General features: G+C 58.1%; 51 protein-coding genes, 1 tRNA gene and 1 pseudogene (1 of these 53 only partly in view). 25 read left to right on the plus strand and 28 right to left on the minus strand.

What is annotated here, in order from left to right:
• Nucleotides 1–184 precede the first annotated feature (184 nt).
• Nucleotides 185–1528: an NADP-specific glutamate dehydrogenase gene (gene gdhA, locus ACFT1A_RS28260; protein ID WP_317556274.1), complete on the minus strand. Its 1344-nt coding sequence runs from the start codon at nt 1526–1528 to the stop codon at nt 185–187.
• 266 nt (nt 1529–1794) lie between these two features.
• On the opposite strand from gdhA, the gene ACFT1A_RS28265 reads away from it, so the two are divergent.
• Nucleotides 1795–3129: a DUF4185 domain-containing protein gene (locus ACFT1A_RS28265; protein WP_378449694.1), complete on the plus strand. Its 1335-nt coding sequence runs from the start codon at nt 1795–1797 to the stop codon at nt 3127–3129.
• Between the two features lie 84 nt (nt 3130–3213).
• On the opposite strand, the gene ACFT1A_RS28270 is transcribed toward ACFT1A_RS28265, so the two are convergent.
• The gene (locus tag ACFT1A_RS28270) at nt 3214–5391 is read right to left on the minus strand and encodes a glutamine synthetase III (RefSeq protein ID WP_378449695.1); all 2178 of its coding nucleotides are present in this window, start codon (nt 5389–5391) and stop codon (nt 3214–3216) included.
• A gap of 225 nt (nt 5392–5616) precedes the next feature.
• On the opposite strand from ACFT1A_RS28270, the gene ACFT1A_RS28275 reads away from it, so the two are divergent.
• Nucleotides 5617–5886, plus strand: a complete 270-nt coding sequence (locus tag ACFT1A_RS28275; protein ID WP_378449696.1) for a putative quinol monooxygenase — start codon at nt 5617–5619, stop codon at nt 5884–5886.
• A gap of 199 nt (nt 5887–6085) precedes the next feature.
• Here the strand turns inward: ACFT1A_RS28275 and ACFT1A_RS28280 are convergent, their stop codons facing one another.
• The 5 genes from ACFT1A_RS28280 to ACFT1A_RS28300 all read right to left on the minus strand — a co-directional run bounded on the left by ACFT1A_RS28280 (nt 6086) and on the right by ACFT1A_RS28300 (nt 13680).
• Nucleotides 6086–6238, minus strand: coding sequence for a hypothetical protein (locus ACFT1A_RS28280; protein WP_378449697.1), 153 nt, complete (start codon nt 6236–6238; stop codon nt 6086–6088).
• Nucleotides 6239–7063, minus strand: a complete 825-nt coding sequence (locus ACFT1A_RS28285; RefSeq protein ID WP_378449698.1) for a class E sortase — start codon at nt 7061–7063, stop codon at nt 6239–6241.
• 66 nt (nt 7064–7129) lie between these two features.
• Nucleotides 7130–7273: a hypothetical protein gene (locus tag ACFT1A_RS28290; protein ID WP_181991962.1), complete on the minus strand. Its 144-nt coding sequence runs from the start codon at nt 7271–7273 to the stop codon at nt 7130–7132.
• 127 nt (nt 7274–7400) lie between these two features.
• Nucleotides 7401–12089: a DUF5979 domain-containing protein gene (locus ACFT1A_RS28295; protein WP_378449699.1), complete on the minus strand. Its 4689-nt coding sequence runs from the start codon at nt 12087–12089 to the stop codon at nt 7401–7403.
• Between the two features lie 1432 nt (nt 12090–13521).
• A complete protein-coding gene (locus ACFT1A_RS28300) occupies nt 13522–13680 on the minus strand; it encodes a hypothetical protein (protein WP_378449700.1) in 159 nt (52 codons plus the stop codon).
• A gap of 94 nt (nt 13681–13774) precedes the next feature.
• On the opposite strand from ACFT1A_RS28300, the gene ACFT1A_RS28305 reads away from it, so the two are divergent.
• On the plus strand, nt 13775–14263 hold the full coding sequence (locus tag ACFT1A_RS28305) for a hypothetical protein (protein ID WP_378449701.1): 489 nt from the start codon (nt 13775–13777) through the stop codon (nt 14261–14263).
• A gap of 15 nt (nt 14264–14278) precedes the next feature.
• Here ACFT1A_RS28305 and ACFT1A_RS28310 read toward each other — a convergent pair whose 3' ends face one another.
• Genes ACFT1A_RS28310 through ACFT1A_RS28320 form a run of 3 tightly spaced genes read right to left on the minus strand, consistent with a single transcriptional unit; the run spans nt 14279 to nt 17063 of the window.
• The gene (locus ACFT1A_RS28310) at nt 14279–14695 is read right to left on the minus strand and encodes a hypothetical protein (RefSeq protein WP_378449702.1); all 417 of its coding nucleotides are present in this window, start codon (nt 14693–14695) and stop codon (nt 14279–14281) included.
• Between the two features lie 50 nt (nt 14696–14745).
• Nucleotides 14746–16092: a cyclic GMP-AMP synthase DncV-like nucleotidyltransferase gene (locus ACFT1A_RS28315; RefSeq protein ID WP_378449703.1), complete on the minus strand. Its 1347-nt coding sequence runs from the start codon at nt 16090–16092 to the stop codon at nt 14746–14748.
• Nucleotides 16089–17063, minus strand: a complete 975-nt coding sequence (locus ACFT1A_RS28320) for a CBASS cGAMP-activated phospholipase (RefSeq protein ID WP_378449704.1) — start codon at nt 17061–17063, stop codon at nt 16089–16091. Before ACFT1A_RS28320 ends, ACFT1A_RS28315 begins: the two co-directional genes overlap by 4 nt.
• A gap of 339 nt (nt 17064–17402) precedes the next feature.
• On the opposite strand from ACFT1A_RS28320, the gene ACFT1A_RS28325 reads away from it, so the two are divergent.
• On the plus strand, nt 17403–17732 hold the full coding sequence (locus ACFT1A_RS28325) for a hypothetical protein (protein WP_378449705.1): 330 nt from the start codon (nt 17403–17405) through the stop codon (nt 17730–17732).
• 396 nt (nt 17733–18128) lie between these two features.
• Here the strand turns inward: ACFT1A_RS28325 and ACFT1A_RS28330 are convergent, their stop codons facing one another.
• Nucleotides 18129–20090 carry an AAA family ATPase gene (locus ACFT1A_RS28330; RefSeq protein ID WP_378449706.1) on the minus strand — a complete coding sequence of 654 codons (1962 nt, stop codon included), beginning with the start codon at nt 20088–20090 and terminating at the stop codon, nt 18129–18131.
• A gap of 344 nt (nt 20091–20434) precedes the next feature.
• Here ACFT1A_RS28330 and ACFT1A_RS28335 point away from each other — a divergent pair, with 344 nt between their 5' ends.
• Both ACFT1A_RS28335 and ACFT1A_RS28340 read left to right on the plus strand, forming a co-directional pair.
• Nucleotides 20435–21061, plus strand: coding sequence for a hypothetical protein (locus tag ACFT1A_RS28335; RefSeq protein WP_378449707.1), 627 nt, complete (start codon nt 20435–20437; stop codon nt 21059–21061).
• Nucleotides 21062–21077: 16 nt separating this feature from the next.
• Entirely contained in the window at nt 21078–22181 is a 1104-nt protein-coding gene (locus ACFT1A_RS28340) for a helix-turn-helix domain-containing protein (protein WP_378449708.1), read from the plus strand.
• Nucleotides 22182–22372: 191 nt separating this feature from the next.
• On the opposite strand, the gene ACFT1A_RS28345 is transcribed toward ACFT1A_RS28340, so the two are convergent.
• The 8 genes from ACFT1A_RS28345 to lanKC form a co-directional block, all read right to left on the minus strand.
• Nucleotides 22373–23689, minus strand: coding sequence for a hypothetical protein (locus tag ACFT1A_RS28345; RefSeq protein ID WP_378449709.1), 1317 nt, complete (start codon nt 23687–23689; stop codon nt 22373–22375).
• A 2-nt stretch (nt 23690–23691) separates the two neighbouring features.
• Nucleotides 23692–25536 carry an AAA family ATPase gene (locus ACFT1A_RS28350; RefSeq protein ID WP_378449710.1) on the minus strand — a complete coding sequence of 615 codons (1845 nt, stop codon included), beginning with the start codon at nt 25534–25536 and terminating at the stop codon, nt 23692–23694.
• A gap of 646 nt (nt 25537–26182) precedes the next feature.
• The gene (locus ACFT1A_RS28355; protein ID WP_378449711.1) at nt 26183–26677 is read right to left on the minus strand and encodes a DUF4288 domain-containing protein; all 495 of its coding nucleotides are present in this window, start codon (nt 26675–26677) and stop codon (nt 26183–26185) included.
• 16 nt (nt 26678–26693) lie between these two features.
• On the minus strand, nt 26694–28436 hold the full coding sequence (locus ACFT1A_RS28360; protein ID WP_378449712.1) for an ABC transporter ATP-binding protein: 1743 nt from the start codon (nt 28434–28436) through the stop codon (nt 26694–26696).
• Nucleotides 28433–30379 (minus strand): FtsX-like permease family protein, encoded by a 1947-nt coding sequence (locus ACFT1A_RS28365; RefSeq protein ID WP_378449713.1) that lies wholly within the window; start codon nt 30377–30379, stop codon nt 28433–28435. Before ACFT1A_RS28365 ends, ACFT1A_RS28360 begins: the two co-directional genes overlap by 4 nt.
• Nucleotides 30380–31117: an ABC transporter ATP-binding protein gene (locus ACFT1A_RS28370; RefSeq protein ID WP_378449714.1), complete on the minus strand. Its 738-nt coding sequence runs from the start codon at nt 31115–31117 to the stop codon at nt 30380–30382.
• Nucleotides 31118–31200: 83 nt separating this feature from the next.
• Nucleotides 31201–31353 (minus strand): class III lanthipeptide, encoded by a 153-nt coding sequence (locus ACFT1A_RS28375; protein ID WP_378449715.1) that lies wholly within the window; start codon nt 31351–31353, stop codon nt 31201–31203.
• 46 nt (nt 31354–31399) lie between these two features.
• Nucleotides 31400–34126: a class III lanthionine synthetase LanKC gene (gene lanKC / locus ACFT1A_RS28380; RefSeq protein WP_378449716.1), complete on the minus strand. Its 2727-nt coding sequence runs from the start codon at nt 34124–34126 to the stop codon at nt 31400–31402.
• Nucleotides 34127–34284: 158 nt separating this feature from the next.
• Between lanKC and ACFT1A_RS28385 the strand changes: the two genes are divergently transcribed.
• Entirely contained in the window at nt 34285–34428 is a 144-nt protein-coding gene (locus ACFT1A_RS28385; RefSeq protein WP_378449717.1) for a hypothetical protein, read from the plus strand.
• Between the two features lie 1316 nt (nt 34429–35744).
• On the opposite strand, the gene ACFT1A_RS28390 is transcribed toward ACFT1A_RS28385, so the two are convergent.
• Nucleotides 35745–35894 carry a hypothetical protein gene (locus ACFT1A_RS28390; protein ID WP_378449718.1) on the minus strand — a complete coding sequence of 50 codons (150 nt, stop codon included), beginning with the start codon at nt 35892–35894 and terminating at the stop codon, nt 35745–35747.
• Nucleotides 35895–35918: 24 nt separating this feature from the next.
• Here ACFT1A_RS28390 and ACFT1A_RS28395 point away from each other — a divergent pair, with 24 nt between their 5' ends.
• Nucleotides 35919–36311, plus strand: coding sequence for a hypothetical protein (locus ACFT1A_RS28395; RefSeq protein WP_378449719.1), 393 nt, complete (start codon nt 35919–35921; stop codon nt 36309–36311).
• A 23-nt stretch (nt 36312–36334) separates the two neighbouring features.
• On the opposite strand, the gene ACFT1A_RS28400 is transcribed toward ACFT1A_RS28395, so the two are convergent.
• From ACFT1A_RS28400 to ACFT1A_RS28420, 5 genes are all read right to left on the minus strand, one after another.
• Nucleotides 36335–37159 carry a hypothetical protein gene (locus tag ACFT1A_RS28400; protein ID WP_378449720.1) on the minus strand — a complete coding sequence of 275 codons (825 nt, stop codon included), beginning with the start codon at nt 37157–37159 and terminating at the stop codon, nt 36335–36337.
• A 596-nt stretch (nt 37160–37755) separates the two neighbouring features.
• On the minus strand, nt 37756–37971 hold the full coding sequence (locus tag ACFT1A_RS28405; protein WP_378449721.1) for a helix-turn-helix domain-containing protein: 216 nt from the start codon (nt 37969–37971) through the stop codon (nt 37756–37758).
• A gap of 144 nt (nt 37972–38115) precedes the next feature.
• Nucleotides 38116–39261: a hypothetical protein gene (locus tag ACFT1A_RS28410; RefSeq protein ID WP_378449722.1), complete on the minus strand. Its 1146-nt coding sequence runs from the start codon at nt 39259–39261 to the stop codon at nt 38116–38118.
• Nucleotides 39262–40693: 1432 nt separating this feature from the next.
• Nucleotides 40694–41356 (minus strand): YdcF family protein, encoded by a 663-nt coding sequence (locus ACFT1A_RS28415; protein ID WP_378449723.1) that lies wholly within the window; start codon nt 41354–41356, stop codon nt 40694–40696.
• Nucleotides 41357–41477: 121 nt separating this feature from the next.
• On the minus strand, nt 41478–41840 hold the full coding sequence (locus tag ACFT1A_RS28420) for a site-specific integrase (protein WP_378449724.1): 363 nt from the start codon (nt 41838–41840) through the stop codon (nt 41478–41480).
• Between the two features lie 140 nt (nt 41841–41980).
• Between ACFT1A_RS28420 and ACFT1A_RS28425 the strand changes: the two genes are divergently transcribed.
• From ACFT1A_RS28425 to ACFT1A_RS28480, 12 genes and pseudogenes are all read left to right on the plus strand, one after another.
• Nucleotides 41981–42286 carry a hypothetical protein gene (locus ACFT1A_RS28425; RefSeq protein ID WP_378449725.1) on the plus strand — a complete coding sequence of 102 codons (306 nt, stop codon included), beginning with the start codon at nt 41981–41983 and terminating at the stop codon, nt 42284–42286.
• Entirely contained in the window at nt 42283–42522 is a 240-nt protein-coding gene (locus tag ACFT1A_RS28430; protein WP_378449726.1) for a hypothetical protein, read from the plus strand. Before ACFT1A_RS28425 ends, ACFT1A_RS28430 begins: the two co-directional genes overlap by 4 nt.
• On the plus strand, nt 42510–42821 hold the full coding sequence (locus tag ACFT1A_RS28435) for a hypothetical protein (protein WP_378449727.1): 312 nt from the start codon (nt 42510–42512) through the stop codon (nt 42819–42821). The genes ACFT1A_RS28430 and ACFT1A_RS28435 overlap by 13 nt, the downstream gene beginning before the upstream one ends.
• The gene (locus ACFT1A_RS28440; RefSeq protein WP_378449728.1) at nt 42818–43015 is read left to right on the plus strand and encodes a hypothetical protein; all 198 of its coding nucleotides are present in this window, start codon (nt 42818–42820) and stop codon (nt 43013–43015) included. The genes ACFT1A_RS28435 and ACFT1A_RS28440 overlap by 4 nt, the downstream gene beginning before the upstream one ends.
• Before the next feature lie 255 nt (nt 43016–43270).
• Nucleotides 43271–43432 (plus strand): hypothetical protein, encoded by a 162-nt coding sequence (locus ACFT1A_RS28445; RefSeq protein ID WP_378449729.1) that lies wholly within the window; start codon nt 43271–43273, stop codon nt 43430–43432.
• On the plus strand, nt 43432–45642 hold the full coding sequence (locus ACFT1A_RS28450; protein ID WP_378449730.1) for a type IV secretory system conjugative DNA transfer family protein: 2211 nt from the start codon (nt 43432–43434) through the stop codon (nt 45640–45642). Before ACFT1A_RS28445 ends, ACFT1A_RS28450 begins: the two co-directional genes overlap by 1 nt.
• Nucleotides 45639–46634 carry a replication-relaxation family protein gene (locus tag ACFT1A_RS28455; RefSeq protein ID WP_378449731.1) on the plus strand — a complete coding sequence of 332 codons (996 nt, stop codon included), beginning with the start codon at nt 45639–45641 and terminating at the stop codon, nt 46632–46634. Before ACFT1A_RS28450 ends, ACFT1A_RS28455 begins: the two co-directional genes overlap by 4 nt.
• Nucleotides 46631–47263: an MT-A70 family methyltransferase gene (locus tag ACFT1A_RS28460; RefSeq protein ID WP_378449732.1), complete on the plus strand. Its 633-nt coding sequence runs from the start codon at nt 46631–46633 to the stop codon at nt 47261–47263. The genes ACFT1A_RS28455 and ACFT1A_RS28460 overlap by 4 nt, the downstream gene beginning before the upstream one ends.
• Nucleotides 47264–47346: 83 nt before the next feature.
• Nucleotides 47347–47691 carry a hypothetical protein gene (locus ACFT1A_RS28465; RefSeq protein WP_378449733.1) on the plus strand — a complete coding sequence of 115 codons (345 nt, stop codon included), beginning with the start codon at nt 47347–47349 and terminating at the stop codon, nt 47689–47691.
• A 245-nt stretch (nt 47692–47936) separates the two neighbouring features.
• A complete protein-coding gene (locus ACFT1A_RS28470) occupies nt 47937–48323 on the plus strand; it encodes a helix-turn-helix domain-containing protein (protein ID WP_378449734.1) in 387 nt (128 codons plus the stop codon).
• Nucleotides 48324–48377: 54 nt separating this feature from the next.
• Nucleotides 48378–49028 carry an ImmA/IrrE family metallo-endopeptidase gene (locus tag ACFT1A_RS28475; protein ID WP_378449735.1) on the plus strand — a complete coding sequence of 217 codons (651 nt, stop codon included), beginning with the start codon at nt 48378–48380 and terminating at the stop codon, nt 49026–49028.
• Nucleotides 49025–50113, plus strand: a pseudogene (locus ACFT1A_RS28480) (recombinase family protein); the annotation flags it as partial. The gene ACFT1A_RS28475 and the pseudogene ACFT1A_RS28480, both read left to right, overlap by 4 nt.
• 363 nt (nt 50114–50476) lie before the next feature.
• On the opposite strand, the gene ACFT1A_RS28485 reads toward ACFT1A_RS28480, so the two are convergent.
• Nucleotides 50477–50617, minus strand: a complete 141-nt coding sequence (locus ACFT1A_RS28485) for a hypothetical protein (RefSeq protein WP_378449736.1) — start codon at nt 50615–50617, stop codon at nt 50477–50479.
• 124 nt (nt 50618–50741) lie between these two features.
• Nucleotides 50742–50817 (minus strand) — tRNA-Arg (locus ACFT1A_RS28490).
• A 97-nt stretch (nt 50818–50914) separates the two neighbouring features.
• Here ACFT1A_RS28490 and ACFT1A_RS28495 point away from each other — a divergent pair.
• Entirely contained in the window at nt 50915–53050 is a 2136-nt protein-coding gene (locus ACFT1A_RS28495; RefSeq protein ID WP_378449737.1) for a cytochrome c oxidase assembly protein, read from the plus strand.
• A 181-nt stretch (nt 53051–53231) separates the two neighbouring features.
• A complete protein-coding gene (gene ssb, locus ACFT1A_RS28500) occupies nt 53232–53645 on the plus strand; it encodes a single-stranded DNA-binding protein (protein ID WP_378449738.1) in 414 nt (137 codons plus the stop codon).
• A gap of 4 nt (nt 53646–53649) precedes the next feature.
• Here the strand turns inward: ssb and ACFT1A_RS28505 are convergent, their stop codons facing one another.
• Entirely contained in the window at nt 53650–54111 is a 462-nt protein-coding gene (locus ACFT1A_RS28505) for a MarR family winged helix-turn-helix transcriptional regulator (RefSeq protein ID WP_378449739.1), read from the minus strand.
• Nucleotides 54112–54216: 105 nt separating this feature from the next.
• Here ACFT1A_RS28505 and ACFT1A_RS28510 point away from each other — a divergent pair, with 105 nt between their 5' ends.
• From ACFT1A_RS28510 to ettA, 3 genes are all read left to right on the plus strand, one after another.
• Complete coding sequence (locus tag ACFT1A_RS28510) at nt 54217–56034, plus strand: ABC transporter ATP-binding protein (protein WP_378449753.1); 1818 nt, start codon at nt 54217–54219, stop codon at nt 56032–56034.
• Nucleotides 56035–56129: 95 nt separating this feature from the next.
• A complete protein-coding gene (locus ACFT1A_RS28515; RefSeq protein ID WP_378449740.1) occupies nt 56130–57308 on the plus strand; it encodes an acyl-CoA dehydrogenase family protein in 1179 nt (392 codons plus the stop codon).
• A 165-nt stretch (nt 57309–57473) separates the two neighbouring features.
• Nucleotides 57474–57671, plus strand: partial view of an energy-dependent translational throttle protein EttA gene (gene ettA, locus ACFT1A_RS28520; RefSeq protein ID WP_007730925.1) — the beginning only. 1482 nt of this gene lie beyond the right edge of the window; 198 of the gene's 1680 nt are visible here — the first part of the coding sequence; its start codon is at nt 57474–57476; its stop codon lies off the right edge, out of view.

The following is a 57671-nucleotide window of genomic DNA, read 5'->3' on the forward strand; positions in this document are numbered from 1 at the left end:
TTGCCGTCGGCTACGGGCACGTCGCGGGCGATTTGCTCAGATCATGGTCGAGGGCCCTGGGTCCGACGCTGTCGCGGACCCAGGGCCCTCGAGGCCTAGGTGTTGATTCGACCAGTCCGACGTAGGGGGACCGGTTCAGGGTGGAGGCACCCTTTTCTGTGCTGCCGTCTGTGTTGCGAAATCTCTAGATGACGCCCAGCGAAATCATGGCGTCGGCGACCTTCACGAAGCCGGCGATATTGGCGCCGTGAACGTAGTCGCCCGGCTTGCCGTACTCGGCGGCGGTGTTGATGGTGCGCTTGTGGATACCGCGCATGATTCCGGCAAGGCGCTCGTCGGTGTACTCGAAGCTCCAGGAATCACGCGAAGCGTTCTGCTGCATTTCGAGAGCAGAGGTTGCAACGCCACCGGCGTTGGCTGCCTTGCCGGGGGCGAAGGCCACGTTCGCGTCACGGAAGAGCTGGATGCCGCCGGGGGTGGTGGGCATGTTCGCGCCTTCGGCAACGGCCTGAACGCCGTTGGCAATCAAGGTCTTTGCGGCATCTTCGTCGAGTTCGTTCTGAGTCGCGCAGGGGAGTGCGACGTCGCAGGGCACGTCCCAGATGGACCCGTCGGCGATGAACTCGGCGTGCGGAACGGCGTCTGCGTACTCGCTGATGCGGCCGCGGCGAACTTCCTTGATCTCCTTGAGGAGATCGAGATCGATGCCCTTCTTGTCCACGATGTATCCCGAGGAATCCGAGCAGGCGATTGCGACGCCGCCGAGCTGGTGGATCTTCTGGATGGCGTAGATGGCGACATTGCCGGATCCGGAGATCACGACGTTCTTGCCTTCGAGGCCTTCACCCTTCGCCTTGAGCATTTCGGCGACGAAGTACGCGACGCCGTAGCCGGTGGCCTCGGTGCGAACCTGTGATCCGCCCCAGGTGATGCCCTTGCCGGTGAGGACGCCCGACTCGTACGTGTTGGTCAGCCGCTTGTACTGGCCGAACAGGTAGCCGATTTCGCGACCGCCGACGCCGATGTCGCCGGCCGGGACGTCGGTGTATTCACCGATGTGCCGCTGCAGTTCGGTCATGAAGGACTGACAGAAGCGCATGACCTCTGCGTCCGAGCAGCCCTTGGGATCGAAGTCGGAGCCACCCTTGCCGCCGCCGATAGGCAGGCCGGTGAGGGAGTTCTTGAAGATCTGCTCGAAGCCGAGGAACTTCACGATGCCCAGGTTGACGCTGGGGTGGAAACGCAGGCCGCCCTTGTAGGGGCCGAGTGCACTGTTGTACTGCACGCGGAAGCCACGGTTGACGTGAACGTTGCCCTGGTCGTCGGTCCACGGCACGCGGAAGATGATCTGGCGTTCCGGCTCGCAGAGCCGCTCGATGAGTCCGGCGTCGGCGTAGCGGGGGTGGCGTTCGAGCACTACGTGAAGAGACTCGAAGACCTCTGCGGCGGCCTGATGGAACTCGGGCTCTCCTGCATTGCGAACCAAAACCTGATCGTAAATCTGCGCTACGCGGTCACGTACGGACACCGCTCACCTACCTCGTTGTGAGAACTCTTTTACATTTCCGTTACATACTAGGCGCCTTTATTGCTGTATCGGACAACTGTCCTGTGAAGGTGAAATCGGACACAGCTGCCACTTGTGTCAGTTGAACGGGCGATTTATAACAATTTGCTCAGCTTTCACTCTCTTAACACAGTCCAAATGGTTTGCTTCTGCAGTCGGGGGATCACTGTGCCCTGTGGTCCGAGCGTGAACGATCAGAGAGGCTGCATGTGCGTACGAAACACTCCATGTCGGCGATGTTGTCGATAGGCGTTGTCACGATTGCCGCGACGATCGCCGGGGCACCGTCTGCTTCGGCGATCGGTGGACCGTGTGGTTCGGGAGGAAGTGGTTCAGCCGGATCGATGACGGGTTCGCTCGGCTCGCTGACCGGATCACTCGGTAGTGGTTCAGCCGGTACGGGATCCCTCGCCAACGCGTTACCGTGGATCACCGGCGCCCCCAACGGCGCTCTACCGGTGCTGACCGGCCGGACCAAGGCGATAGAAATGGTCACTGGCCCAGGCAGTCCCAACAACACCATCGAGCGGTTCAACGTGTCGGGAACCGACCTCGGAATCATGTGGGACAACGGCCTTTCTGGGCCGGATCACGACGTGTTGATGGCCTTCGGCGATACAGTGGGCGACTGCGACATCCCGGGTGACGACTGGCGCAGCAACGTGTTGTTCCGCAGCAACGACACCGCCATCGCCGACGGTATGAAGATCGACAGTTCTCCACTGGACGGCCCCAATCATTCCAAGGAGATCATTCCGGGATTCGGCATTCCGGGTGAGTTCACCACCATCCCGACCGCTGGAATCTCTTACGGTGGTGTGCAGTACATCAGATTCATGTCCGTTCGGTCGTGGGACGAACCCGGAGCCTGGACCACCAACTACTCGGCTCTGGCTTCCTCCACGGACAACGGTGAGAACTGGGAACTCGATCCGGCGACGGTTCGCGCCAATACCGAAGGACTCGGTATTCCGGGAATTCCGGCAGTATCGCCGATCAATTCCAACTTCCAGCAGAGCGCCTTCCTCGAGGGTCGGGACGGCTACATTTACGAATACGGAACTCCCTCAGGTCGTTTCGGCAAAGCGATCCTGGCGCGAGTGGCCGGCGCAGACATCAGAAACCTCGGCGCCTACGAGTACTGGGACGGCTCCGGTTGGAGTCCGCGAGATACCGATGCCGTTCAGGTCATCAAGGCACCGGTCAGTGAACTCGCAGTGCAGTGGAACGACTACCTGAACAAGTACGTTGCCATGTACACCAGTGCCGAGGGTAATCTGGTGATCCGTCAGGCCGACCAACCGCAAGGCCCGTGGAGCGGTACGCAGACCCTGTTGAGCGGAATCACGTTGCCCGCGTTGTACGGCGGATTCATGCACCCCTGGGCGAGCGGACAGTTCCTCGAATTCGTCGCCACCACGTGGGACCGTTACAACGTCATCTACATGCGGACCGATTTGAACGGACTCCAGATGGCGTCGTCGGATTCGCGCGATCGACCGGACCCCGCAACCACCGGTGAGGCTCGCGTCCTCGAAGTCACCATGCCGGAAGACCGCTAGCCCGAACAACGTTCAACAACTATGGCCTGCAACTCGATCGAGTTGCAGGCCATAGTTCTGTGGGCACTGATATTCGGGTGATGCTCAGAGAATGAAGAGCATTTCCTGATACGTCGGGAGTGGCCAGTGATCGTCGGCGACGATGGTTTCGAGGAAGTCGGCAGCGACGCGAACCTCGGCCATTGCGGGCAGGAGTGAGTCCTGTGCGTGCTTGGCCTGGTCGAATGGTGACTCGCCGGCGTCGGCGTCGATGGCGGCGCGCAGGGCAGCGAGCGCAGTTCGCAGGGCCGCAACGGGCGCCGACACTTCTTCGAGTGGAGCAGAATCCGGTTCGAGGCCGGCGGACTTCAGCGCGACGAAGTTTTGAGCAACTTCCGTCTGGTGGCGCACTGCCGCCGGAAGGATAAGCGTCGTACCGATTTCGGCGGCCAGGCGTGCCTCGACGCCGATGCTCAGTGCGTACTGTTCGAGTCCGACCTCGTAGCGACTGTGCATCTCTCGGTGGTTGAAAACCTTGTACTTCTCGAAGAGTTCCATCGAGGACTCGGTGATCAGTTCGGGCAGAGCGTCCAGCGTCGTGCGAAGATTCGGCAGGCCGCGAGACTCGGCCTCGATCTGCCAGTTCTCGGAGTAGCCGTCGCCGTTGAAGACAACCGCACCGTGGTTGGTGATGATTTCGGTGAGCAAATTCTGGACGGCGGTGTCGAAATCGGCGCCGTCGGCGACTGCCGCCTCCAGTTCGGTGGCCATGTAGTCGAGAGCCTCGGCCATGATCGTGTTGATGGTGACCATCGGACCGTTGACTGTTTGCATCGATCCCGGCGCGCGGAACTCGAAACGGTTGCCGGTGAAGGCAAATGGGCTGGTGCGGTTGCGGTCGCCCGGGTCGGTCGGCAGGACAGGAAGGGTGTCGGCGCCGATCATCATGGTGCCCTTGTCCTTCGACGACGTCGCCGCACCCTTGGCAATCTGCTCGAAGACGTCGGCAAGCTGATCGCCGAGGAAGATCGAGATGATCGCCGGGGGAGCCTCGTTGGCGCCGAGACGGTGATCGTTGGTGGCCGATGCGACCGAAGCGCGGAGGAGTCCCGCGTACTTGTGGACGGCCCGGATGACAGCGGCGCAGAAGACCAGGAACTGGGCATTGTCATGCGGATTGTCGCCAGGGACAAGCAAACTGCCGAGTTCGGAGTTGCCCAGCGAGAAGTTCACGTGCTTGCCGGAGCCGTTGACACCTTCGAACGGCTTCTCGTGGAAGAGGCACTCCATGCCGTGCTTCTTGGCGATGGTTTTGAAGGTGGTCATCAGCAACTGCTGGTGGTCGGCGGCAATGTTCCCGCGCTCGAACATCGGGGCGATCTCGAACTGGCCGGGCGCAACCTCGTTGTGCCGCGTCTTGGCAGGTATACCAAGTTTGAACAGTTCACGCTCGGTGTCCATCATGAATCCGAGCACACGTTCCGGAATCGCCCCGAAGTAGTGGTCGTCGAACTCCTGGCCCTTGGGCGGCTTTGCGCCGAAGAGTGTTCGGCCGGCGTTGAGGAGGTCAGGGCGGGCGAGGAAGAAGTGGCGATCGATCAGGAAGTACTCCTGCTCGGGTCCGCAGAACGACACGACGTGCTCGGGATCGGTGTGGCCGAACAACTTCAGGATTCGTTCGGCGTGGTAGCCCATTGCCTGCTGCGAACGCAGCAGGGGAGTCTTGTGGTCGAGAGCCTCGCCGGTCATCGAGACGAACACGGTCGGGATACACAGTGTGTTGCCGTTAGGGTTTTCGAGAACGTAGGCCGGGCTGGTGACATCCCAACCGGTGTATCCGCGAGCCTCGAACGTGTTGCGCAGTCCGCCGTTCGGGAAACTCGAAGCGTCTGGTTCACCTTGGATCAAGGTCTTGCCGGCGAACTCCGCCAACGCGCTGCCGTCACCGACCGGTTCGAGGAAGCTGTCGTGCTTCTCGGCCGTCAAACCCGTCAGAGGATAGAAGACGTGGGCGTAGTGGGTCGCGCCCTTCTCCAGTGCCCAGTCCTTCATCGCGGACGCGACTGCGTCGGCGACCATGGGATCGAGCGGCTTACCTTGTTCGATCGTCGCCATTACCGACTTGTAGACGAGCTTGGGCAGTCGCTTCTGCATGACCACCTTGTTGAAGACGTTGGCTCCGAACACTTCACCGGGCGTTTCCTCGGTCGTGAAACTGACCACCGGAGGTGTGTAGGCCTCGACGTCCTTGATCGCTTGCAAGCGAACTGCATTTCCACTCATGTGCTTACCCCTCGCCCGGGCCCAGGGCTGCGCTGCTGATTGCGAGCCCGACTTCGGCAAACCCTACGAACCTCCGGTATCGGGGGTGTTTCGTAGATATTGCGCCTGTCCGCAAACTTCGAGTCACAACGGAAATGTCGATTTGTCGGAGGTCTACGGCAGACTTCGAGCGGAGGGGTCAACGCGGGTCAGACGAATCGGAGAGTCTTTGTGATCAGGGTTTTGGTGCCAACCACGGTGGAGCAGGGCGATCTCGCGGAAGTGCTTCGGTTGTACGACGAACTTGTCACCGAGACCCGAAAAGAGCTCGGCTGCATCAACTACGAGTTATTGCAGCGCACCGACAATCCGTGTGAACTAGTCCTTGCAGAGGAGTGGGAATCGCAAGAGCACCTCGACGCCCACACCCATACCGAGCACTTCGTCAGGTTGGTCGCGGCGCTCGACAAGCTCGAGACGGCAGCGCCGGCGCAGATCTTCACGAAGGTTCTGTAGCGGCTAGGCGCTCACCAGGCGTCAACCAACATTCCTCAACTGCCCTGCGCGTCCGCTCGACGACACGATCCGACACCTGGAAATGGCGTCGCATCGCCACGCCAAAATGTTCGTAGGTCCGTCGATCTCGACGTAGGACAGAGTCCTGTGGGGCTCCCGGAAGGCCTTGTGCCGGCGACGGCCGGCCTGCACTGGTGGTCTACACGGTGACGTCGGCGTAAGGCATGTGCTCGGAAACCCAGGGAAATACGATTTCCATGAGTAGTAGCACGACCGCGACAACGAGGACGAGAACGATCAGGACCTTCACTGGTCGGGGGCCGGGAAGCGCGCCCCAGAGGTAGCCGTACATTTATTGCTCCTGCAATGCCGCGGGGTTGTTCCCCGAGATCTTCGGGATTGTTTCGACGAGAACAGCATGGACGATCATGCGTTCGGCGTTCGAATACAGCGGATGGCACGTGGTCAGTGTCAACACACTTTCCAGTTCGGCGTCAGGCTCGGCCCAAGGGTTGCCGGGCAGAGGGTTGACGACCTCGATATCCCCGGGCACGGTGATGCGCCGTCCGAGGAGATGGGCGTAGTCGCCGTCGGACACACGATCTGCTTGCTCGGGACTCAAGCAGGCTTGCGCTGCAGCGCGACGTTCGGGCGAGGCCTGGTCGAGTGGGAGTAACCGATACGTCATCCATTGGAACTCTGTCTCCACGACGACGGCATCGCAAGCATCGAGTCGATCCAGGTGCTGGAAGACTGCGCCGGAACCGTTGCGGTGCCCGGCGAGTGCGAAGTTTCCGGCTTGGCCGGGCATCTGTGTCTCCGGGTAGTGGCCGGGGCCGGCCCGCAGGTCCTCGTTGCGTGTGCCCTCGACGATTGCGTACGCGGCGCCGAGTGTGGGGAAATGCACGCGCGCGAATCCCTCGCCGAGCGCAGGGATCAGCGGGGACACCGGCTGATCACCGATCGCTACTGGGGCTTCGGGGACTTCGGGGACTTCGGCCCAGGATTCCTCCAGGCTGTTGTTGAGCTCGTCCTGCAGCCGCCCCGAGACGATATTGGTCCAGAACGCCTCATAGATGACGAACAGCAGGATGACGACCCCGGCCGTGAGGAGCAGTTCGCCGATTACCTGGCCTGCGCCCGGCCGCCGACGCCCTGAAACTTCGGTATCGCTCACGGACCGGGGTCTCCTCTTCACAGATCTATCGAGCTAGCTGATGTGTCGAATTGGTGCCGTATCGAACTAGCTGCCCGCGCTGATCGTGGCGCTTCCGGTACCGCCGAGGAGATCGTAAAGGAGTACGGACAGGCGACCGAGGCCGTCGATCGCGGCAGAACCAGTGGTCTCGATGCCTTCGATGACGATCGGGAACGGGAGGAATGACATGGTGTTTCTCCTTCGAGGGGTGGGCCACGGGGGCGGCCGCGAGATAAATACGTCGTGACGGTGAAACAGGGCGGGTGCGACCAGGCGTATGTCGCACCCGCCCTGTTTCGGTATTCCTGGTTGGGAGTTACTCCTGGCCGGGTGCACGCTTGCGGTTACGCAGGGTGAGCCATGCTCCACCGCCGATCAGTGCCAGCGCCAGACCGGCGAGCCAGATGACGTTCGCGCCGGTTACCGGCAGGGACGATGACTGGTCCGGTTTGGCCTGAGCAGGATTTCCCGGAGCAGGTGTGCCCGGAGCACCGTTGTGTCCACCACCGTTATTGCCGGGAGCGTTGTTGCCGGGAGTCGACACGTCAGTGCCTGGTCCTCCGGGTACTTCAGAGCCCGGCCATGTCGGGATTTCCCACGGCGGCAGCGGGATCGGGATCGGGATGATGATGAGCCCATTGCTGCTGGTTTTGTTCTCGAGTCCCAGCACCACCGACTTGTTTGCTTCGCCGGTGAGCTTGACGGAAGTTGCGGTCGGTTCGCCGTCGATCTTCGAGACGTCCGCCTTGCCTTCCTTGACGTCCCAGATCACTTCACCCCACTTGACGTTGGTGACGTCGGTGTGAGCACCGGTTTCTGTGAAAGTGATGTCGGTGTTCAGCGGGAGCTGGACCCGGCCGTCGATGACGGCTGCGTCGCACTGGGCGGTCGGAGTGACCGAAGCGCCCGGCTTGACATCGAGAACACAAGACCGCGCCTCATTGTCGATGTCCGTCCACGTAGCCGTGACCTGGAAGATCGTGGATCCGTCCTTGGCCACCTGGCTGCCCTTGGGGCCGGTCACGATCTTGTCGATATCCACCTCGGTGGTCGGGATCGGGCGGTTGTGGATCTCCACCACAGCCTTCTCACCGGCCACCGCCTTGACGGTGTCGCGGTAATCGGCGTCACCGGCATCCGCGGAGACGTAGTAGTACGGCCGCGCCCAGTCGAAACCGGCCAGTGGCTTGGGGTCGACCTCGGAGAAGGTGATCACGGTGTTCCGCGGCACAACCTCGTCGGACGTCCAGCTCCAGTCGTTTCCGGCATCGAGGGTGATGGTCTGGCCCACTGCCGGGAAATCAGTTCCAGCGGGGAGCGCCGGATCGATTCCGTCGATACGGACCTCGAACGTCGCGCTGTCAGGCAGGTCGGCCTCGGGTGCGCGGACGGGGTTGCCGTCAGCGTCGAGGATGAACTTCGTGAATTCGACCGAGCCGAATTTCCACAGCGCCTCGTTCGACAGCGTGATCAGCCGACCGTCGGTCGGGTCGTCGGAGACTATGCCCGTCGCGGTTCCGTCGAGGTTCGAGTGCAGCCACGATTCGCCTTCCGGGCTGGTGCCCCAGGAGCTCGTGCCCCACTCGACTCCGTCGACATCGGGACGGCCGGTCTCGGTGAAGGTCACCTCGGTGCCGACGGGGAGGTCGACGCCGAGCGGTGTGGTCTGTCCCTGCTTGACGCTCAGCACCTGGGTGCGGTACTCCACCCCGTCGCGCCAACGCGCCTCGACCGTGAACTCCACGTCGTCGCCGACGGCCTCGGCGGCCTCACCGCCGACCTGCTTTGCGATGCGCAGAGTGCCGTCGTTGACGTCGACGAAGTTCGACACCTCGATCTTGCGCAGATCCTTGCCGATTGTCACCACGGCCGCGTTGTCCGGACTGATCCTGACATTCCCGGAGTATGCGGGCACGCCATAGGCGAGACCGTCACCGTTTGCCGGAACCAGCTCTGTCAGTGTGACTTCGGTGCCGCCCGGCAGGTTCTCGCCGAACTGAACCGCGGTGCCGTCGGACGGAAGAGACAGTGTCTTGCTCTGCGGGTTGTCGTCCGTGTCGAGCCAGGTGGCAATCACGTCGAAGCTGGCCGGTACGGCCTTGTCGAACGCCTTCGGGCCCGTGAGTTTCTTGCTCACTTCGAAGGTGCCTTGCGTGATCGTGGCCTCGTTGGTGACGGAGACCGTGTTCGCCGACGCATCGGTGCCGATGGTGAGCATTTTCGGGTTGATCACCGGCTCCGACCAGGTTACGAAGTCGGTGTTCATCGGCTGGACCTCGGTGAAGGTGACTTTCGCTCCGATGGGCAATTTGCCCAGGTCGTAGTGCTGACCGTCCTTCAGGGTGAATTGGCGCAACTCGTTGCCGACGGCGTCGTCACCGAAGGCGATCTCTGCGTTGACGACGAAAGCCTCGAGTCCCGTGCGCGCTCCGTCACCGATGACGGACTTGGTGACCCTCGCCGATCCCAGGCTCGCTTTGTTGAGCAGTGTGACACCGACATTGCTCTTCGGCGTGATGGTCACCAGTGCCTCGGTGCGGTCCCCGTTGAGCGTCACGCCCTCTGACGGTCGGAACGTTCCTCGCTCGAAGTACACGCCGTCAACGGTGGGGAGGTTGATCTCGGACAGGCGGATCTGCCAGCCGGTGCCGCGGGGGTTGATTCCGCTGACCGGTGTTCCGTCAGCCTTCACCTTGATCTCGTACGAACTGGCCGGGGCGTCGGTCGCTGGATTTTGCCCGGGGGCGAACTCCTCGACTTTCACAGTGAACTCGGTGTCCTCCGGGAATTTCTCGGAGAAAGGAGCGATCTCCTTCAGCAGCGAGAACGAGCCCCGCGACACTCCTTGGCCGGTACCGCCGCCGCCCCATTCCTGCTTGACACTCTGCGTCGACTGAGTCTTGCCGTTGTAGAAGACCGAGTTCCCGTAAACCGTGCCGCGCTGATCCAGCCCACCGCTGCTGGTGCAGAGGGTGTATTCGACGTAATAGCGTGTCTCACGGTTGTAGTCGCCCGCGTCCTTCGGGAGGGTGATGGCAATCCCGTTGTCGCCGCTGCGTGTGACCGTGGTGCCCGCGGTGATGTCCGTCCCGCCCTCTTTTGCGAGGAAGTCGCGCGCGGTGACCTTGAAATTGAGGTCATTCTTCAGTTCGCCGCTGACATCACACACCGCCAAGCTGTCGGAGAACGTGTCGGTGATGACCGCCGGTGCGTCGAGACCCTCGAGGGTGTGCCCGGAGACCTGCACCTTCCAGTCGATGGTCGTGCCGGCAGGCTGCTTCTCGCCTGCGACGTCCTTCGGTTCGGTGTTGAGCGTGCCGGTCTTGCCGCCCTCGAACTTGGGCCCCGTCACCGAAGCGTCTTTGGAGATGCCGTTGACGACCGCCGTATTGGTGAACACATCAGAGGAGTCCGGCACCTCCTTCTCGATCACACAGGACCGGAACTTCACGTAGTAGTACTGCGTCGAGTCTTGCTTGATCTTTTCCTTCGGCGTGATGGTCATGCTGAAGGATTGGGCACTCGCCGTGGCGCCGGAAGCGTCGATGTCGAACTCGGAGGTGACGTTGACGTGGTTGGTTGTTTCACCGTTCAGCCCGGGTAGACGATTCGCGCGCCAGACGGTCGGGGCGAGGCCACCCTCGCAGACCTCGTGATTGGCGCCAAGAGTCTCTTCGATGACGACTTTCTGGTCGGGGAGGCCCGCGATGAAAGTGCCCGGAAGCGTGATGCTCCAGTCGATCTCGCTGTACCGGGTGCCCCCGGCCCAACCGCCGGACTTCGACGGCCCGGTCTGTGGCGACCAATCCTGGCCGACGCCTTCCGCGCCTACGGTGTTCCCGCCGATGGTCACGGCGTTGTCGTAGACGGTTCCCGTGTTGTCCACCTCGCCGCTGGTTGTGCACGAGGTGTACTCGATGCGGTAGAGCTTGTTTCTTTCGAAGGGGCCGCCGTTGTCGAGCGCGATGCTGACTGGATCACCAGCGGCACTCTGGGTGACGGTGACGCCGCCTGCGACCGGCTTGAGATCGTTCGGGCGACCGGACAACAGCTTCGCGTTGAGCAGGCTGCCCGTACACAGCTTCATGTTCTCTGAGAGTGCGTCGCTCAGGGTCACCGAACCGGTGCCGCCCGCGTCCAGTGCGGCCAGATCAGCACCGGGAATGTCGATGGTCCAACGTACAGACTGCTTGTTGCCCTGTAGTTGGCCGGACTTCTTGGCAGCGCTGATCACGCTGCCGTCGCTGATGCCGCCACCGCCGGGTAGCTCGTGCGTCACGTCGAAACTGCCGTTGATCGTGAAATCAACTGTCTCTTCCGTGGTGTACGCGACCGCCTTGGTGTACACGAAGAAATCGCCCTTCACCTCGTCCGGGCGATCTGCCACGGCGTCGGAGAGCACGCAAGTCATGAGATTGGTGGAAGCAGCCAGATCGCATGTGCCCCAAACCGTCCCGTCATCACCTACAAGGTCGATCTTGGGGTTGCTCTGAAGCTTCAGTTCGCCAGGGAATCCAATGGTGAACTGGTCGCCCGGCGCAGGACTCGCGCTTGACGCGTCCCAGGTGCCCCGCACAGTGACGGAGTCCCCGACCGTGATTTGCTGGTCGTTCTTTCCTTCGACCTGGACGTCGGTGATTTTCACATCGATGCCGGGATTGACTCCGCGCGCGGCCAGTCGCTGCGCCGCCACTGGGGTCGTCGAGGAGGGCGCCGTCGCCGTGATCGGGGTCTTCTCAGACGTGGGGGGCTCCGACGTCGGCGTAGGCGGCGCAGTCGTTTTGATCGCCGGCGGCACCTCGGTCGTGGTCGCCGGCGGCTTCGTCGTGGTCAGAACAGTGGTCGGAACAGTGGTGGTGGAGGTCCCGGTTTCATCTGCCAAGGCAACCGGGGCGAACGAGAACGAAGATATGACCAGGGCCATGACCGCAAGAATCATCCCCAACGCCGCCCGCCGAGACACCACCCCCTCCCCGGCACGACGTGGGAAGACACGGTTACGCATGACGAACACCTTTCGTTCAAAACACATGATTTATGCCCCGCTTCGGGGGCCGCCGAATGGCGAACGGGACCTTGGAGCGGCTCTGTCGCACTCGTGGGGCCGCGAGACGAGCGCTGGTGATTCACGGGTGACCATTGCGGACCCGAACAACTGGCAATTGCGCCCGGATAGCGCCACGAAGTCGTAGTCGGCAGCGCAGACCGACGGCCCGCTCTGGGTAGGGCCGGGAAATTCCTACAAAACTCGACCGCCGGTATTACCAAACGCGGCGCTCTACGAGGACCGATAGAACTCCGCTGTGGGTTTTGCCTGCACGATTCGTTGCAATCCGGGCATGAGCACCATCATGGATAGCAATAGCATCAGTGCGATGGACCCAGAAAGAAGTCTTCGTACTGCGTGCAACGCGGCCGTGATGGTTTTCATGTAATTCCTTTCTCTGACAAAACGTAGAAAGTTGCCCGGGACAGCTCGCGCGAAGATGGAAAAGCCGCGCAAACAACGCAGAAGGTGCAAACCGGACGGCGGCAATCAGGAATCTAACATGAGCAAATCGCATAGCTGGATCCACCCTGGACGTTCGTTCATGCTCGAAAAACTCCGTTTAACTGGCTATATGCGGAATTTGTGAGTTTATCCCAAGTTAACTGGCTTGTTCATCACAATTCGATCTCAGCCCCCAATTGCGAGCTTTTTGTGATCCTGGGCAACAAGCCGCAAGCGTCCGCGCCCACGCTGCGCTGCGGCACCGCAGGTGTCTTTATGCAGTTCATTGCCCTTTATATGTTGTCGCAACGACGAATCGCGGAGTGAATTAACCGTGCGCACACTCCCTGTGTAAATGCAAATCCGTTTTCTACTTAAAGGAGGAGGGTGAATTGTGGGGTGAATTAAGCCGCGACCCAATGAAACCTGGATTCTCTGAAAGGATCCAGAGATAGGGGCCACATTAGCTTCGCTTTCGCAGCAGGATTCATTGCCGACGTGAGTTAACCGTCGATAATGCTCGTACGGTCCGACATGGCATTTCGAAACAACAAACCGCCAGCTGCTCGTAAGCGGTCGTCCTCGCGCATCTTGGCTTCGATGAAAAGTCTTACTCGTCAACCGTTTTCGGCGGCCTGGGTCAGATGAGTGACGGCTGGTGCGCAGGTGTTGGGATCGACATCGGTCGCAGTGATCGGCGCGATTGATACGTCACGTCATACGACGCCCGGCTGGTGGGCATGACCGATGAAGCCAGTAGCGGCGCCGTTGGTGTCACATTCATGGCCGCGCGCAAGGCGTGACGATGCCGGGCCGCCAACCCTCGTCGCGACCTCTGTTGCCCAGAGACCGGCCGGCACAAAACGCCGCGCACTTCGAGGTTCCCATCGCTGCTCGTCGTGTTTAGCCCAGGACGTCACGAGACGAACTTTGTTGCAGGGATGCGTTACAACGATTGGTCGGGTCCGGTCAACGACGCGGGACCGCGCGTCGGTTGATGTGCGCCGGTGAACCGCTCGACGACGGATACCACGACGATCGCGAGTGCCAGGATTCCAACGGTCCGGGCGAGTGACTTCAGCGTCCTCGGAAGTGCCTTCTTCATGCGACGCAGATTACTGCGGGCGACTCACGAATTGTGGCCTACGTTTTGGACCGAATCGCGATCGCTCTGCGTGGAGGTCGATCATCGACGCAGTGTGACCATCCGTGATGCAAATCTTGTGGTGCTCCTACGTGAATCCGTTTCGAACAAAAACACCCCGTTTGCGGCGCTAGTCCGGGAGTTGGGCGAACGAATCGAACCGCCGTCGATGGAAAAGTTGCAGGTAGCGGTGTCGGCGTCGGAGTATCAACCGCAGCGTCGACTGAGTGAGGCTGAGTTGGCCGCAATGATCGATGTCTATCGTTCGGGCAAGGCGGCGTTCGAGGTTGCCAAGCTGTTTGGCATTCACCGTCAAACGGTGACCAGGTTGCTGGTTAAGCACGGCGTGCCGCTGCATCCGCGAGCGACGATCGATGCGAAGCTGCTGGCGGAGCTGACCTGGCACTACGAACGAGGGAAATCCACAGTTGAGCTCGGGCGGAAGTACAATCTGGCAGCGAGCAGTGTCGGTAAGGCGCTCAAGAAATCGGGTGTCCAGCTTCGTTCGCCGAAGTTCAATAGGTGGGCGGCGAGAGATGAGTAGCTCTTGAGGACGCCGCTACGCTGCTTTGTCATCGGTGCTGCGCTGGTCGATCTCGGCTTTCGCTTCCTCCATTGCCAGTTGAATCAGGGCCTTCGCTAGTAATTGCGCATCCGGTTGTGGGCGTAGAACAGGTCGGATGGTGACAATTCTTCCACTGGATGTAATCGTCGATGGTGCGTCGTATGTTTCTCCTCGCATGAAACGAGCGTAGGCTTTGCCGGCCCTGTTGGCGAGCGACTTGTTTGTTACGGTGATGTGGCGGCGATGCTGTTTTAGCTCATCGTCGCTGAGGTTTTCTGATGGCCGGTAGAATTCGTGGATGAGTTGCTGGTCGGCGGGACTCATCCATCTATAGCTATCTTGATGACTACTCCAGAGTTCTTTCAGCTGGTGATGTTGGGTGATGAAGAGTTTGGGAGAAAGACGAGCCATGTATCTATAGTAATTACATGAGCTTTACTTTCGCTTATAGGCGCTGCGGGTTAAGTGATGATCACCGTCTGATGTGCCTTTGCTACGCACTTGCCGTTTTTAACGACAAAGAGCTCAACGAAGTGTTTTCCCCTGTATTTCGTTGGTTCGGAAGTGCTACGACTGCCGTCGTCCTTGTTGATCTGTCCTCGAATACAGTCATTCGCGATAGCTTCGCGTCCCGTATTACGCACCTTCCAATAGACATCAAACGGTTCGGGAATGTTGAAAGATTCTATCTTAAACAAGATGGTTCTTCCGGGTATGATTCTATTGCCGCGCCTTCTCAGCTCATAGTTCGCAAAACCTGTCTTGTTGATTGGGCGTGCACTTAAGGTTACTTTGTATGATGCATCCAATTCTACCTGGATGCCTAAGTGGGTATCAATGAACTGCTCAGTGTTTCGTGCGTCGCCGAGCGATGCATTTGTTGCCTTGGCTGCATTTTCCCCGTAGGTTCCAAAATCATCACCGAAAATATCGCGCCATTTTTCGAGGCTATCGTCGCGACTCAAATTCGGGTCATACGCCTCGTTAATCTTGTCGTTGTAGCGCTGGATCTGCTTTCGAAAGTTTGCATATTGGTCTTGTTCCCATCGGTGATTATATGTCTCTCCTGGGCAGGCGGGGTCCTCGATTGGTGGCATGATCTCGTTGTCTTGAAGATACGAATTCAGCTCGCCGACTATCGTCTTTAAGGCGGTCGGAGTGTCCTTATAGCTGTCAGGGTCCTGAAGAAGTGCGGCTGAATTTACCCTGTTGCCGAGTAAGATAGTGAGAATCACTGACTTCGCCGAGAAGGTATTCTTATAATCGCGAAGGTACTTCATGAGGCGTATTGTCTTTACGAGACGTCCGCTTGTTATTTCATTTTGGTCTTCAAGCCACTGGTTAAACCCTTCAGGATTGGTTACTTCGAATATGTTATCGTCTCGGTTTGTAATATAGTGTTCACCGTGGCGCGTAATATAAGGAACTACATCGATGTGAAATTCGTTCGAGTAGTCTACCTTCACACAGCGTGCGTGTCGGCTAACCATTTCACGATATGTGGAACTTGAACGGAATACTGTATAAAGTTGTTGAACGTAGTCTTCAGCTCCCCAATCGACTACTTCTTTGAGCTCCAGAAGAACATCTGCGTCAAACTCGTCAAATGGGCCGACAGGGTTGATGATCGTGCGATGAGCGTACGATCCCTGGGGGATGAGAGATATGAAGTTGTCTGCGATGACATCTTCGCCGGTAGATAGGAAATTCGTTACGGCGTTCACTCGCGCATCCAGCTGATTTATTCGCGTATCACGTAGGTTTACTTTGTTGACGAGAAACGCGTCAAAGTGCTTTATTAGCTTCATTTGGATACCTCTATATGATCGAGCGATTTCAACGGTACGAATGGTTCGGACTTATCTATGAAGAACGTTTGCTCAAGTAGGGGATACGCTTTTCGTGCTTCGCTTGATCCTAGGCCTCGTAATGATTCAATGTTCTTGACGCCGTCCAGGCTAAAACGTTTGTCGTCCACGATTGGAGATATTCGATGAACATTGTCGTGTCCTAAGAGGAGTTGCGCGGTTCCGTTGGATGATGACGACTGCCCGGACATGACGACGTTTAGCAGTCGTGACGCCCAATAGTTGACTCCTAGTTTTTTCGTTCGATCTGCGGTGTTGTTTGCTACTGCAGTTGTGCAACCGACGCTGAGCAGACTAATTTTCCCAGCATCCCACCCGAGGACGCCGAGCGCTTCGACTGCCGCAGGTCCCATCGGATTGTTTGCCCACATACCGCCATCGATAAGCGGCACTCCGGCGTCGAGTCGATGTGTGGGGAAGTAGGTTGGCGCCGCTGCAGTGGCCATCGCTACGTCTACGACCTTTTCGCGGTAGTCTCTTACGAATCTCTGATGATGGGCGGTCTTGAAGACGTGCACCTCGCCCGTCTCAAGATTTAGGGACGGCACCACGAGTCGTGTTCTACTTTCACCGAGTTGTCGATCACCGAAGACTTCGACCAATGCCTTTCTAAGCGGGAGTGGATCGTACTTGGCTCCGCCGATCTGGCGAAGCACTTTCCACTTCCGATTTCCGCCAAAAATATCTGGTCCATGCTCTTCGTAGAAGTTGAGAATCTCCTGTGCGCTTAAACCCATGCCTAATCCCAGCGCTATGATTCCACCTGTCGAGGTTCCTACGATCATGTCGAAGTGTTCGACGATAGGTTTACCGAGCGTCTTCTCGATTTCCGCAAGAAATGCGGCGGGAAATACACCTTTGATTCCGCCGCCATCGATCGATAATATTTTCCGGTTTGAGTACTCTGCCATTTTTGTTCCTTTACTTAAAATGTCGATTATTTCTGATGTTAGCTATTTATCAGTATGAATCATTTCATTAGCACTCGCAATAGACGAGTGCTAATTTTGAATTTCGAAGTATGGATGACTGGTACGCTCAATCAGTAGTCATTCTTTTGTGGTGAGATCAACAAAAACGTGTACCAGTGCCATGGACCCTTCTGTGACTTCAAACTTTGTTAACGGAGGTCAGTGCGCTAGAACCGACCGTACAGTATGGCTCCGACATGTACCGGTGAAACCAAGAGGTCAGCACGTTGCTGTGCTGACCTCTGTCAATTTCCGCTCTCTCGAACGTATGTGCTAGTCGTGGTGCTCCTACGTGAATCCGTTTCGAACAAAAACACCCCGGTTGCGGCGCTTGTCCAGGAGTTGGGCGACCGAATCGAACCACAGTCGGGGGAAAAATCGCAGGTAGAGGTGCCGGAGTCGGAGTATCAGCCGCAGCGTCGGCTGAGTGAGGCTGAGTTGGCCGAGATGATCGATGTCTATCGTTCGGGCAAGACGGCCTTCGAGGTTGCCAAGCTGTTTGGCATTCACCGCCAAACGGTGACCGGACTGCTAATCAAGCACGGCATACCGCTGCATCCACGAGCGACGATCGATGCGAAGCTGCTGGCGGAGCTGACCTGGCACTAAGAACGAGGGAAGTCGACTGTTGAGCTCGGGCGGAAGTACAACCTGGCAGCGAGCAGTGTCGGTAAGGCGCTCAAAAAGTCGGGCGTCCAGCTGCGCGCGCCGAAGTTCAATCGGTGGGCGGCGAGAGATGAGTAGCTCTTGAGGGGTGTCGCTGCGGCGATCTTTATCGATGCTGCACACTCCAATGTCGGCGCTTGCCTCCTAAAAAAACTCACCCGAGGCGTAGTAGCCGCTGAAATTGACGCCCCAGAAGTTCGGACTGCTACATCAGACCTCTGGGTTATACCTGGAGGGGGAGGAGGTAAATGGCGGGCCTCAGTTTAACCGAGATCGAATTCCATTATTTCTTTATAAGAAATTTGATAGGGTTTGATACGGTTTGATAGGAAATTCGTGTTAGGGGCGTGGAATTTTCAGAACTACGCAAATCTCTTTGTCGAGTTGAATAAGCGCACTCTTACCGGAAGGGCTGGGAATTGCTTTTTCCGCTTCAACTAGAGCGCTTGCGACTGCGACCTTTGAGGGTACCTTAAGTCCCAGCGGCATTGCCCACTTATCAATAGCGGTCGGCCACGGAAGACTGTCGTCCGAAAGATTGGGGAGATCAGGCACGTTGGATCCTATATTGCATTCGCCAATTAAGATTTTCATTTGATTCCTATAAAAATCTCGTTCGATAAGATTTTCAAGAGTTATCGCTCCGAGAGAGGTAATTCGGCTGCCATCAATGCCACCTTTGATAAGGCGCTTACGCAAATCTTGTCCTCCTTTGTCGCCGTCGACAACGAACGCCACCCGGGATCCTTCGAGGTCAAGATCGGGATAAATCTCAAACGCGACTTCTGAGAGGCCTGGCGCTACCTGATATTCGAGATATTCACGACCAGTCGCTGCACGAATCAATGAAGGTAGAACTACCATTTCTGAGGCCCCTTCTGCTAGGACTACGTAACGTGCAGGTGTGAAGGCCGCAGCGCTTGCGCCCATCGCTAGCATTAGGGGAGAGAATCCGGCCGATCCTGCGCCGGCCCAGAAGTTGTTTTTGATGTCACTTACCGAAGGCTGATTGCGTCGGGGCAGTACTGCTCGTACGCCAACGCCCAAGTCTGGTGGGAGGCATGCTGGCGAATGCGTTGTATAGACTATTTTCGCAGCATCCTTTTGTCTCATAAATGAGTCAACCAGATCTGCTTGCGCGTTGTAGTGGAGATGCGTCTCGGCTTCATCGACTAACAGTATGGGTGGGCGCTCAATTTTTCGGGCCGCCAAGAATGCACGCAGCGCAGCGAAAGTGCGAAGTCCTGCGCTGCGCTCATCAAATGTTGTTATTTCTCTCCCGCTCTCCCGAACCATGACTTCCAAGGATGTTCCGTCTAGGTTGAAGTACATGGTTACGTCTGACTGATTCCACGACGTCTCGTACACCTCCTCCAGTTTCTGATTGGCTTGCATAATCAGCGTCTGAATTTGCCCTCGCTGGCCACTTTCGATCATGTACCATAGTTTATTTAGATCTAAAGCGCCAAGTGAAGCAACGCTTTGCAGGGCTATAGGTGGGTTCGCCGCTATATTCTCATCCAAACCATAGCTCGACCTAAGATCGCGGTCTTCGTCGGAAAAGAAAACAATATCTGGCATTCTCTCCTTTAGGCAGTTATGTACGGCCATCCAAGGATCTGCTCTCTGGTGCCAGTTTAGAACGCTTTCAAGCGAGGTGAGCGTAGAATTGTTCGCTAAATTCTCGTCTTCGCGAAGATCTCCAATAAGGCTCGCAATCTCGATCTTCTCTTCGTCTGTTATTGATGTCTTCAGTGTCCCCTCAGAATGTAGTGATGCAATAGTTGATTGCAGTCGCTTTCCTAGCGGCTGTGCATCGCTCTGACTTTCGTAATTCCTGGATATGTACTCCTTTCCCTCTGCTGATTCAAGGTACTTGAAAATAGCCCTCATTGATTCAATGAGTGGCTGATAATTCTTGGTTGGGCGTGGCTGTATGTCATTGGAAATTCCACCTGACGCTTTTCGTTGATACGTCATACGCTCAGGTGGTTTCTCAATATCCAAATTCAGGGACAATACTGCTTCTCTATCCTCATTATCTAGTATGAAATATCCCGCGACGACAACGTCGCTATCCGCTATCTCGGTAGCGCGGGAGCGGTCTGGAATTGCGAGACTTGAGTCTGACCTCAGGAACTGGAGTGCTCTGAGGAGGGTCGTCTTCCCGGCTTCGTTTGGGCCAACGATCGCAACTACTTTGCTGTCGAGATTTATTTTTCCCGAAATCAGACGGCCAAATCCATTGATTGATGCGCTAACTAGTCGCATATCTGTTGTCCAACCAATCTGCTTGGGCATTGCGATGCCGTTATTTAAATGATATTTGCCAACACTGTATCGATGAGTGACGCCTTAACAGTTACTTTTCCCCAAATTGGATTGCCGACCAGACCCGGCCAAGCGCTGCAGTGCCCTCCGAAAGTCGAGCACCGCTCCGGTTGCCCGAACCTGCGCCTGCCGGCACACAAAGCGGAGTCACGCTGCCTTCTTGCTTCCGCGCGTGCCCCCGCGAAGGGAGACACCAGCCTCTGCCTGCACTCTGCGCACGGTTGGCGACAGCGCGAGGCACGCGCCAGTTCATGAATTGCAACCTAGATCTAGGTAAGATATCATGAACCCACGGTCACGGACGGAGTCAGATTATGGAAATGCTCGACGCATCCTCGGATCCCCGGGCACACGAGTGGATCGTGCGCCTTGGCTTGAGTCTGGATACTGTGCGGGATGTCCTGCTGTTCGGCGACGCCGAGGCGGCAACTTATACGACCTACGATGCCAATGGTGCAGGCGAAATGGCACGCTGGTCTCGGCACGTTCGGAGGATGTCTGAGCTACTCGTGCCTCAAGGCTGGAAGCGTATCGATCCCCTCAATCAACCAACCTTGGTGCATCCGAGTGGTGAGCACTCGATTGTCGTCACTAGCGGTACTTCACTGACCGGCACTGCGTACGGTGTCCCGAAAACGAAGAATCCCAAGGGGAGGTCGATTCGTGAGGCCGTCCGGGGCAACGCTGAGCTGGCGCTGATGCGCCCGGATGAAGTCGATCCAGACCTTTCCGGCTTACGTGAGACATGGATCCTTCTGACTCATGCCGATCCGAATGGCCGACTACAGGCGGAATTGAGTTTACCGAGCGAGATGGAAGGTGAACAGATCGGCGGATGGTTGCGTCGAATTTTGTTGCCCACCATCTCCCCATCTAGGATTCCCGAACCGAAGGGCGATGACGGACCCGCGAGCTACGAGTTCTCGGTCGCACGCAAATAGCAGGAAGGTGAGGTGCATGTTTGTTTCCTCACGGCTTGTCGCTGCACGTAAGCGCCGTGGTGTAACCATCACGGCGTTGAGCGTTGATAGCGGCATCAGCACTAAGAGCATCTCAGATTACGAGAATGGGAAGAAGTCCCCCACTACCGATACGGTGAAAATCCTGGCGAGTGCGCTCCGAGTTCGACCGGATTACTTTTCCCGCCCAACACTGAACGAGGTTCCGGTCGACGCCGTCAGTTTTCGTGCGCCAACGAAGATGACCGCGCGCAGTCGAGACATGGCCATCTCCATTTCGAGTCATGCTATCGAGCTTAGGAAATGGATCGAGGCTCGCTATCGAACCCCTCAAGTCAATGTCCCCACACTTGATCGATACTTAGGAGTTGCAGGTGCAGCCTCCGCCGCCGAAGTTGTTCGAGCGAAGTGGGGCCTAGGGGTCGCACCACTCGGTAACATTGTGCACCTGCTCGAACTACATGGGGTTGCCGTATTTACTGTGCGAGGCAAAGAGGGCGCCTTCGACGCTTTCTCGTTCCGCGAAGGCGATCAGCAACCCTACATTCTGTTGAGCCCTTATAAATCTCCGGAACGAGGACGTTTCGATGCCGCGCACGAGCTAGGACACCTTGTCCTTCACGGTGGCCCAGTGTGTGCGACAGGTGTTGCTGCAGAACGAGAAGCTGACGCTTTCGCATCGTCATTTCTTATGCCAGAGAGTGACGTTCGGGCGGTTGTTCGCCCGAATCTCTCAGTACCTGAAATATTGAAAATCAAGAAACGCTGGAACGTCTCAGCGATGGCGACTGCCTATCGTTTACACGACCTGGGCCTACTCACCGACTGGCTCTATCACACGACGTGTGTCAACCTTTCGCGAATGGGTTACCGGTCAGGAGAACCTGATGGAATGCGTGAGCGCGAAAGCTCAAGCCTGCTACTACAGGTCATGGCAGACATTCGCAGTTCTCGAAGGGGTTTCGTAGAACTGTGTGAAGATCTTGGCGTCGAGCCTCACGACGTAAATGACTTAGTCTTCAACCTTGCTCCGATCTCGGTACAGGGAGATGCACAAACTACGCCTGGCGCGAAACCCGCGCTTCGTCTCGTAGACAGCTGATGAGTGATTGTCACTGGCCGATGAAAGTGATCGGGACTGTGGTTGACATCATTGACGACAACTTCCAAGCAAGCATCTCGTTCGAGTAAATCATCGGGCTCAACGATTTCGACCACAACTCAAACTACTCATCCTTCGTAAAGCCGTTTCCATCTGCTAACCGGCAAATTTCCCTACACATCAGCTGTGGGTCAGAATTCCGGGTGGCTCTGCCCGATCCACCGGGTCAGTTTTGCTACGCAGGCGGTCTTTTCGGTGGGCAATGTGAGGAATGACAGGCCGCCGGAGCTGGTTTGCCACGGACTGAGGTGTTCGTCCGTCGGCATCGCGTCGGTGATCGCCGGGTAGGTCAGCGCCGCGACCGGGGCGTCGAAGGTCGAGGAGTAGGCATGCAGCTGGTAGAGGTCCTCGCGGTCTACTCCCCTCCTACCGCCGAGTCGCTTGTACTTGGCATCAATCACGGCCATGATCGGATCCTCTCCGACCACGATGTCGGGGTAGAGCCGGCCCTTCGTTTTGTGCGGATCGACAGCGGAGTATGCCAAGTGACCGGCCGTTCGTGTGGTCGTGCCGTGTCGCACAACCTGGTCGGTCGCGAGGCCAACGCAGTGCAGCACGAACAGTTCCCAGAGTTCGGCGACATCGATGAGGATGCCGTGCGTCGACTCGCTGTCGGCTGCGACACCGAGCGGGTCGCGGTTGAGAATCCGCCACGACAGTTCGGCCGCCCGTCGCCACTTGATCGTTATCGGGCTGTACCTGGCGGTCCGGATCTCGTGCAACGTCGGTACCTGCGGTCGTGCCCCTGTGGCTGTTCGCAACGCAGCCAGTTGTTCGTCGAGACGCGCTCCGCGCCAGTTAGCTCCAACCAGACGCTGGTCGAAGTATCGATCGGCGAGCACGACAGCTCTGGCGGGTGCGTTGTCGTAGGTGCGCACTACCCGGGTGGAGACGAGCTCGCGGTGTCCGGTGGCCCGCCGGCGCGCAGTCGCAGCGACATCGAGACGCCCGCGCACTGCCAGGCCGTGCGAACTGACCTTCTCGCCCGCCCGGGGCAGAGCGTGCTGGCCCGCAGTGAGCACCGAGGCCCTCCACAGCGCAGCGAGCAACTGCGTGACTGCACTCGTGGTGTCGGTCGAGCGGGCAGCGGTCCGGGGCAGCACTTGGACGTTGAGGATCGTGCTGATCCACGACATGATCGTCTCCACGTCCAAACGCGGCTTGATCACCAAAGTCCTGCCCTGGTGACGGATTTCGCCGATGTAGCGGTTCGCTCTCCAACCGTCGACGTCGCGGGTCAAGATCGGCTCGATCGCCGGTTGGTGGTCAGCTTCGAGCTGCGCGTTCAGTACGTACGGCTCGGGCGAGAGCTTCGCGATCGCCTCCAGCCATCGGTGCTCGTCTTCGGTGGGGCGTCGGTCCCAGTAGGCCTCTGAGGTCAGATCCGTAATCTCGAACCCGTCGGTCGTCGTCTCAGGGCCTGAGGCACGCCCCTTCGCGGCAGCCATGGTCAGCTCGTCGGCCTCGTCATGAGGAGCTTTTCGAGCTCTGTCAGCTGCTCGGCGCGCCGGTCCGAGCCGGCGAGATACTGCGCGAGGACAGGTTGGATCGACAACGCCCACAGCGAACGTAGCGGTGCGAGCGGCTTGCTGTTGCCGTCCCACAGGTACTTGCCTGAGCGGCGGCCCTGACGCTTGGAGCGCCACTCGTGCCCGACGAAATAGGGCAGGTCGCCGAACACGGAGGCACCGAGTGCGTACTCCGGCCCCAAGTCGGGCAGCTCAGTGATTCGTGCATTGAGCCGGGTGATGCACCCCGCCAACTCCTGCAGCTGGGGGTTTGCGTCATTCCAGTCCACTGTCACAGACTGCTCGGCCCACTGCGCGCGCCAGATCGCGTCCAGGTCCTCCTCGTCGTACGGTGTGGCGAACCAGAAGAACCGACGACGCAGGGCGAAATCGAAGGCTTCGACCGACTGATCGATCTCGTTCATCGTCCCGATGATGTACAGCTCCGACGGGATCGCGAACCGAAGCGGCTCGCCGTCGTCTCCCTCAGCGAACAACTCCAGCTCGACGTCACGTTTGTCGCGCTCCATCGCGCTGAACGCCTCACCGAACATCGCGCTCAGATCGGTGCGATTGATCTCGTCAAGAATGAGCACGTGGGGGAGCGCGCGGCCCCCTGCCTCTCGACGCTCGGCGCGCATCCGCTCAACCAACCGTGGCAGCGCGCCGAGCCGATAGCTCGTCCCACCATCGGCATCCAGGCGCAACCCGACCATGAACTCCGCATATCCGTAGGACGGATGCATCTGCAGGCGAGTCACATGGTCAGCGACCGCCCGGTCCACTGCGGCAACGTCGTCGAAGTAGTCGCCGACGCCCCACCGTTGCAGCGCAGCCGAACGGATCACGCTCTCCGCCAACAGCCCCGCGCGGTAGGTCTTGCCAGTGCCGGGCGGGCCGTAGAACACAATCTGCTTCTTGAACTCCAAACCGAAAGCCGGGTCCATCGACCCACTGTCGTCTCGTGTGGTGGTCATCGGACGCCAGATCGGCTCTAGGTCGTCGTGATAGTAGTCGCGTCGCTGCTCGTCCCACTCCGGCAATCGTTGGTGCAAAGTCTGTCGGATCGAGTACAGACGTTCGTCCTGACTGGCCTCCGCACCACTGGAATCGAGGTCACCGAAAGCCTTGAGGACAAGGTTCTTGTGGTTACTCGACGTAATACGCTCAAAGTACTCGGGATAGAGCAGGTGACACACGATGTGGCGCATCGAATCGCTTTGGCGCTCAACGGCTTCAGCGAATTGTACGAACCCCCATGGGTTCTCATGTAGCAGGGCAACTCTCTCCTCGCGCGACAGCCTTTTCAGTCGCAGGGCGAGATCCATCAGGTAGCCGACATGGCGGTCTTGACGGGTGTTGAAGTACAAGCCGGGATTGGCGATCCAACTATGCAGCGCTTCGTATGCCGCACTGTCGGCCGTGACGTGCAGCTCAGGATGATCAGCACCAATTGTCTTGTTGATCATCGCCAGCTTCCGGGCTGGACCGACACCCGCAGTGATGAGGTAGTAAACCAACAAGCACTCCGCCGCCAGCAGCCTAACCTCGATCGTGGCATCTTTGAGCTGCAGCTCCCACTTGCTCTCGAAGCTCCCACCACCAGCGTCACCCTCGAACAGGTTCCCCCAAAACTTCCGGTTCAGCTCGGAGAGCTCACGTTCGGACCAGCAGGAGGCGAACTCGTCCGGATGAAGCAACGAGGCATCCCCTAAGAGGGAACCCTCGCGCCACCGCACGCACAGGTTATCGATATGTCGACGATCGATTTCAGAGAAGATGGCCACGACACACCTTCTCATCCCGGACACCGACTCAGGTTTACCGGCGGAGGTTGCGCACGTGAACCGTGCAGTTGCCCCGGAGGACCCCGCAAATTCTGCGGCCTCCGCAATCGCAGCGTCGGACACTTCCGCGCACACCGCGAACACCGCTTGTCATTGCCCACTCTCGAGGGTCACCACCCTGAGGCGATCGCAACGAGCTCGCCGCTCAGCGCATGCGCTGAGATAGTTGGTCAAAGAACTCGGCGAGCATGGTGTCTAGCGATCAGCGTGATTGCGCCGTCAGCATCGCTGAGGCAATCCCGCTCGGCCTGTTCCTGCGATTTCCGACAGCGCCAAAGAGTGCCGAGTTGAAAGATGAAAGTTCAAACTCGCCGCTCGTTCGCGCCTGCCCTCCACCGAGATCATCAAACACATCTACGAGCTCGACCAAGAGATGCTATTAAAGCTGGTTGAGCGTCGGTGGAGGGTGGCGGCGAGGTAGATACTGGCGTGGTGCTGCGGGCTGTATTGGCCGGCTGATCACAGCCGCGCCTCATCAGAGATGATATCAATCGAGACGCATCCAAGCTTCGCCAGTCACCACCCGATCCGTTTAGCATCACGCTCTGGCCGAGTCGTGCACATCCGCGACCCGACTCAGTGGTGATTAAGAAGCAAACGGGTCACGACCACCAAGCTTCATCTCAAAGTCGGAGTACGTTTCCAAGGATGCGAAGTGGCGTGAATAAAGCTCTACAGAGTCGCCAGTCATATCGCGAAGTGTGGGAGCCACATCAATAATATGAGCCAAACGAACGTACGATTTATCCTCTCCTGTGCGGGCTGTGTACTCTTCCTCCCGAGCTAAATTCTCGAACCGAGCTTTCGCAGTCGCATCGTCATCCGCATAAACTAAATAAAAGTCTTCCCGGAACAACTTGCCAGTTCCGTCTACCGTACCGAGTTCGAAAACAGCGATTGCGAAGTAGGCCTTTTTTGCATCATTCATACTCTTGAGGCTACCACGCAATCCATGAGTAGCGGGTTCCTCAGGCGTGGCATCGATTGCACCTTCGATCTCAGTTTTCCAAACGCAGGTCAGATAAGCCCAATTGCAAAATCGCATGGTTCGACATTCAGAAAGAATCGACAGCGTTTCCACGCGTCAATCTACTCGATCACACGGAGTCCAGTGTGTAATCCAAATCTCGCACACGTCCAGATTCCACCGTTATAACCTGATCCGCACATGCCACCATAGCTGCTTTATGAGTTACCACGACGACAGAACACCGTGCCGAAAGCTCACGCAACGCCTCCACGATCTTCCGCTCATTGTCACTGTCTACGCTCGACGTTGGTTCGTCCAGCAGGACCAGCGGTCGATCGACCACGAAGACCCTCGCGAGCGCAAGACGTTGGCGTTCGCCTCCCGAAAGCTCCACCGAACCGCCGATCCGTGTATCTAGGCCTCCAGGTAAAGACTGAACCATGTTCAGGAGGCTAACGGCAGAAAGAGCATTCCATAGAACGTTCTCGGAAGGGCAAACTTCGACGCCCAACGTAAGGTTTTCGCGCACCGTCCCATCCACCAGCGAAGATTCCTGGTTGAGGAAGGAGATACTCGATCTCAGGGCATTCAAGTCCCACTTAGAGATATCTTGTCCATCATATTTCACAATGCCGGAATCAATATCAACGAAACGCTCGATCACAGAGAGAACGGTAGATTTTCCAGATCCCGACGGCCCCACTATTGCCGTAATGCCTCTAAATGGAAGCGACAAAGTAAGTCTTGCAAGAACTAGACTCTCATTATAAGAGAAGCTGACATCTTCCATTTCGACGAGACTGTGGACGCGCGTTGAACCGGCAGGCTTCAGCCTTGAATCACACGGCTTTGCAAGCCCTGATTCATCATAGTAATCATGATTTCCGGATTCGAGCGCAACCGATAAATGAGCATCTACAGCGCGCCGGGAGACTAACCCCGTCTGCATGTTACTCAACCCAGAAGCACCCATAATCAAAGGACCAGTTAACTGAAGCAAGTACAAGATGAATGCGATGAAACTGCCCATCGAAATCGACTCATTCGCGACGCGTGCTGCACCAATTGTTACAACTGAAACGAGCGCTACTTGCTGTGCTACAACGATCGCTGGCGCCATTAGCGAGTCAGTTGTTGCCGCCCTTGCCTCAGCCGTGGACACCTCCGAGGTCCGTCGAGCCAGACGGCCGGCTACATTTACCTCCTCGCGATAGGCCTTAATCACGGTGAGCGATCTGAGAGTATTAGAAAAGTCTTCGGATAGTTCCGCTGTGCGCTTTTGCACCACCAAGTGATGTGCACGTACGCGTGTGATGACACCGATTACGATTACCGCTGCCACAGCGAAGGAACATAACGTAATTACCACTAAGGTCCAGTCAATGATCAGCATCACCGCGAGAGTGCCGAAGACAGTGATCGTGGCAACAACCAATTGTATCAGTCCAGAATCAACCAAGTTCCTTAGACGCCCGCTATCGATCGAGACGAGGTTCAAGAACCGGCCCACACCAAGATGTCTCACGTACCCCATCGGCAATCTAAGCGAATGCGCCATGACATGATTCCGTGCCGACTCGACTACCGAAACTGCGAACTTTGACACCAAGATGGTCGACGCCGAGGAACCGATGGAAGACCCAATCACGATAATAACCATCACGATTATCGACGACACGTCGGGTGACCCGTCCGAGATTGATTCGATCAAACGGCCCACAACCAACGGTACTATCAGAACACTCCCGGTGGCCAAAACCGCCAATAGAAGACTCGCGCAAAATCGCAGCAAGTCGCGTCGGCTGTCTGGCCAAACCTTCACGCGATTCGAGTCCGGCACCTCACTCCTACGATGCGTAAGCTCGCTCATCGTGAATCCAATCGTCGTAAAACAACAAATGCGCTCACGACGTACGAAAGCAGGCCTACGACGAAGAGGGCACCAACAAGCGCCCCAACGACTTCAAAGGGTACCGGTGGGATGAGTGAGACTTTAAGGTATCGAAAGTACTCACTGATGAATAAGTAGAATCCGGAGAAGACTGCAATCCATAGAACCAGAGAGCTCACGAACACAGAAGCAAAGTCAGAAAGACATATTCCTACAATCTGTGGTCGGGTACATCCGCACCGCTCAAGAGAACGGTACTCTTCCACCCGGCCTGCGATGCTCGAGAATATCGACTGAACCATGATCATCAAGCCCAACGCAACGGCTACGGCCAAAACGGAAAAAATGCCTGTCTTTTGACTTTGCCAGGCATCACGTACCTGACGATCACTATAGCTATCCCACGATTCGATTGCTCCTACGCCGGGCGTTGCATCCAGGCTGGAAGTGTGAAGCATATTAATTAGGTCGGAAGCCGCAGATGAGGATGTGTCCTGTGAGCTCACGAAGATCTTCGGGCTCTCCGCTTTGCCGCCCCCAGGGAAAGTTTGCCAATCGACCAAGAATATCTGGCCGATGAAAGAATCTGCCGGCAGCTTTGCTCTAACGACTGCGTCGTGAACCGTTCCGTCGGGAGAAGTAAGCGGAACTACGTCTCCAATACTAAAGCGCGGGTTCGCGGTGGCAACCCCCAGCCCAGCAATATCGTTTAGGGATCCTTCTTTCGCTTCTAATCCCACCGTAGTCGCGAAAACCGACGGCGAACTTGTCCTGGCGAGCGCGGGGATACCGGATCGTGAATCCGTCCATGCCCAATCTGTATCAACCGTGTAGGCCACTGCACCTACTTCAGGATCTGCTCTCTCGACCAGCGGAAGGATATCATCGAAAATTTCTGGCCCCGAAATTCCGGACTTCAGGCTGACAACCACCTGGGCATTCATTCCAGCGGCGCGCTGATAAATTGATACGGCACGCCCGGATTCCGCTAGGACTAGCACCATTGTGCACAAGGATAAGACAATAAGAATAGGACTTGCCGTTGCTGCTATCCTGCGCATATTCCATTTAGCGCCCCGAGAAACCACCGTGAATATGCCTGGCTGGATGACAAACCAGGGACGTGCGACAAGTCTGGAAATAGACGGCACGATCAGAAGTGAGCTGGCCGAAAGTCCGGCGGTGGCGGCCATCGTCAGGAGCGCAACCTTCAACTGGAAATCGCCCACGTCTTTCGGGATCACGAACAACACTAATATCGCCAGAACAGCCAAGCCTACGATCCAGATGCGTACCTTGCCAACCGAATTCTGATCAACTAGTCGCGTTGGACTAACCTCGAATGAGCGTCGCGAAATCAACCCTCTTAGGTAGATTAGTGCAGATATCGTCGGAACTGCCACAGCGACCAAGATAACTGCGATCACTGCCCACATCGAGCTATGCGGGAGCAGTTCATCGGGAACCACGTCAGTCTTGCGCAGGATCGATAGGAAAAACGGCAATAGACCCTGCGCGGCTACGGCGCCCAGCGTAGCCGAAAATAGTGTCACGATCACGACTTGCGTGATTGTGAGCCTATACAATTGTCCATCAGTTGCGCCACTGAGTGCGTAGACCCTAAATGCCGATCGTCGCCCCTCGATATAGTATGAGATCATCGTGATCGACAGAAAGACCGCCGTAAACACGGCTAAAAGTGCCCCAAAAGTTGCGAATGAAGTTGCTGCGTCTAGTGTCGCTAGAGTTAGGCCCCGACGATTCGGATTATAACTGTCCAGGTCAACTCCATCTCGGGCACCGATGGAGGTTAGCAGTCCTACAAAAACGGCAGCTGCGACGGTCGTGAAGAAGCTGCAGGCCAAAATTCCGAAATATGTGCGGACGTCCCTGCGGATAGACCTGATCCCGTACGTAAACATCTACGCAACCTCTGTGCGGCGCAAATGATTCATCTTTTCCGATATTTGCTCGGCCGTAGGAGCATATATCTCATCAACAATCTCACCGTCGAGCACGAAGATCACGCGATGCGCAAAGGCTGCAACATAGCTGTCATGTGTCACCATGACGATCGTCTTCTGCGAATTCTCACTGATATTGCGCATTTGTTCGAGTACGCGAGTAGTTGACCGTGAATCAAGCGATCCCGTCGGCTCGTCGGCAAATATATATGCGGCATCCGCGAGCAGCGCCCGGGCGATGGCCACCCGCTGTTGTTCTCCTCCCGAAAGCTGCGTTGGCCTCCGATCCGCAAGGTTCTGGATGCCGACGCTGTCAAGCGCCTGCAACATCTTCGAACGATCCGGCGTCTGACCATCGAAGAGGAGAGGGAGACCGACGTTTTCCAGCGCAGTTAAAGAGGGCACCAGGTTAAAGTCCTGAAAGATTACGGAAATGGATTTTCTGCGAAGCTTAACTCTGTCGGCTCGTGATATCTTTGTTATGTCCTGGCCATTTAGCATCACCGAACCGTGGTCGGGGACGAGTAGCCCTGCACTGCAGTTAAGTAGCGTGGACTTTCCAGACCCCGAGGGACCCATAACCGCAGTCCAGGTATTAGCTGGAAACTTCACGGTCACGTCATTCAGAACACACGTTTGTGCATCTTTAGAAAACGAATGCGAGAGGTTCTCTAAAATAAGATCTTGAGATTCCATTTCTCGGGTTCTGTCCTCTCTCTTAGATCATGGGCGAACCGCCGCGGACGGACCGATCATAGTCCGTCCGCAGCAACCCGGACTTAGAAGCAGCCAGCGCTGCTTGTACTCCACGAGACATCGCATCCTGAACTCCAGGTCGACCACGAGCGCGTGTCCGACTCCATATGGTCCATGCGCTGCAGGTCAAGAATGTTTCCGCTCACAGTATTCTCCTTCTTATCTTGCACGTGCACTTTGCACAATTATCAACCTATCTTCATTTTTACAAGAAGCTCAACCTTAATTGACGCCAATTTTAAAGAGATTTCCTGGTGATGCTATCGGTAACCACGACATATCTTCACCACCGATAGATCTAATTGCCGAGAGCACGCCTGCATTGCCCGATGCGTAATCCACTGAGAGTCTTCTTGAGCCTGTGCCCGAGACTTGGACAAGCCCTTCTCGGGTGACGAACGTGTGCGCTCTGAGTTTGGGATACACCGCGTCCGCGGCTGCCTCGTCGCAGTGGTCAAGGTATTCCGAGAGCCGACGTTTGGCGATCGTGCTCGCTAAGACGAGCCCCGCCATTCCATCAAAAAGCCCTGGATAGAGGCAGGTGCGAACTTCCGTAGCCTTGAGTAATCCTGGGATTAACTTCGTCAGTCGTGGATTGAGGACCTCTCGGTCCATAAGCGCCAGGGCGACTAGATAGCCCGCCGAACCATTGCCCAAGTACGGGAGTATGCGTCGTCCATCGTCGACCTGAAGGGAACCATCGGGCCCGTCAGTCATACGTGACTCGGCATTCAAAACTGCGCCAGCCGCCAGGTGATGCCACGACGGCTCCGCGGTGTAGTTCCCAAAGGCAGTTAAGGCAATCGAGGCGCCTGCCCACCCATCGAAGAGTGATGTTGATTCTGCAAAACTTGCTGGGGCGTTCTCCACCATCTCCTTCAAGAGGCTATACAGATGTTCAATCTGCCCCGTTTCCACTTCGACGCCGCAAGCGGCCAGCGACAGCATTCCGAGCGCGAAACCTGGAAGGTGCCGCTCCTGACGCGAGCGGTAGAGATTCTCGGCCACATCTTTGCTGCTTCCGGTCTCGCCGATCTCAGCGAGGTAGCAGGCAGGACCCAATGAACCTCGCATGAGATCCGATGTCCTATCGCGGATCATTTCGTCAATATTTTTGATGATAGAGGAGCGCACTTGGATGGTGGTCACACCTTCGCGATTCAGGGTCATTCCAACACCAGCTGCGCCACTGAAAAAGTTCCAGTTTCCGAGATGCTCGAACTGAGCGTAGGATCCCGGGAATAAATTGCTTTCACGTCTATGCTGCTCAGCTCGGATTATTCCGTCCCTCAGTTTATCCGCGAACATCGTGTCCGATAATTCCAAGGGTTCGACGTGGCGATATGCGCGTGCTCCATGCTTAGTTGCCGATTCCGCTGTCAATATATGACTACTCAATCTGGAAATCTCGGCGATGGCCGCCAGAGGTCGGCTTCCGAAGTGGCTTGAGATATAGTCGCGTTGATTAGTCCAGATGCTATCCGAAATTGATGATAGCGGAGTGACTGGATGAAACATGTGAATGGCGGTCTTCGTCAGAGCATACAAGTCGTGCTCTTTGGGGCACAGCAGGTTTTGCGGCATAAACCCTGGCGTTCCCATCGATCGTTTGGACGGGGAATCACAGGACTGTGCTAGTTCAAGGTCAATGAGCGTCACCTTGTCATTTTTGCCAACCATAATATTTCGCGGTTGCAAGTCCATAATTGCAATACCATTATCATGCACTTCGGAAACAATCCGGGAGAGACGGTTTACGATCTCCAAGCTACGGTCAAGATACAGCTCAACGTCCATAGTGGTACCGAAGGGATAGTTTTGGGCGACCCATTCGTAGAGCGTTACCCCTTCAACGTATTCCATCTCCAGAAATGTGTGGTCGGCAAACTGAAACAGAGAGTGAAATTTGGCGACCCCATCGACAGAGTGAAGGGCATCCAACGTGGCTGCTTCATTGGCCAACCGCGTCACTGCATAGTCCCCGCTGCTGTCCGCCGCCACGTGTGGGCGTGCCTCCTTCAAGACGCGGCGCTCCACTGGCTTGAGCATGGGGGCAGCCAAGTAGACGCCGCCGGCATTCGAGAAGTGCAACGCCTCAATTATTTCGAATGGAAATAGTTCCTCCCTATTTGTTCCTATGCGGCGTTCGTAAGATTCCTTCAAGAACTCCGGCACCGTAACGAAATCAGGTAGTTCAAAATACGGCATGCGACGGTCGGCGACGAATTGTCCATCGGGCCGCTGAATGCACGGCGTTAGTTCACCTTCGATAAGGCGTTGAATTAGTTTGAAGGCCCCGTAGCGGAGGAAAATCGGCGCCTTCTGCCACTGCATATCGGTGAGGATATAGGGGCCGACCACGCCTGCGTCCCCGAGTGCTTCTTCCAGCTGCGGTAAGAGTACTTTCAGTTTCTCCTCAGATTCCGGGTAAATGGTGATGAACTTCCCCGACGCGGCTCGATCCGCATACTTGGCGTTGCGCACGATGACATCATTGACCGAAGGAGCAAATTTGTATGGAGTCTTGCTCCTTCGACAGATAGCCGAACATATCTCAAGTGTTCGCGCCGCATCCTCAGCGGTCGCGCTCACGTGGACCTTCCACCCCTGGGTCGGAAATGCTCTGCGAGCGTCCATCGGCCGCAGGTTCTGCGTCACATGCACCCAATCGTCAGTATCGACGATGGACTGTCCAGGTCCGATGTCGGCCCACTCGACCATGCCGTTCTGTGGACGGGCATCCTGCGGTTTTTGATAGTGGGGAGAGTCGGGTCGACAGAAATTCTCGATGTTCAGCAATGCCGCCCCGCCTGTTTTCGTTCGCGCCATTTGTCTGGCGCGGTGCCACTGATTAGAATAATAGGCAAAACGCTCCGACTTACAGCCTAAATAAATTGGATCTAGGCGATAAGCCGGAGCCGTGGTTCTACCGATTCCACCTGGAATCATTCAACAACTTCCAAGCCTTATTTGCCTGCGCGCTACGCTCATCGCGAATCTGTCCAACAGTCCAATAGAGGTACTGACCGGGGAATTGGCGCCGCACTACCGCTTGCCTGCACCGCGAAATGTAGTGGTCCGCGATTTCCCCGAGGTTATTTGACGCTATGCAATCAGCTGAGTACGCCGAAGCAGTCGGCAGAGGATTGATGTTGTCGGGAATCGCTGCAGGAGCGAATGCGAAGAATGCGGCTGCGATCAAGCCAACGACCGTCGCCCGAGTAGCAATCACTCTCGTGTCATTGGTGTGAATAGTTGTTTCCATCATCGATCCCTCCGATTGGTGAGTCGCCCTCCCTGAGCGGACCAGCGAAGTGAAACACGTCCACCGGCCGGCAGCAATGGGTTGGTCGATGGGCAGCCTTCAACCTCGTGCCCGTTTCTGGACCTTTCCGTCACCTCGCCCATCTCATTCATGTACTTCTTTTGTTGAGTCCGACTAGTACTTTAGTTGGACTCGATCGTTATGCAGGCTAATTAGATTCTGACCTGCTGTTATCGGTTCGCTCAGCTTGGATAACCCCAAGTGATTTTTCGCTCGTGAGACGTTTTGGATGGCTCGGAGCCGGCGTTTCGATTTTCTCTATCTGACAAGATCGTCGACCAGTTCAGGACTTTGGTCGCTAATATATTCGGTGTCCAAATTGCAATAGCCGATAGCTTATGAATGTGATTTAGGGCACCCCTGGTTCGAGAAGTTGTACACAATTAATTGAACCTTGGATTTACTGATCAATCTTTCAATGACTTTGCTAGGCCACGCTTCATTGAATGCGAATGCGAATGCGAATGCGCTGCGATGGCCGCCATCCACAATTCCGTGCTGGCTACTGCGCTAGCCCTGAAGATGCTGAGGCGTGGGTTGTGGTGATCCAATGCGGGCGCGCTGCAACGCTTGGCGTTAGCCGCGACTCCGGCGCACGCCTTCAGAGCCTCGCGAGAGGGCATACTGATAGGCGGCACCTTCGCCACCGTGACTCATTGCCACGCCCTATCGCGTCACGCATCGCGGTCTGCCTCGGACCTGGAGCAAAACTGGCGTCCTGGGGACTGGGGGGTCGGTCAGCAAGCCGCGGCGTTGGATCAGTCAGTTTGGATGGGGCAATGACTTTCGCCGACAGCACGAACCCGGCTGCGGATAGAGACCTGAATCCTTGCGCCCCTGATTTTCCATCTGGCTGACGTGGTGCGGGTGGTCAACCACTCGGACGAAAGTTGTTTCCCGACCGCTCTCGTCCCGTGCGGGGCGGCGATCTCCAGACACGTGGTGTCAGGGGTGAGATTTTTCCGACGATTCAAGCGCGCACCGTCTACACAAGAGGACGCTGGCACGCTGCCTGGTGTGTGGGATTCCCCCAAGGACTCGATTCGGAGACGCTAATCCGATTGTCGATCTCGAACGCATCAGATTCTTTCACCTCCAAGTCGCCGTCATCCACATTGGCTGCACGCAAGGGAGTGTTGTTCTGGCGCGGACGACTCGGGTCTCCCGACGGGTGGGTCCGCCGGAGCGCTGGACACACCAGACTGACCAATCTATCCACAGTCAAGTTGCGAAACGACTCGGTCAGATGGTGCACGTCGATGCGAAAATGGTCGGGAAGATCCCGACTGCGGCGGGTGGCGTGCCCACGGCCGCGGCTCCGAGCAGGCCGAACGATCCCAGCGGCACATGCCCCGAGCGAAGCAGCCTCGGATCGGCTACACGTGTCTGCATTCCGCTATCGACGGGAACACCCGCTTGGCGTACACCGAGGCCAGCGACAACGAAACCGTCGCGACAGCAATCGATTTCGTGAACAACCCCCGTGGGTTCTTCGCCGCACGGTATCGACCCTATCGAGCGTGTGACCACAGACAACTGGCCTCGTTATCGGGCAACAGATTTCACGTCTTCATTGCGAGAAGCGCGGCAATGCGCATCGAGCCGCACACGCCGAAACACAACGGGAAAGTCGAGCGCTACAACCGCATCCTCGCTGAGGAGTTGCTGTACTCCCGCGGACACACCAGCGGCGCATCGCCGTCGAAATCTGGAATGTTCATTACCATTGCCACCAACCGCGTTCAACACGCGGAGGAACGACCGCCCGCCGCGTATCGCCGGCACCGCGTAACTAACGTCCGTGCCTGATATAATGCCTAAGGGAACACTTGTTACTGACGGGTAGCAGTCAGAATGCAGACGATCCGGTCGTTTCCGACGCTCAGCTGGGGATTTGACACCGGGTCACCGATATCGAGATCGCCATCTGTATCGACTCGTTGCGAGGTGATTTCATCCCACTCTGGGAATACCACACCTCGCTCATATCGTTTTCCTGAGCGAAGACGGTCTGCTGCACTCGTGACTGCCGCTGCGATCTCCTCGGGGACGCCAATTCGAAAACCTCCTTCAGGAAAGAATGCTGACCGGGTGTTTGTGAAGGCATCGGTATCCATACTTTCCGCGATTTCGGCGGATCGCGATTGCTGAAGGTTGATCGCCGATACCGAAGGCCAGTAATGCGCGAATGCGACTGCTGATCGATCTGGAACCGTGGTTGTGCCGACGATTGGTGGATCGTGAAGATCCGCCGCCCATTGTCCGGTCTCGAAATGGGCAACTTGCGCATAGACATAGTCGGTTGCTGACGTAGTCGCTAAACCCACCGACTGCGCTTGCCGTTTTGCAGTCCGTACGAAGTGGTCTGCAGGGTGTTTGCCGAAACGTCCTTTGGCCTCGACTGTGACGAATGTCCGGGCGAGGTTATCGAATCCAATGAAATCCGGTCGGCTGCTGTTAGTCCTTCGACCGAGTGCTTCTAGGTAGCTTTCGTAGTGAGCAAATGTAGATATTCCGAAGATCTGCTCGGCTGCAAGTTTCGCTTGAACCTGACCGAGAAAGTAGCTGACTGCTCCCTTCTCAGTCGGGTTCATATGACGGTAGCTTTCGCTGCGCTCCCAATGATTGTGTCTGGGAACTAGATTGGCCCACGCCATAGTTGACCGCCATAGCATGTCAACGATAGTGGGGACGCGGTTCGCATTCCTGCCGAACGGGGTGACCCCGATAGTCGCAGCGGCGCGAATCAAATCAGCCTGCGAGACCTTCAGAGTCCCGGCCCGAGGTGAGCCAGTGGACGAGCGGAAGCCATGCAGAGAATATCGCACGTCGGGCATATGAAATTCCTCTGGGGAGTTTGGGGGCACTCGACGCTTCCACGAAAGACCGAAGGAATCGCCTAGTTCTAGAGAGATTACCCGACCAGACCGACCAGCTTATGCGATCACACTTCTCCGCGCGATGCCATGCATTGTGGATAATCGTATGAAGTTGCCAGACATCCGTGTCGAAGTACTGATAGCGGCAGCACAGAGGATCCAACGAAGAGGGGTTTAGCTCACCGCAGAACACGCCCGCTCGCCAAGATCATGTCGTTCGCGATCCATCGATCAGATCTTTGGAAATCTTCCAGACTGCAAGATCTCGGGTCACGGTATCTTCAGATATGCAACTCAAACGTGTGACGCGCACGTCTCATGAGCTGGTTTTGGGTGTGCTTGTTAAACGCATTCCGTAGTTCGACGAGGCGCGTCTAGGCCTCGCGTAGCAAGCTGAGCGGCTCCACGTCGAGGATGTCCGCCATTCTCTCCAGGGTCTGCAAAGTCAGGTTGCGCTCACCGCGCTCCACACCGCCCATGTAGGTCCGGTGGACACCCATGACCTCAGCAAACGCTTCTTGGCTATAGCCACGTTCTTGCCGGTACCGGCGCAAATTGCGCCCCACGACCTTCTGCAGCTCACCTTCCATAACAACCCGTTACGCTTCCGGGTTGCTACTTGAAGGTCTACACACTTATAAGTAGCATTCGGAGTCACTGGAGCGTCCGGTGCGGTGAGGAGAGGAATGCTATGAGCGGTGGATCCCGGGGATACGAGTCCAACCAACGGGGCCTTAAGCAGCGGGGTTGGCGCGCGTACGGGTCGATTCAGGGTGCGCTAGTTGCTCTTCGGAGTCGAGCGTCCAAACGAAAGTGAACCCAACGCAGGCCTGAACCCAGCCCGGCACCTCAATTGTCAGCTCCCTCCCGGGCGTACCGGCGGGGAGCTGACTCACGTACGGACGGCGTCGACTTGGAACGAGGTCAGAAACACTCATGCGCGCTATGTCTGTGTTCGAGTAGTCAACTTCCAGCGAGACGTTTCGAGCGGGCTGCGCGATCGCGAGGAACAGCCGATGGTTCGCGGGATCGACGATCGCTCGGTAAGCGTGGCGAATGCGCACTGGGCGGGCATCGCGCACGACATCATCACCGATGGTGACCGAGTAGATCTGGCCACTCCTGCGTCCGCTTCGTCGGATCTTGCGAGCCTTGCCGTCGATGCTGAAGGTAAGTAGCTCGAATGACTCTTGCTTCGATGCGTCGAACCCTGGACGAGGGGTCATGAACCACGTCGACGTGGCAGGTGCATCCGCGATGAGTTCATGGAACTCGTTGATATCCGAGACACATGCAAACCGTGCCGTCGGATGACTTGGGGTGGTGGTGTACTCCCATTCGATGAGGGCGTCTAGAAGCGGACGGCCATCGGCGGTCTTTCCTAATCCATTGGAGAGTCGTACATTCACCTTGACGTCGTACCAGCGCTCCGGTGTTCGAATAGCCTGGTCACGGATGTCTTCGTAGATCTCCCGCGCGAACTCGTCATCACCGAGTCGAAGCGACAAGACGTTAGTCGCGATCTCGTCCAGGAGTTCGGGTGTCGCGACCCGCTGAAGTTCCTTTTTGCTAACCCTGAAGCCGTCTATCACGGCATCAACAAAGTCGGGAGTCAGCTCTTTGAGCACGCGCCTGGTTCGTTCGGTGTCGGCAGCATCCTTGTCACGTCCGGTGAAGAAGTCGATGGCAATGCCGATCGCGCCGGTGACGAGGAGGACGTCCGAGAGGCCACGAACAAGGGCAACCAAAGAATTCGTTATATTTTGCGATGCGAGCCAATCACTGAGTGCGGAAACGAGCAGGCCTAAAACAACGAATGCGATTCCGGTTAGTATGAGCTTTAAGCGATAGATATTTGCAAGTAGATCTTCTTTTTTCATGGGCTACTGCAATTATCGCGCATTTTCACAGAGAATGGAAGGCGAAATTTGGATCTAAAACTGAAACTTCGAACATCGAGGCAAATTCCCGAATATTGTCAGATCCTATGTATGTGCGAAGTGATCCGTTTCATGGCAAACTGCTAGGGGATGTCAATGGATGAGTTAGTAGTGGAAACGCCACGGGTCGTCAGAGTCACCTCCAGGGAGCCAGGTGGGATCTGACTTGGCGCGAAGTTTTGCTACTCCGATCATTTCGCTAGTAACAAGTGACGCTGATCGAAGGATTGAACCGGACCGGGCGCCCTCGAGCTGTCTTGTACGGCCCGCGATTACGCCCAGAATCTGTGCTGCTAGTTCAGCTTCATAAACTTGCCCATTAGAATATAGCAAGTCGGCTGCCACGATGAGCGCATTCAGTGGCTCAACACGGCCGTACGGCCGAACATCGGAATAAATCAAGCTGATATGAAGGATTGCATATAGTGCAACCCGAATGGTAATGCGGGCGTCGCGGTTCACGCATAGGCAGGCGACTACGCGCGCTAGGTGATACTGACAAGCGTGACGCCCTACGTCGAAACCAGGCTGACGCTTGAGGTTATTCTTCGCGGTATTGCGTACATAGTGAAAGATATGCACCGACACTGCAATTTGATCGCGCTTGGCGTTTTTGCCCACGTACCCTATTCTTCTACGTCGCCGTGTCCAGTCGACAGGGCTTTGGTCGTCAGATGGCCATGGGTGGCCGTATGCGTGACAGGTGACCGCCGCCAACTCCCCGATTAGCTTGCCAAGAAGAAGACGATCACCCGTTTTTATCGCAATAAGTGCGAGGTCGTGAAATCCGCGGAGTGGGTCGTTGCGCGTGTAATTCAGTCCGTCGCTCGCCAGCTCGTATGTGTATCCTACCTGTGAATCAATCCGAACTTCAACAAGCCTGTATTTGCGGAAGTTCTTTCTCGATGTCCGATTGAGTAAACCGTGCGCGACAGATACCGGATCGAGATTCTCGATTTGACGAAGCCCCACTACAAGAACGAGCATTGAAATGTAAACCGTAAATACTACTTGAATCCTCACAAGTGAATAGATGGCAGACGTATGAGCTCCGGAGAGAAGCAGCAAGATACTCCCAGTTCCAATAATGCATGCGACAGACAGTGAGGCTAACATAGCTAGAACTTCAAGTGTTGGGTACATCGAGCGCAGTGCACTATTCCCGGGACCTGTGGGTCTTCCGTTCAGTGTTACGAAATACACGGCTGCGAAAAGACCTCCGAGGGTAGCTACAGTCCCAAGCATGGACGCACTTGCCGCCCATAAATCATTCATCGCCGGGTTGCGATCAACAAACACTGCGAGGTTGAATAGGAGTAATAGTGAGGCGATTAAGGCAAAGTTAGCAAGGTAAAAAATGGCTCTACGAACTCTACGGAGTGTCATTATGCTCGCCGTATTCGGTCGCCGCAATAGTAGCCCTTATTTTTACCTCGCACTCACTGACCTCGCGAGGGATCTCGACTGGGACCGTAAAGCCCAGTCCTGAATAATCGCGGAGCCTTTCGATCTCGCCAACTAGCCGCGTAACAAAACTCGCCGAATCTCTGTCAAGGAATTCGCTTGGGCTCCCAATAGGGGGAACTGGATCTACTTGAACCTCAGGAAATTGCTTTGCGAAAGTGGCAAGACAACGACGCATAATAAAGGGTTTGGATACGACCGCTATTCGATGGGTAGGTATTCCTGCCGATGACAACGCACCCATGCCCAACCTTACATTCTCTCCTGAGTTCGACGCGTGAGGCTCAAGAATAATGCTTGAGTCGGGCACTCCTCCCTTGCGCATTTCTTCAGCGAACACCTCAGCTTCCGAGCGATCGAAGTGACCGCTGAACGGCCCGTGCCCGCCAGTGATAAGCACGATGGGCGAGTGTCCCTTTCTCCATAATTCAGCAGCTTTCCTTGGGATCTCAAAGTCGGCACCACCCATGACGAATATGCAATCATAGAGGCCGTCTGCGCTCACACTTGGTGAGAGAAATTCCCACAAAGGCGCGACTAATTGATCGAGTTCTGTTGAGGACATGCCCATGCCATTAAAATAACACAAGATGCGTACCCGTGGTAGATCTTCGCTATTCTGTTGAAATATTACTGCGACGCATGCAAACGTGTAACCCTATCGTCTGCCACGCCGCGTCGAAGTGCTGGAATCAACTATCGTGTGAGTTGCGTGCAAGATTCTGGAGTGCCTGCCTCGGATAATCTCTATCGGGTCGGCGCAAGTATAACTTTCGTAGTGCTGTCTTTCGCCTTCGGATTGTGTTTTCGCTGTACTTGCGTCGGCGCAACAAGGCCACATACTGCCGGATCTCCCTCTCTGTCAGGTCTAGTGGGTCTTTGTCCCGTTCGAGTGCCCAGATGCAGATGCTGTCGAGGTCACTCCAGTAAGCACGTGCGGTGTTGTAGCCATAGTCGAGTAGTACCTGCTCGCGGAGTTCGGAGAAGCGGTGGTACCGAATCTCCAATTGGGAAGCCATTGGCATCAGGTTCTCGGGGTAGAACTCGTCGCTCATTGCGCCACTCTATCGTTGCCAAGAGGTTGTCGAGTGCTATCACGCTCATGCTTTTCTTCCTCTGATCTGCGCAGATACGGTCGTTTCTGTCACATTCACGGTTCGCCACCCGCGATCCCATCCGACAGAAAGTACCGCCCATGTCCCAGATTTCTCCCCGTAGTAACCAATCGCTTTCCACGCAGATCCCCGAGACGTTCACCCGCGCCGAAGGCAAAGAGCTCTCCAAACTGCAGAACCGTGAGGTCGCTCGCGGCCTCGTCGCCGGCACCCGCGTCCAGGCGGCTGGAATGGTGGCGGCTCTGGGTATGCAAACGACCGCCATGCTCAGTCGTGAGGCGATGTTTCAGGCCGACGGTGATCCCACCACCATGAATCGCCTGAATCACATCGTCGATACGTACGCCACGTTCGTCGGCCACGAGGTGAACGGGTTTCGGGCATGAACGCTGCCGAGTCGGCGGACGACGATCGGATCAGGACGTCCGTAGTCGACGGTCACGGCCGTCCCAGCGATCTGCTGAATTCGGTTCTCACGAGGACGGTTGCGTTCGTCGAAGCTCTCAAGCGTAAGGCCGAGGCGTGTGACCCTTCGGCGACTGCAGAGGCGGCTCATGTTCGCCACTTGAGTGAAACCGTCTCTGGGGTTGTGCTCGATTTCGTCCGCGAGTGGCCGACGTGATCGCGGACCCGGCGGCAGCGGTTGCGCTCATCGTGTCGATCGCCGTCATCGCCTACGCGATGTTCGATGTCGTTATCCTCATCGTCACGGCATTCGACTGGGTGATGGTCGCCCTCCGACGCCGCCACGAGCAACGTCGGCAGCGGAAGCTGCTGCGTCGCGAGACCGAGCGTGAGCTCCTGCGAATCGATGCCGATGCAGCGGCCGCTGTGCGCCGCATCGAGATGGCGTTCGCGGCGGCGCAGCAGACACTGCGATCCGATCGGCTCCCGGTGAACCGCGTCGAGGAGTCATTGTGAGTAATGAGTCGACGGGCCTTGCGGAGCGAGTAGTTGCAGGGTGTTTTCGGATTCTGCTGGCGGTCATCGCGCTGTACTTCGCGGTCGCGTTGATTCAGTCGATCTGGCCGTGGCTGCTGCTCATCGCGGGAATCATCTCGGTCGGCGGAATCATCGCAGTTGTTGTCATTCGCGCAACACGAAATCGCTGGTAATTCGGAAACGTCGCCATCGAGAAAGCTCGTTGTTTTCGGTGTTGTTAAATGAGCAAACCTCATTGTCTATTGCATTGATGCAATAGATAGTAGAGACACCGCCATTGCACGAAAACAATGGCAACGAGGCGCGAAGAATTGGCGCGTATCGAATTCATCAAAAAATCATGAAAGGGGACAGTTATGTCAAAAACAGGACGACCAAATCACCGACGCAAAGGACGCGGCAGTGTAAAGGCAGAACGACACATCACGGTGCGCTCGGTTCGCCGGGATCCACCGGATCTCCGCAAGCTGAGCCGTGCCGTCATCGCACTGGCGATGGCGGAGGCCGAGATGAACACCCCGCCCGCCACTCCCGGCACCCAAGGAATGCCGAGCACGCAGACGCCGACTGAACGGGGAGGTGCGCAGTGATGCAAGATAGGCCCAATCAGGGCCTGACGGCGGACTCGCTGGTCTGGCAACACATCTTCTTCCCGCAGCCGCTGCCTGAGAATGCGGTGTCGGCGCTGCTCCGGCAGTGGGCTGCCCAGCGCCATGCCCCGCAGCTGATCCTTGAAGCCCGCGCTGACGTGGTTGGTGTCGACTACCTGGTCGGGAGCCAACTACGTCACGCAGCGGCCGTAGCGAGAGCCGTCGAGCAATTGGTTCCCGGCTCAGTCGTCACCAAGTTCGACCCGGACGAGTGCAGCCCCGTCACCACCGCCCGTCGGCTCAGCCTCGACCACCCCGGTCGGCCGCTGGAGCCGACCGATCGGGTGGCGTCAGGGCGAGCAATCCTCCATGCCCTGACCGCCGTGCAGCGCGGAGAGCGGCTGGTGCTGCAGTTGGTGCTCGGCCCTCGCCACCGACCGGCGGTGCCGGCCGCGGAACCAGCCAAGCTCGGCCAGTCGCCGGTGAGCAAGCTGCTCGTTGGCGTTCAGACCGAATCGCCGCGTGACCGTCAGACGCTGTTGCGAAAACTCGGCCAGCACGGATTTCTGGCAAGCGTCCGTCTCGGCGTTCACGCCCCGACCGAGGAGCGCCGCAAGGTGCTGCTGCTCGGGCTTGCCACTGCGCTGGGCACTGTCGAAGCGCCAGGTGTGCATTTTCGGCTGGCACCGGAGAAGGCGCGGCGGATCAATCGTCCGCGTCCGACGTGGGCGTTGTTCACCCGATCGATCCCGCTGGGCGTCTCCGAGGTCGCGGTGCTGACCGGGTGGCCGATTTCCGACAGCGACGAACCGTTCCCCGGCCAGCCGCCACGCCATCCGAAGCCGCTGCGCCCCAGCGCGGCCGTGCAATCGGGTGAGCGCGTCCTGGCCACCGCCACCGCGCCCGGGAGCGGCGACGCCGCGATCGGCTACAACGTCACCGACGCACTTCGACACAGCTGGATCGTCGGGCCGAATGGGGTTGGTAAGAGCACGTTGCTGCTCAATCTCATCGTGCAGGATCTCGAAGCCGGACGTCCGGTGGTCGTGATCGAACCGAAGGATCTGGTCAACGACGTGCTCGCGCGCATCCCGGATAGTCGCCGCGATGACGTCGTCGTGCTCGATCCGCTCGACGGCGCACCCGTCGGGCTGAACGTCCTGGCGCGCTCGACCGACAAATCGTCTGCCGCACGGAGTCCCGAGCTGATCGCTGATTCGATGTTCGGGACACTGAGTGCCCTTTACGGGGACAGTCTGGGGCCGCGCTCGGCCGATATTCTGCGTAACTGCCTGACGGTGCTGGCTCGCCGCGACGACGCCTCCCTCATCATGGTGCCACTGCTCCTGACCAACCCCGGATTCCGCCGCTCGCTGACGCAGCACGCCATGCGCGACGATCCATTTTCCAGTGGGCCGTTCTGGCAGTGGTTCGAGTCGCTCTCACCAGACGCAGCGGCCACCGTGGTCGCGCCACTCGCCAACAAATTACGGCCACTGCTCACCAAACAACTACGAGCCGTCCTCGCCCAGCAGGCTCCGCGTTTCGACATCCGGCAGGTGCTCACCGAACGAAAAGTCCTCCTGGTCCCCCTACAGAAAGGGATCCTCGGCCCGGAGGTGGCGCAGCTGCTCGGGGCCCTGGTGGTTGCGAATCTGTGGGATGCCATCAGGGAGCGGGTGTCAATACCGGAAGCCGAGCGGGAGCCGGTCATGGTCTTCATCGACGAAGCACAGGATTACCTAAAATTGCCCACTGATCTCGGCGATGTTTTGGCAACCGCGCGAAGTTTGCGCTGCGGAATGCATCTGGCTCACCAGTTCCAGATGCAGCTGCCGAAACCAATGCTCGACGCCTTCCGTAACAACGCCCGTTCCCGCATCACGTTCCAACTGGCGTCCGGCGACGCCCGCGACATGGCAGCCGGGCAATCAGCGCTGAAGGCGGAAGATTTCAGTGCGCTGCCTGCCCACCACATCTACGCCCGACTGGTTCGAGACAATTCCGTCCAACCGTGGGCGTCGGGGATCACCCTCCCGCCGCCTCCGATCACCAGCGATCCCGAGGAGATACGACAGCTCAGCCGTGCACGCTACGGCCAGCCGCTGGACGACATCGAAGCCGGGTTCGCCGATCTTCTCGATCACGTCCACCAGCCCACTCAGGGAGCGCCAACCGCTGGACATGGACGGAAAGCGAGGCGCTCATGACCGACACGCATCAGACGAACCACCTGAATGATGGTGTTGCAGTCGCTGGTTCGTTCGCGTCGACATCCACCCCGTTATCTGCGCCGGTCACAGTTGAATCCACCCCTGTACGGGACGGGACTGATGCTGCCAAACCTGGCAGCACACCAGCGCGCGACCAGCCCGCGCGGACACGGACCCGCGACCTCAGTTCGATTGCCGACCGCCTCAGCGAGCGAGACTGGGCAGTACTGAGATCCGTCGCCGCACACCGCTTCCTGACCACTGCGCAGATCACCCGGCTGCACTTTGCCGGCCACGCCGATACCTCCGGACCAGTACTGGCTCGGCGTACCTTGGGGCGGCTGCGCTCTCGGCGATTCCTCGCCTCGTTGGAGCGGCGCATCGGCGGTGTCCGGGCTGGCAGCAGCGGGTTGGTCTACCACGTCGATGTCGTCGGTGACCGGATCCTGCGACGCGAGAGCGGCCGCACTTCGCGTCGCCGGTTCAGCAGTCCGAGCCCGACCTTCCTTCGGCACACCCTCGCCGTCGCCGAAACCCATATCGAGCTACTGGAAGCGAGCAGGGCGAGCCAGTGCGAACTAGTGCGCTGCGACATCGAACCAGCCTCGTGGCGGCGGCATCTCGGGCTCGGCGGCGCACGTCTAACGCTCAAGCCGGACCTGTTCGCCGAGACCGCCACCGACCACGACAGCGCCTTCACCACCAGCTGGTTTATCGAGGTTGATCTCGGTACCGAGCATCAACCCACGCTGCTACGCAAATGTCACGACTACGACGTTTACTACCGCTCGGGAACCGAGCAAGCCGAGCACGGTGTCTTCCCGCTGGTGGTCTGGATCATGACGGCCAGCTCCCCGGAAGCGACCGAACGTCGCTGCACCGCCTTGCGTCAGGCCATCGACAAGGACCAACGGCTCGACAGCGCCTTGTTCCGCGTCATCACGCCCGACCAACTGATCCCACTTATCAAGAACGGAGGTACCCGATGATCACCAATCCCACCGAACATCACACCCTGCCAGGTGAACTCAACGATCCCGGCAAGCCGACGAAGTACCGGACCATCCTTGCCGACCCACCATGGGACATCCAGCAAAAAGGCGGCCGTGGCGCCAGCCGCCACTACAACCTCATGGGCCTCGACCGGATCAAGAACATGCCCATCGCCGCTCTGGCCGACGACAATGCCCACCTGTGGTTGTGGGTCACCAACGCGACCCTGCGCGACGGTTTCGACGTCATGGAAGCCTGGGGCTTCACGCCGCGCTCGCCACTGACATGGGTCAAACCGCGTATCCAACTCGGCAACTATCTGCGCAACGCCACCGAACACCTGCTGTTCGGCACGCGGGGGCGGGCACCGGTCAACTACCGCAGCCAGCCCACCTGGATGTTCGCCCCGCTGCAGGACCATTCCCACAAGCCCGAAGAGCAGTACGCCGTCATCGAGCGCGTTAGCACCGGCCCCTACCTGGAACTGTTCGCCCGTCGAACGCAGCCGGGATGGGACGCGTGGGGCAACCAGATCGACTCTGCTGTCACGATTCCCGGGTATCCGGTTCCGTCCGACGCGAAGGCCACCAGACAGCAGCCACGCTCGCACCTTCGGGTGACGTAGCCCGGTCGGCCTCGTCGGTGTCATGTGGCCGCACCTGCCAGCGCAACCGCGTTGACCGGCCACACCAGCACCGAGGAGGCGCTATGTCCACACCCGAGAGCGGTCTCAAAACCCTCGCTATCCGGCTCAGGCCGGACGTCCACGCGCAGCTAAGCTTCGTCGCTCAGTTGCGCGGGCAGACCATCAACGACGAAGGTCTGCTCGCCATCACTGCCCACCTCGCGCAAGCGAAAACCGATCCCGCGCTCATGGCGAAAGCCGACCGAGCACGGGAGGAGATCGAACGCGACGCGGCAGTGCGGGCAGCTGCCATCGCCGGCATGTTCGGCGACACCCCGCCGGATACAGGCGACAGCACCCGAGGCCCGCGATCACGGCGAGCCCCGAAAGTTGAGGAAAAAGGCGAGGATCCACCCGCAGCCGACTGACCGTCAGCTCGGCGCACCCTATAAGTCCGGGCGACCGGCGGATCGAGTGACAACCCAGTCACTCTCCGCCGGGCCGCCCGGCAAAACACCCCGTTCCGGCCGCCTACAACGCCCGCTACGCCACCGGAACCGAACCGTCCAATTCAACTGCCCCGGAACGCATTTCGCGTTGTAGAAAACGCTAAAGCCGTTGCATTCACGCAACGGGCAGAGTTACAATCGAATTACGAACGGAGACAACGTAAATGACACCAGAACAGCTCTATCAGCTCACCAAAACGCTGCGCGAAAAGCGCGAGTCTCTCGGCTGGTCGGCCAACGAAGTCGGTCGCCGCCTCGGCATCAGCGCCGCCACCTACTGGCGAATCGAAACCGGCCAGATCACCAGCCCGAAACCAGAGACACTCCAGGCGATTGGCGACGCGCTCGGCATCCCTGTCGGCGACCTGTTCGCCAGCGCTGGTTGGATGCCCGAACAGGAACTACCCAGCCTGCGCCCGTATCTACGAACGAAGTATCACCTTTCACCAGAAGCCATGCGCGAGATCGAAGCGCACTTCGACGAAGTCGGACGCAAACATGGCATCAGCTTCAGTCCAGAAACTGGCCCGCGGGCTGGTGAAGACGAATAAGCATTAGCCCCAACACAAAACAACAACCCGGCAGACGGGAGAGGAGGGACCACCATGAGAACAGCACAGCAACCACAACATACGAGCATCCTCGCCAGTCTGCGCTCCGTCATACCACGACGGGCCGACATCACCGTCGAAGAAACACTGCGCATCGCCGAACTCCAAGCCAACAAGCTGCTCGAACAACACGGCATCACGCGCGGGGCAACGCCGACAGAAATCATCACCGAATTACCGAAGATCGCGATCGCTTACACGAGCACTCTCGTTGCTGGAGCAAGTTACTGGGACTCAGTTCGACATATCTGGGTCATCCAGCTCTGCCGCTCAGACTCGTGGCGCAGACGGCGATTCACTCTGGCCCACGAGTACAAGCACATCATCGACCACGGACGCAGTACCGATCTTTACCGCGGTACCGAAAAGGTCTCCGCTGCAACCCACGCTGAGCGCGCAGCCGACTACTTTGCCGGCTGCCTCCTCATCCCGAGGCGACTACTTAAAAGAGCGTGGGGAGAAGGCATCCAACACACCGATGCACTGGCGCACCTGTTTCAAGTCAGCGAGCAATCGATCGGGGTGCGGTTGCGACAAATAGGACTCATCGACGACGTCGTACGACATGTGCGAACGGAATATCCAGCGTCTAACCGCGAACGAACTGTATTCGCGCCGCTAACAGCAGAGGAGTTTGTACAGTGAATGAGGCGAGTGCTCAAAAGTCCGACAAGGTCGCAGGCGATTACGGCAAGGCCGCCGTTTCGTACATCCGCGTCTCAACCAAGGAACAAGCTGAACGTGACGGTGATCCGGAGGGGTACTCGATCCCGGCCCAGCGTGAAGCGAATAGGCGCAAGGCCGCTGCAAAAGAGGCCATGATCGTCGAGGAGTTCGTCGAACGAGGCGAGTCAGCGAAACATGCCGACTCGCGCCCAGAATTACAGCGGCTTCTGCGATATCTCAAAGATCATCGAGTCGACTACGTCATCGTTCACAAGGTTGACCGTTTGGCGCGCAATCGCCTCGACGACACTCAGATACATTGGGCGATCAAACAGGCTGGGACTGAACTGGTTTCCGCGACCGAGAACATCGATGAGACGCCATCGGGAATGCTGTTGCACGGAATCATGAGTTCGATCGCAGAATTCTACAGTCGAAATCTTGCCTCCGAAGTCCACAAAGGCATGGAACAGAAGGCGAAAACAGGTGGGACGCCAGGCAGAGCTCCTCTGGGCTATCTCAACGTCAGGAAAGTCAACTCGGAAGGCATCGAAGTTCGTACTGTGGAGGTTGTTTCGGCGCGGGCTGATCACATCACGTGGGCTTTCAGCGCATACGCCACGGGTGTCTGGACTCTCAAGACTATGGCAGCCGAACTGGAGCATCGAGGACTCACTACTCGGCCGACTCCGAGGACTCCGGGTAGGCCGATCAAATACAACAGTCTTTACAGAATTCTCACCACTCCGTACTACAAGGGTGAAGTCGTCTATCGAGGGGTTTCGTACCCTGGTCGACACCAACCACTCATCGATGAGGTGACCTGGTCGCGCGTGCAGGACGTGCTCACCTCCCACGCAACAGGGGAGAAGCAACGCGACTTTCCTCACTACTTGAAATCCTCTGTTTTCTGCGGTAAATGCTCAAGTCGCCTGATAATTACCAACGCGAAGAATCCCTCGGGCAGGATCTATCCGTACTTCGTCTGTCTCGGGCGGCACCAGAAGACCAACAACTGCCAACAGAAAGCGGTCCTCATCCGGGTCGTCGAGGAATTAGTCGAAGATCACTACCGCACCGTGCAGCTCGACCGTCGGCTTGCGGATCAAATCGAAGCCATGGTGCATGATGATCTGCAGTCATTTCGACAGGCGGCAGACACCGAGCGTCGAGCGCTGAGCACTCAGAAGGAGCGCTTGGAAAGTGAGCGAATGCGGCTCCTTCAGGCTCACTACGCGGGAGCAGTGCCCGTCGATCTGCTGAAGCAAGAGCAGGATCGGATTGCACGTGGCCTTGCTGGAATCGAGCAACGCCTCAACGCGTCGGCCATGCAATTCGATGCGTTTGACGCGTCTTTACGGCGTGCTATTGACTGCGCCGTCAACTGCTCGGTGGGCTACCGACATGCCGGTACCCTGCCGGGAGGTTCACAGGTGCGTCGGCTCTTCAATCAGGCGTTCTTCGTCAAGATATTGGTCGACGAGAATACGGTTCGTGTCGAGTTGGCCGAGCCTTTCAAGACGCTGCTCGGAAGCGAAGCTGCGGTAGCAGCGCGACATCACGCCCAAGTGGCAGCGGTAGCTCGTGCAGTGGACGCCGCCGACGGGGTGCCCGAATCGAGCCCGTCCGCGACGGAGGAAACCGAAAACGAAAAACCTACGACTCGTGTCGCAGGTTTGAAATTGGCTACTTTGGTGCCCCCGGCAGGATTCGAACCTGCGACCAAGAGATTAGAAGGCTCTTGCTCTATCCCCTGAGCTACGGAGGCGCGTGGAACATCATACTCGAGGGTTCGGGATGTGACGCGCGCCGCCCAACTCCGACGCGTTGTCGTAGTCGGTTCGCGAAGGTCCTACCCTTGAGGTATGGCTACACCCGACCTCGCGCCGACAGATTCCCCACCGGAGTCCACTCCGCACAGCGGTGCACCCGCTTCTTCGACCGCCATATTCGTGGTCAGTGGACTCATCGCAGGGCTCACCGCAGCCATTGTGGTGGGATTCTCCGCGTCGCAGGCACTGACTCTTCTGGGCATCCCGGATCCAGGCCCGATCACCACGTACGGCCTGCCCGCGATGCGGGCACTGGGGGAGATCGCCGCGGTCATCGCGATCGGGTCACTGCTGCTGGCCGCGTTCTTCGTGCCGCCGCAGAAGTCGGGCGTCCTCGACGTCGACGGTTATCGAGCAGTCCGAACCGCGTCGCACGCCGCGATCGTGTGGGCGATCTGTTCGTTCATGATGGTGCCTCTGACGCTCTCTGACACGTCGGGTCAGCCGTTTGCCGAAGCCGTCAAACCGGCGAACCTGTGGTCGGGACTTGATCAGGTCGAGATCGCCGGCGCCTGGCGTTGGACGGCCATCATCGCGGTTGTTCTGGCGATCCTGGCCCGGCTGACACTGCGCTGGTGGTGGACTCCGCTCCTGCTGCTGATCGGTCTCCTCGGACTGATGCCGCTCGCTCTCACCGGTCACTCGTCTTCGGGCGGCTCGCATGACATCGCTACCAACAGCCTGATCCTGCACCTCGTGGCGGCTTCGCTCTGGGCAGGCGGCCTGTTCGCGCTATTGGCACACGCCCGACGCGGTGGCGATTACACCGACGTCGCCGCCCGACGCTTTTCGACGGTCGCATCCATCTGCTTCGTCGTCATGGGATTCAGCGGCGTCATCAATGCGATTGTCCGTCTGCCTCTCGACGACGTGTTCACCACGACGTACGGACGACTGATCGTCGCCAAAACCGTTGCACTGATCATCCTCGGGTTCTTCGGCTGGGCCCAGCGGAGTCGGGCGCTGCCGGCACTCGCCGAGAACCCGAAGAGTCGCTCTGCTCTGATTCGGTTTGCCGGCGCTGAAGGCATCGTGATGGCGGCGACCATCGGTCTTGCGATCGGCCTCGGTCGTACTCCGCCGCCCCCGCCGCTGTCGATTCCCTCGATCCCCGAGGTCGAACTCGGTTACAACCTTCCGGACCCGCCGTCGTTCATGGCGTTCGTGACGGATTGGCGATTCGACCTCATGTTCGGCACCGCTGCCGTTGCTGCGGCGATTCTGTACGGCATCGGCCTGCGTAAGTTGGCCAAGCGTGGAGATTCCTGGCCTGTCGGCCGAACCATCGCCTGGATGAGCGGTTGTGCGGTGCTCTTGATCGCCACGTCTTCGGGCGTCGGCAAGTATGCGCCGGCAGTCTTCAGCGTTCACATGGGTGCGCACATGGCGCTGTCGATGTTGGGCCCTGTCCTGCTAGTTCTGGGTGCGCCGATCACCTTGGCTCTGCGGGCCCTCGATCCGGCAGGCAAGGACGGCGTGCCCGGCATTCGAGAGTGGATCCTGACTGCGCTGCACAGCCCGTTCTCGCGTTTCATCACCCACCCGATCGTGGCGGCCGTTCTCTTTGTCGGCGGCTTCTACGCGCTGTATCTCGGCGGAATCTACGGTGCGACGGTCGACTCGCACAGTGCTCACCTGCTGATGAATCTGCACTTCATCCTCAGCGGCTATCTCTTTTACTGGGTAGCGATCGGAATCGACCCGTCACCGCGTCAATTGCAGCCGGTGACCAAGCTGGCGATGGTCTTCGGTTCACTTCCGTTCCACGCGTTCTTCGGTGTGGCATTGATGAGCACCACCGCTGTGATGGGCGGTGCGTACTTCCGTTCGCTCGGCCTGGGTTGGAACGACGACCTGATCGGCGATCAGCAGTTGGGCGGCAGTATCGCCTGGGCGACCGGCGAGATCCCGCTCATGGTTGTCATGCTCGCGCTTCTGGTTCAGTGGTCGCGCAGTGACGGCAGGACGGCGCGCCGAACCGACCGCGCGGCTGAACGTGACCACGACGCCGACCTCGCCGCACACAACGCGATGTTCGCCGAATTGGCCAGGCGAGACCGCGAAGGGTGGAAACCCCGTGAGGCTGCTGATGCGGAGACTGCCGGCGAGGACACTGCCGACGGCGCGCCCAGCGAGAAGAAATCCGACGAATCCTCCACTAGCACTTAGCTCCGACACTGCCCGGGCCATTCGGTCCGGGCAGTGCTGTTTCTCCACAGCTGTCCCACCTGTACACAGGTCGAAATCGATCTCTTGCTCTACGCCTTTGCCGTTCCACAATCGAAGCTGCCGACGCAATGATCGGCCCCGTGGCAGTTGGCGGGTTCTGGAGTTCGAAGGGGGATCGGACATGTACGAAACGCATGCAACCGTTGTCGGAACCGTCATCACCAATCCGGTGAAGCGGCAGACCACCAATGGTGAAGAGGTGCTGAGCTTTCGGATGGCGAGCAACACTCGTCGCAAAGACGCTGTGACGGGGGAGTGGACGGACGGAGCGACCCTGTATCTCACGGTCAGCTGCTGGCGACGGTTGGTCACCGGCGTCGGCGCATCCATCATGAAGGGTGATCCGGTAATGGTGGCGGGGGAGTTGCGCACCAACGAGTACACGACCAAGGAGGGTGTGCCTCGTTCCGATCTCGAGCTGCGGGCGACGGCAGTAGGCGCCGACCTTGCTCGTTGCATCTCGAAGATCGAGCGTCAGAGCAAGCCGACGTCAGCGGAGAACACGGAGAACACGGTCGACACTGTCGCTGCGTGAGGACTCAGACCGAGGGTTTCGGGCAGTCGCGGGGCCGAGAGCAATCGTGCCCCGCGTCCACTCGCTCGAGGAGTTCTGTGAGAGTTGCTCGCTCCGACTCGTCGAGGTCGTCGAACACATCCGAGGACTCGCGTCGCTGAGCCTTCGCGACGTCCGCAGCCAGGGCAGCGCCGGCGTCGGTCAACTCGAGCAGCACTGCTCGCCGATCGTTCGGGTCGGGAGTGCGGCGCACCCATCCGGCATCTTCGAGGGAATCCACGACGTCGGTCGCCGACCGCGGAACTATGCGCAATCGCTCGGCAAGAAAACCGAGTCGAACCGGTTCGCTCACTCGGGTCAGCACTCGCAGAGCTCGGCTTTGCGACGGTGAGAGGCCGAATGGTTCCAGCGCTGCCACTTGGCGTCGGCGGATGAGCCGTGCCACGGACATCACGACATCGGTGAGTTCGCGCTCTCGGGAATGCATGGCGCCAGTCTAGCGTTGTTGGTGTCAGCCTCATAGTGAGGTAACCTCATCAATATGAAACTAGGGTGAGAAAGCCTCCAGGAGGTAAACGTGAAACCAGATCACATGCGAAACATCGAACGAACCGCTGTCGAGATCACTCCGGCGGAATCCGTACCGGCAAAGCGCGTACTCGGACTGTTCGCGCCGTATCGAACTCAGATCGCCATCGTCACCGCGGTCATCACACTCAGCGCGATCGTGGCGCTGGGCAGCCCGCTGCTCCTACGCGAAATGCTCGACAAGGCGATCCCGGACAAGAACCTCGGACTTGTCAGCGTTCTGGCCATCGGCATGATCGCCATTGCCGTGATCACGAGCTGTCTCGGCGTGGCGCAAACCTGGATGTCCAACAGCATCGGCCAGAAACTGATGCACCAACTCCGCGTGCGGGTCTACTCGCACCTGCAGAATCAGTCCCTCGGGTTCTTCGCTCGAACCCGAACCGGAGAAGTTCAGTCGCGCATTGCCAACGACATCGGCGGTATGCAGTCGGTGGTCACCAATACGGCAACGTCCATCGCGCAGAACGCAACGACAGTGGCAGCCACGATTGTTGCTCTGTTCCTTCTGGATTGGCGACTCGCCATCTTCTCGCTGGCGATCTTGCCGGTGTTCATCCGTATCGCACGCAAGATCGGCGACGAGCGTCGAAAGATCTCAGGCAAGCGGCAGAAGCTGCTCAGTGATCTGTCGGTGCAGGTAGAGGAATCCCTTTCCGTCAGTGGCATTCTCCTCGGCAAGACGACCGGCGCGAAGTCGGCCCTGACGGATCGATTCACCGAGCGCTCAGCGGAAGTCGCAGACGTCGAACTCCGGGCCATGATGGCCGGCAAGTGGCGCATGGCGACCATGTCGATCACCTTCGCGGCTATGCCTGCATTGGTCTACTGGTTTGCTGGTTTCACTCTCGATCACGGCAACACCATCACCGTCGGTACCCTTGTCGCCTTCACCACGCTGCAAACACAATTGTTCCGCCCCACCATGATGCTGCTCAACACGGGCGTCGAGGTGCAGAGTTCCATGGCTCTGTTCAGCCGCGTGTTCGAGTACCTGGATCTGCCGATCGACATCGCGGATCCGGAGGAGTCGAAGAGTTTCGACCGCTCGAAGATGTCCGGTGAACTTCGGTTCGACCACGTCGACTTCTCGTACCCGGGAACCGACAGCAAGACTCTGGACAACATCGACCTCACGGTCCCGGCGGGCGGAACCTTGGCGCTGGTCGGTTCTACCGGCTCAGGCAAGACCACTCTCGGATATTTGGCCGCACGTCTGTACGACCCGACGGCGGGATCGGTGAGGATCGACGACGTCGATCTGCGGGACCTCGATCTGGCGACGGTCTCCGACCTGGTGGGTGTGGTGTCGCAGGAGACGTACCTCTTCCACACGACGATTCGTGAGAACCTTCGGTTCGCGAAACCCGACGCCACCGACGCCGAGATCGAGCAGGCAGCACGCATCGCGCAGATCCACGAGTTCATCTCCGGTCTCGACGATGGTTACGACACCATGGTCGGCGAGCGCGGCTACCGATTCTCCGGTGGTGAGAAACAGCGCATCGCGATCGCGCGCACAGTTCTGCGGAATCCGCCGATCCTCGTCCTCGACGAGGCGACGAGCGCCCTGGACAACCGCACCGAACGTGCGCTGCAGGACGCACTCGACGAACTGATGGTCGGACGTACCACTCTTGTTGTGGCACACAGACTCTCCACGGTTCGAGATGCGGACCTCATTGCGGTCCTCGACCAGGGCGTCGTCGTGGAAAAGGGCACCCACGACGAACTGGTGCAACAAGGCGGGCGCTACGCGCAGTTGCTTGCGGCCTCGGGTAGCGACGCCGTCGAACTCCCGTCGGAACTGCAGACCGTGTGAGTGCAAGAAATGTCGGCCATTTCACTTCCGCAAGTTTCTAGAACGTGTTCTACTTTAATGGTCGTTGATCGACTATCAGTGGAGGCGGAAAGATCATGGGTCAGGTTCTGGACAACATCTCACAGTTCGCCGACGAGATCCGCGCCGACGGAGTCGAGGGCGACAAGCTGATGCGCTTGACGGACGGCAGCGCGAAGCGACTGCGCGACGCTGGCGTCATCCGGATGTTGCAGCCGAAGGAGTTCGGTGGGTTCGAGGCGCATCCGCGTGAATTCGCCGAGACGGCAATGGCTATCGGTGCGATGGACGGTGCCACGGGCTGGGTCAGCGGCATCGTCGGTGTCCACCCGTGGGAGCTTGCGTTCTTCGACCGCAAGGCTCAGGAAGAGGTGTGGGGAACCGATCCCGATACGTGGATGGCGTCGCCGTATGCGCCGATGGGTGTTGCGAGGCCGGTCGAGGGTGGGTACATCCTCAACGGTCGTTGGTCGTTCTCGTCCGGTACCGATCATTGTGACTGGATCATGATCGGTGCGATGGTCGGTGACGAGTCCGGTAAGCCGCTGATGCCGCCGAAGATTCTGCACGTGCTGTTGCCGCGCTCCGATTACGACATCGACCAGGACAGCTGGAATGTCGTGGGGCTGCGTGGAACCGGTTCGAAGGATCTGATCGTCAAGGACGCGTTCCTGCCGACCTACCGCACTCTTGATGCCGGAAAGGTTTTCGACGGGACCGCGTGGAAGGAAGCGGGTCGTACGGAGACGTTGTACAAATTCCCGTTCTCGTGCATTTTCCCGCTCGGTATCACCTCGTCGTTGATCGGTATCGCCGAAGGTGCGTTGGCGTGCAACATGGCTGCGCAGCGTGAGCGGGTGACGGTCAGTGGTGTTCCGATCAAGGAAGATCCGTATGTGCTGTTCGCGATCGGTGAGGCGGCTGCCGAGATCGCTGCTTCTCGGGCTGCGATTTTGGAGACGGTGGATCGTTTCTGGGACATGACGGAGAAGGGGCAGGAGGTTTCGTTCGAGCTTCGTGCGATCGGTCGACGTACGCAGACTGCTGCGGCGTGGCGTGCGGTGCGGGCGGTGGACGAGATATTTGCTCGTTCCGGTGGTGGCGCTTTGCAGTTGAGCACGCCGATGCAGCGGTTCTGGCGTGATGCTCATGCCGGTCTGGCGCATGCGATTCACGTGCCCGGTTCCATTTTCCATTCGTCGACGCTCTCGGAGCTCGGCGGCGAACCGAAGGGCATCCACCGGGCAATGATCTGAGCCGTCCGGGGGCACTTGGCAGTCGCCCAATCGCGGTTTTGGTGGGGGTCGAGAAGCATGTCGACGAATCTGGTCGATGACCTCGGACTGTCCGCAGCACCCGCATCAGTGTGAGCGCCAACGCGCAATGTGGGTTATAGGACAAACACCGATAGGCTGGCGGTCATGGCTGAGTTCATTTACACGATGAAGAAGGTGCGCAAGGCGCACGGTGACAAGGTCATCCTCGATGACGTCACGATGAGCTTTTACCCCGGCGCGAAGATCGGTGTCGTCGGACCGAACGGCGCTGGTAAATCCAGCATCCTCAAGATCATGGCCGGACTGGACCAGCCGGGCAACGGCGAGGCCTTCCTGGCTCCG

It is taken from the genome of Rhodococcus sp. NPDC057135 (genome assembly GCF_042670865.1).
GTDB lineage: Bacteria > Actinomycetota > Actinomycetes > Mycobacteriales > Mycobacteriaceae > Rhodococcus_F.

What these genes read in the sequence shown, in the direction of transcription:
- ACFT1A_RS28385 (WP_378449717.1), top strand. Translation starts at nt 34,285, where the DNA reads ATGCAATCAGCTGAGTACGCCGAAGCAGTCGGCAGAGGATTGATGTTG.
- ACFT1A_RS28515 (WP_378449740.1), top strand. Translation starts at nt 56,130, where the DNA reads ATGGGTCAGGTTCTGGACAACATCTCACAGTTCGCCGACGAGATCCGC.
- ACFT1A_RS28425 (WP_378449725.1), top strand. Translation starts at nt 41,981, where the DNA reads ATGTCCCAGATTTCTCCCCGTAGTAACCAATCGCTTTCCACGCAGATC.
- ACFT1A_RS28265 (WP_378449694.1), top strand. Translation starts at nt 1,795, where the DNA reads ATGTCGGCGATGTTGTCGATAGGCGTTGTCACGATTGCCGCGACGATC.
- ACFT1A_RS28475 (WP_378449735.1), top strand. Translation starts at nt 48,378, where the DNA reads ATGAGAACAGCACAGCAACCACAACATACGAGCATCCTCGCCAGTCTG.
- ACFT1A_RS28465 (WP_378449733.1), top strand. Translation starts at nt 47,347, where the DNA reads ATGTCCACACCCGAGAGCGGTCTCAAAACCCTCGCTATCCGGCTCAGG.
- ACFT1A_RS28315 (WP_378449703.1), bottom strand. Translation starts at nt 16,092, where the DNA reads ATGAAGCTAATAAAGCACTTTGACGCGTTTCTCGTCAACAAAGTAAAC.
- ACFT1A_RS28295 (WP_378449699.1), bottom strand. Translation starts at nt 12,089, where the DNA reads ATGCGTAACCGTGTCTTCCCACGTCGTGCCGGGGAGGGGGTGGTGTCT.
- ACFT1A_RS28320 (WP_378449704.1), bottom strand. Translation starts at nt 17,063, where the DNA reads ATGGCAGAGTACTCAAACCGGAAAATATTATCGATCGATGGCGGCGGA.
- ACFT1A_RS28405 (WP_378449721.1), bottom strand. Translation starts at nt 37,971, where the DNA reads ATGGAAGGTGAGCTGCAGAAGGTCGTGGGGCGCAATTTGCGCCGGTAC.
- ACFT1A_RS28470 (WP_378449734.1), top strand. Translation starts at nt 47,937, where the DNA reads ATGACACCAGAACAGCTCTATCAGCTCACCAAAACGCTGCGCGAAAAG.
- ACFT1A_RS28410 (WP_378449722.1), bottom strand. Translation starts at nt 39,261, where the DNA reads ATGAAAAAAGAAGATCTACTTGCAAATATCTATCGCTTAAAGCTCATA.
- ACFT1A_RS28300 (WP_378449700.1), bottom strand. Translation starts at nt 13,680, where the DNA reads ATGAAGAAGGCACTTCCGAGGACGCTGAAGTCACTCGCCCGGACCGTT.
- ACFT1A_RS28335 (WP_378449707.1), top strand. Translation starts at nt 20,435, where the DNA reads ATGGAAATGCTCGACGCATCCTCGGATCCCCGGGCACACGAGTGGATC.
- ACFT1A_RS28270 (WP_378449695.1), bottom strand. Translation starts at nt 5,391, where the DNA reads ATGAGTGGAAATGCAGTTCGCTTGCAAGCGATCAAGGACGTCGAGGCC.
- ACFT1A_RS28415 (WP_378449723.1), bottom strand. Translation starts at nt 41,356, where the DNA reads ATGGGCATGTCCTCAACAGAACTCGATCAATTAGTCGCGCCTTTGTGG.
- ACFT1A_RS28510 (WP_378449753.1), top strand. Translation starts at nt 54,217, where the DNA reads ATGCGAAACATCGAACGAACCGCTGTCGAGATCACTCCGGCGGAATCC.
- ACFT1A_RS28345 (WP_378449709.1), bottom strand. Translation starts at nt 23,689, where the DNA reads ATGGCTGCCGCGAAGGGGCGTGCCTCAGGCCCTGAGACGACGACCGAC.
- ACFT1A_RS28495 (WP_378449737.1), top strand. Translation starts at nt 50,915, where the DNA reads ATGGCTACACCCGACCTCGCGCCGACAGATTCCCCACCGGAGTCCACT.
- ACFT1A_RS28505 (WP_378449739.1), bottom strand. Translation starts at nt 54,111, where the DNA reads ATGCATTCCCGAGAGCGCGAACTCACCGATGTCGTGATGTCCGTGGCA.
- ACFT1A_RS28430 (WP_378449726.1), top strand. Translation starts at nt 42,283, where the DNA reads ATGAACGCTGCCGAGTCGGCGGACGACGATCGGATCAGGACGTCCGTA.
- ACFT1A_RS28365 (WP_378449713.1), bottom strand. Translation starts at nt 30,379, where the DNA reads ATGTTTACGTACGGGATCAGGTCTATCCGCAGGGACGTCCGCACATAT.
- ACFT1A_RS28450 (WP_378449730.1), top strand. Translation starts at nt 43,432, where the DNA reads ATGCAAGATAGGCCCAATCAGGGCCTGACGGCGGACTCGCTGGTCTGG.
- ACFT1A_RS28330 (WP_378449706.1), bottom strand. Translation starts at nt 20,090, where the DNA reads ATGCCCAAGCAGATTGGTTGGACAACAGATATGCGACTAGTTAGCGCA.
- ACFT1A_RS28280 (WP_378449697.1), bottom strand. Translation starts at nt 6,238, where the DNA reads ATGTACGGCTACCTCTGGGGCGCGCTTCCCGGCCCCCGACCAGTGAAG.
- ACFT1A_RS28420 (WP_378449724.1), bottom strand. Translation starts at nt 41,840, where the DNA reads ATGAGCGACGAGTTCTACCCCGAGAACCTGATGCCAATGGCTTCCCAA.
- ACFT1A_RS28310 (WP_378449702.1), bottom strand. Translation starts at nt 14,695, where the DNA reads ATGGCTCGTCTTTCTCCCAAACTCTTCATCACCCAACATCACCAGCTG.
- ACFT1A_RS28400 (WP_378449720.1), bottom strand. Translation starts at nt 37,159, where the DNA reads ATGGCGTGGGCCAATCTAGTTCCCAGACACAATCATTGGGAGCGCAGC.
- ACFT1A_RS28390 (WP_378449718.1), bottom strand. Translation starts at nt 35,894, where the DNA reads ATGCAGACACGTGTAGCCGATCCGAGGCTGCTTCGCTCGGGGCATGTG.
- ssb (WP_378449738.1), top strand. Translation starts at nt 53,232, where the DNA reads ATGTACGAAACGCATGCAACCGTTGTCGGAACCGTCATCACCAATCCG.
- ACFT1A_RS28460 (WP_378449732.1), top strand. Translation starts at nt 46,631, where the DNA reads ATGATCACCAATCCCACCGAACATCACACCCTGCCAGGTGAACTCAAC.
- ACFT1A_RS28455 (WP_378449731.1), top strand. Translation starts at nt 45,639, where the DNA reads ATGACCGACACGCATCAGACGAACCACCTGAATGATGGTGTTGCAGTC.
- ACFT1A_RS28340 (WP_378449708.1), top strand. Translation starts at nt 21,078, where the DNA reads ATGTTTGTTTCCTCACGGCTTGTCGCTGCACGTAAGCGCCGTGGTGTA.
- lanKC (WP_378449716.1), bottom strand. Translation starts at nt 34,126, where the DNA reads ATGATTCCAGGTGGAATCGGTAGAACCACGGCTCCGGCTTATCGCCTA.
- ACFT1A_RS28360 (WP_378449712.1), bottom strand. Translation starts at nt 28,436, where the DNA reads ATGAGCGAGCTTACGCATCGTAGGAGTGAGGTGCCGGACTCGAATCGC.
- ACFT1A_RS28370 (WP_378449714.1), bottom strand. Translation starts at nt 31,117, where the DNA reads ATGGAATCTCAAGATCTTATTTTAGAGAACCTCTCGCATTCGTTTTCT.
- ACFT1A_RS28290 (WP_181991962.1), bottom strand. Translation starts at nt 7,273, where the DNA reads ATGTCATTCCTCCCGTTCCCGATCGTCATCGAAGGCATCGAGACCACT.